This window comes from Methanobrevibacter sp. (assembly GCF_015062935.1).
Lineage (GTDB): Archaea > Methanobacteriota > Methanobacteria > Methanobacteriales > Methanobacteriaceae > Methanocatella.
The window spans coordinates 1-56,735 of the sequence record NZ_SUTM01000008.1 but is presented as its reverse complement, the minus strand read 5'-3'; the positions used below and the strand labels follow the sequence as shown (position 1 = coordinate 56,735).

Sequence of the window (56,735 nt, the reverse complement as noted above, 5' to 3'; positions counted from 1 at the left end):
CATTGAAGAAGATGACTATGATGAAACCACTCACATGGTTAAGGAATTAATTTAGATTTGGAAGTATTATTTTATTGAAAAGTAATACTTTTTTAAATTTTTTTATTATTTATTATTTTTCACTATTCTTGTTTGTTTTGCTTTATTGTCTTATTTAATTGAATTAACATGTTTTAAATTAATTAAAAAATGTTGTAATTTTGTTTTTTTCTATTTTAAGTGATTTGATTTGAAATAGTGAGTATTACAAATTCGTAAAAAATTATCATTATTATTTTATAGGGCTATTGCAGACCATATTTTTAGTTATATGTAATTTAACTGTTTAAAATAACTTATTTTTAAATTTAAAGCCGGTATATGTAGATAGTTCTTTAATAACATTTATATGATTATTACTATTAATTATAAATTAGTTACTTATACACATGAGTAATCAAGATAATTAAAATTAAAGCAATTTAACTACTCTATCTCAATTAAATTTTAATTATCTTCTTATGATTATAACATAAATATAAATCAAGTCATATGTCCATGTAAATAGCTAGCCATTAGCTATTTACCCTCCTCTTTTTTTAGCTATTTTCCCAAACTTTATGTTCTATTGTGTTAAATATTTAATTGATGAAAAGAACAGCATTAAAAATCGGATATATCGGTACTAATTTTCATGGCTTTCAAAGACAGCCCAACTTAAGAACGGTTGAAGAGGAGTTAATATATCACCTGCGCAAGCTGGATTATATTGACGATTTAAAAAAGTCCAGATTCAGAATAGCAGGAAGAACTGATGCTGGAGTTCACAGTTTGGGTAATGTAATTAGTTTTCAGTCTGAAAAAGAGGTCAGGGTAAATGAAATAAACAATTCTCTGCCTGATGATATTCAGATTCTTGCAAGCGCTCCTGTAAGATATGCATTCAAACCGAGATATGCACAGATGAGACAATACAGGTACCTGCTGTTTCAGGATCTTGATGTTGACAAACTCAATGAGGTTGCTGAAATTTTTAAAGGAACCCACAACTTCACCAATTTCACAAAACGCTTTCAGAAAACCACCACAAGGACTATTGATGATATAAAAATTAGCAAGGTCAGTTTGGATGATTATCACAAAAAGGAATTCCCTAATCTGCATGATACACTTTCCCCTATTTTTGTTGATATTTATGGGGAGTCATTTTTATGGAACATGGTAAGAAAGATGATGAGGGTTTTTGTTGATGTGGCAACAGATAAGATGGATATTGGCCAGGTTGAAAAGCTGTTAAACCCCGGTGAAGACGAACCAAGAGCATATATTAAAGTTATGGAGCCGGAATACCTGATTTTGATGGACATTCAGTATGATGGGATAAAGTTCCGCTATGATGATTATGCATGTGAAAGATTCAGGCGTGATTTGGTTGATTGTCTAACTGATTTTCAAAAGAAGTACGCCATTCGTGAATCAATCATTAAAAGTTTGAATGACTTACATTAATATATAAGTTTTTACCATAACTATATTTGAGGCAAATTATGACCAGAGTATATCAAGTTTTTGATAAATTATCCATTATTGCTATAATCATTGGTTTAGTTTTAGGATTTTACCTTGCCATAAATCATAACAGTTCAAATTTATGGTTTGATGCAATTCCGTTCATTATACTTATTGCAATAATTATTACTGCGCCCACAATATTTGATGCGCTTCTATTTAAAGAAAAGCATAACAATAAATTTCCAACAAGGGGGCTTATTGAAGCGTTTTTACTTAATATAGCTATCCTTGCGGTTTGTACTGCTTTTGGTATTGCTATAGGCTCATTTTATGTGGCCCATTATATGGTTAATTAACTATTTTTTTCTAAAAATTTTTAAATCATTTTATTTAATATATTTATTGAGGGATTAATATGAAAATTGCAACTATTTTAGGAACCCGACCGGAAATTATTAAGATGGCTCCGATTATTGCTGAAATCAATAAAAGAGGCATTAGTCAAATTGTTCTTCACACCGGTCAGCATTATGATAAGGAAATGTCAGATACTTTTTTTAAAGATTTGGAAATTCCAACTCCTGATTACAACATCCATGTAGGTTCAGGCAGCCATGCAAAACAGACTGGACTCATGATGAAAGGAATTGAAGAGATTCTGCTTGAAGAAAAACCGGATATTGTTCTTGTTCAAGGAGATACAAATGCGGTGCTTGCAGGAGCACTTGTATGTGCGAAACTGCATATTGCAGTTGGCCACGTTGAAGCGGGCCTTAGGTCATATGATGTGACAATGCCTGAAGAGATTAACAGGATGGCCGCAGATGTATGTTCCCTGATGTATTTTATTCCAACATATGACTCAGCAATCAACCTATTGTCTGAAGGAATATCCAGGAAAAACATGTTCGTTACCGGAAATACTGTAGTTGACGCATGTTTCAGACATCTTGAAATTGCTGAGAAAAGAGGCTTTGAAGAGGAATCCCTTCGTGATTTGGATATTGAAAATATGGACAACATCCTAACATTAACAATGCACAGGGCTGAAAATGTGGATGTCAAAGAAAGGGTAACAAGCATCATTGAAGCTTTAAAGGATTTAAGCGAAATGAACATTATTTTCCCTATTCATCCGAGAACCAAAAATACACTTAAAAATTTCGGCCTTTTCGATGAATTGAATAATCTCGATCATGTCCATATCGTAAAACCTATAGGATACCTGGATTTTTTACTTTTAACTTCAAAATCAACATTAATATTAACAGATTCAGGAGGCCTTCAGGAAGAGGCTATTACACTTAATGTACCTGCATTGACATTGAGATACAATACCGAAAGGCCTGAAACCGTAACTGCAGGCGGAAACATTTTGGTAGGTTCCGATAAAAAAGCAATTTTAGAAAATGCCAGTAAAATATTAACTGATGAAGGATTCGCCCAAAGGATGAAAGATGCACAAAACCCGTACGGTCAGGGCAATGCAGCTCAAAAGACTGTTGATGCAATAGAAAAATATTATGATGAAGGCAAACTAAATATTCAGGCTCCAGAAGATATCATGAACATTTTCACACGAAAAATGGCAGCTATTGATGAAGATATTACTGTCAGTGAATTTGAGCAAAAGGAAAACGCATTGATTCACATGGTCTTTGACGGGCAGAATATGGTATTTCCGCATGATGACTTAAACATAAATGGAATGATGATTACTTATGACAAACGACTATGATTCAATTTTGGTATTCGAATATTTCACCGCTTCAGGCGTAAGCGATAAAAGCATAATATCTGAAGCGGAAGAATTGATTTTCGCACTTTTAAATGATTTGAAAGACTTCCCGGTCAATCTGGTTATTAACAAATCTTATGAAAATGATGTAAGCAAGTTCGACAACGTCAGTCCGATTTTAATCGATGAAAACATTATAGACTGGCTTGGCAAAAACGCTTCACAGTTCAAAAAAGCCATTTTCATATCTGCTGAAGACAATAACAATCTCTACAACATTACAAAAATTTTAGAGGACAACGGCGTTAAAACTTACACATCCTCAGCAGATGCCTGTTTAAAAACATCCGATAAATTCGTGACTTATGAAGAGCTTTTCAATATAGTTCCACAGCCAAGGTCATTCAAATTCAAAATAGATCCTAAAGGATACTGGAAACGGGCCATTGAAAATCTCCATGAAAAATGGCAGGCTGAAGACCCGCTGACTCCTTTGAAACTGATTATCAAACCGTTGGTTGGAGTTGACTGTGAAAATATAGTTCTGATTGAAAATATTGAAGATTTGACTTTGGATTTGGATAAGATATTTGTTCCTGGTTCCAGGGTACTTGTGCAGGAATATATTGAAGGGGAAGACGTCAGCGTTAGTCTGATTTCAGACGGCAGTAAAGCCATTCCAATAAGCTTAAACAAGCAATATATTGAACTGAATGATGATGACGCAGTATATCTTGGTGGAAAATTACCATATGAAAGCAAATTCAAAGAGGAACTATTTGACATATCCAAAAAGGCAGTTGAAGCTATTGACGGTATTAAAGGCTTTGTGGGTGTTGATTTAATAATCAATGCCGATGAAAAAGATGTCTATTCAGTTTATCTTTTGGAAATCAATTCCAGATTCACAACTCCTTTTGTAGGATTGCGTAAGGTTTCAAATTTTAATATATGTAAAACTATAGTTGATTTAATCGATGAAAAAATTGACATTGATGATTTGGATGTTTCCCTGGATGGGGAAGTGGAATTTATAAAGTCTGGAAATGACTTGGAAATTAGGAGAATTTAATAATGAAAATTGCAGGTTTTGACATTGGTGGTGCAAACACCGATTTGGCGGTAATTGATTTTGAAAACGGTGAAATTAAAAATATAGAAGTTGATTTTGCATATCTTCCAATGTGGAGTAACAATGATGATTTGTCACGTGTTCTGGTTGAGCTTATAGAAAACATATGTCCTGTTGAAGAAATTGATGCTGTGGGCATTTCCATGACTGCTGAGCTTGTAGATGCATATGGCACTAAAAAGGATGGAGTTCTGGACGTTGTCGCAAAATGTGAAGAGATATTTTCATGTCCGACCGCCTATGTGGGCATTGACGGAATGATGTCTAATGATGAAATCCAGGAGTCCCCTCTTAAAGCGGCCGCTGCAAACTGGATTGCAACCGCTCAGATTGCAACTTTAATATCAGATAACTGTATTTTCATCGATACTGGAAGCACAACAACTGACATCATACCTATCAAAGACGGCAGGGAATGTGCTATAGGTAAATCCGACTTTGACAGGTCAGCTACTGGTGAATTGGTATATACAGGAACATTAAGAACCAATCTTGCAAGTTTCCTGGATAAGGTTGAATTAAATGGAAAAACTTATAGGGTAGCCAGTGAATTGTTTGCTCAAACAGCTGATATTTACACAGTTTTGGATTTAATCACTGAAGAGGATTACGTATGCGATACATTTGACGGTGAAGGTAAATCCAAAGTTGATTGTGCCAAAAGAATTGCAAGAGTAGTATGTGCCGATTTGGAAATGTTGAGCATGGATGAAATTGTTGAAATGTCCGAGTTCATTCATCAAAAGCAAATAGAACAAATTGCTGATGGTTTAAAACAAGTTGTCAACACCCAGAATCTTGATTTAATTGTTACAACAGGTCTTGGAAAAGATATTTTGGATAGGCCTGCCGCAGAACTTCTGGGCTTAAAAGTAAAATCAATGGGGGACATTCTAACTGATGAAGAATGTGTTGTAGCTCCTGCTGTCGGGACTGCTGTGATGATGGAAAAATATCTGAATTAATACCATACATCTTTTAGTCCAAGCAGATAAGCTCCACCATTGGCTATTAAATGTATAACTAATGTTAAAACAATAGCTATTACAACAAAGAAAACGTTAAGTTCAACAACGAATGAAACTAAAATTAATGCCACAATTAAGAAATCTAGCTGATCAAGAATTGGTGCAGGTTTTCCTCTGCCAATTCCAAGTCTTCTTTTTAAAAAACTGCCTAATGCATCACCTAAAAGAGCACCGAAACCGAGCAGGAATCCGATTAATATTCCACTGTTCACGTCAGTAATTATCGGTGTGATGAGGTAGGGTCCGATTTCCTGTAGGATTATTGGAGCTAAATATCCTTGAACAGCTCCTGTAATGATTCCGATTATTGTCCCAGCAATCAAACCTCTCCAGGTAACTCCGTCACCAATCCAACGAGCACCGTTTTTATCACATTTTCCAAAATCTAAAGGGGTTCCCCCTCCAAATGCCAGAGCGCCTCCGTTGGAGAAGTATGCAGGAAGAATAAAATATAATGTTGTCAAACATCCCAGTAAAAAAATATTTATGTCCATTGTCATTTAGTTAACTCCAAGATATTATATATAACTATATTTTTACTAGTATATATTAATTAACTTTAAATATTATATTAAATTAAATATATATAATTATGAAAGTAATACTAATAATGATTTGTTATTGGTAAAGGTGATTTGTTTGAAAATTAAAGATACAAAAAGTTTATGCCCAGAATGTGGCAAACCTCTAAAAGCAGAAGTATATGATGAAGACGGCAAAGTTCTCATCAAGAAAACCTGTGATGAACATGGGGAATTTGTAAACACTTACTGGAGTGATGATGAATTATACAATCGTGTAGATGATTATACTCCATCAATCACATCTGTTGAAAATCCATGTGTTCCTGATGAAGGAGCTTGCCCTAGCAATTGCGGTTTATGTTCAAAACACGAAACTTCTACTGTTTTAGGTTTAATAGATGTAACCAATAGATGTAATTTAAGATGTCCGGTTTGTTTTGCTAATGCAGCTGCTGCAGGCTATAAATACGAGCCTTCTCAGGATGAAATCAGACAGATGCTTAGGAATTTAAGGAACTTAAAACCTCATCCATGCCCAGCAATTCAATATGCCGGCGGTGAGCCAACAGTAAGAAAAGACATTGTTGAACTTGTTAAAATGGCAAAAGAAGAAGGTTTCACTCACGTTCAAATAGCTACCAATGGTATAAGATTAGCTAAAAGAGAAAACTTGGCTAAAGAATTGAAAGAAGCAGGATTAAATACTGTTTATCTGGCTTTTGACGGTGTAACTCCAGAACCATACATTAACAATAGGGGTAGGGATTTACTTCCTGACAAACTCCAAGCTATTGAAAACTGTAGAAAAGTGGGATTAGGTGTCGTGCTTGTTCCTACATTAGTTAAAGGAGTCAACGACCACCAAGTTGGAGAAATCATCAAATTCGCATTTGATCACAATGAAAACATTTACGGTGTTAATTTCCAACCTGTTTCATTCGCCGGAAGAACTCCTGCAGACCATGTGGAAGAGCAAAGAATTACCATTCCGGACTTTGTTAATATAATTGCGGAAGAAACTGATAATCAGGTTCCAACCAGCGCATTTTACCCACCGTCCTCTGTTGAACCAATTGCAGAATTCATTTCTTTACTTGACGGTGAAGATTCAGCTAAAGTTACTTTAAACTGCCACCAGCACTGTGGAATAGCTACTTATGTATTCAGAGACAAAACAGAAGGACCTGGTAAAGACAAATTAATTCCAATTACCGACTTTATTGATGTTGATGATTTATTTGATAAATTAAAAGAATATAACGAAAAACTCAAAGAGGGTAAATTCGGATCTCATAAAAGGGTTCTTGCAGGCCTTACCAAAAACCTTACCAAGATGGTTCACACCAGCAGGACTCCTAAAAATTTAGACATTGTTAAAATTTTACTCAATGTATTCGCTAAAAGGGATTATTCAGCTCTCGGAGACTTTTCTAAAGATGCTATGCTTATTTCCTGTATGCACTTCATGGACCCATTCAACTTTGACGAAGACAGGGTTAAAAAATGTGTTATTCATTATGCAACTCCTGATGGAAGAATCATTCCATTTTGTACAATGAATTCAATGTACCGTGAAAGTATCGAACAGAAATTTGCACAACCTTTAAAATAAATTATTATCAAATCAAATCACCTAGTTTTGTGTTTGGGACTAGCTCCCAACACTTCGTTTTTTTATTAATCAATTTTACAGTGATATTTATGGAACTTATTAAAGGAAAAACATGGACTTTTGGGAAAAATATCGATACCGATGTAATTATTCCCGGAAGATATTTAAGAACATTCAATCCACAGGATTTGGCAGACCATGTTCTTGAAGGTGAACGTCCGGATTTTACAAAAAACGTCAAACAGGGAGACATTATTGTTGCAGATGAAAATTTCGGATGCGGTTCATCAAGAGAACAGGCTCCTGTAGCTATCAAAACAGCAGGAGTTGAGGCAATTGTTGCCAAATCATTTGCAAGGATTTTTTATAGAAATGCAATTAACATAGGATTGCCGGTCATTGTTTCTGATATTGATGCTGAAGATGGGGATATCATATCCATTGATTTATCCAAAGGAACTTTAGTAAATGAAACTAATGGACAATCAACTACTTTCGAACCGTTTAAAGATTTTATGTTGAATATTTTAGAAGATGGCGGATTAGTCAATCATCATTTAAAAGAAAAAGAATAATTATTATTGTTTAAGAGGGATTAAAATGGACTGTCCAATTTGCGGTAGTGATGAAATAGAAATTTTAAACTCGAAACAGAAATCATCAAAGAAAAAGCTAATGGAAGAATATTTATTGAAATGTGAAGATTGCGGTCATGTTTTTAAGGACATCATTTCCTTAAAAAAACCAAGGCCTTACAGATTAATTATTTCCGAGCAGGATAAATCTCATAAAACTACAATTGACCTCTCACCAAGTGATGAGCTGAAAACAGGTGATGTTTTACTTTCAGAATTGGGTCAGGTTGAAGTAACCAGTATTGAAATTAAAGACAAGAGAGTAAACAAGGCAAAACTTGAAGATGTTGATACCATTTGGGCTTCTTCAATTGAAATTCCGGCACGTATCGGATTTTCTGTAGATTTGCATGGTGAAGTTGACTCCTATAAAGTGGATTTGGAAAGGGATTTTGAAATAGCTCCTGGAGATATTGTAAAAATTGATAAACATATAGTTAAAGTTCATGTCATTAAAACTCAGGACAGGAAACTCACTTCTGGATTTGCCAGAGCTAATGTAATCAAGAGGGTGTATTCCAAACCTGTCAAATTTAATAATTACGACTATGATTTAACTAAAGATATTTTCAAAAAACATAAAAGGAAAAAACATGAAGGTATTTATTGAAACTTACGGATGCACTTTCAATCAGGCGGATTCCCAGATTATTGCAGGTGTGTTGGAGGAAAACCAAATCGATATTGTCGACAGTATCGATGAAGCGGATGTAATCATTGTAAACACTTGTTACGTTAAGTTGCCTACTGAAAATAAGGTTGTCTATAAAATCCAGCAGCTGCAAAAACAATTTCCAGATAAGAAAATCATTGTCGGGGGATGTATGGTTGAAATCGATCCTGAGAAGCTGGAAAAAATCGGGCCTAACTGTTCATGGATTGGCCCTCATCAATTGAATAAGGCTGCAGATGTGGTAAATGCCACTTACTGTGGCGAAATTATTAGGGAAAGCGGATTTTCAAAGGAAAGCAAAGTCGGTGTTCCTAAATCTGTTGATGACGGTTTGATTCATATAATTCAAATTTGTGAAGGTTGTCTGGGCGCATGCACTTTTTGCTGTACTCGTTTTGCAAGAGGTCCATTAAACAGTTATCCTATTTCTGATATTGTCCAGGAAGCGAAGGCAGCTATTGAAAAGGGGGCATGTGAAATTCAACTTACCGCACAGGACACTGCCGCTTTTGGTAGAGATAGTGGTGAAAAACTATCTGATTTAATTAAAGAAGTGGCTAATTTGGAAGGAGATTTCAAAGTTCGTGTTGGAATGATGCACCCTAAAAATATTTTAAATGATGTTGATGAAATTATCGATGCAATTAAACATCCGAATGTATATGATTTTATACATTTACCGATACAATCAGGCAGTGATAAAGTTCTCTCAGATATGAGAAGGGGTCATACTATAGCTCAGTATTTGGACATCATCTCCAAATTCAAAAAGGAGATTCCCGATATCACATTGGCTGTTGACATCATTGTAGGTTATCCGACAGAAACCGATGAAGATTTTGACTTGACTGTAGAATTGCTTGAAAATATAAAACCTAGCCTGATACATTTGTCAAAGTATCAGCACAGGAAAGGTGCAATCTCATCATCTCTTGAAGAGATTCCTCGCCCGGTCATGAAGAAAAGATCAAAATTTTTATCTGAAATTAAATCTGAAATAACTGCTGAAGAAAATTTACAGTTAGTTGGAACAGTTCAAAATGTGCTGGTTGTTGAAAAAGGTTCTAAAGGCGGTTTTATTGCAAAAACTGATAACTATATTCCAGTGATTGTTCATGATGTGGAATTAGGTTCTTTTGTTAAGGTTAAAATCACCGATGCAACTGCAACATACCTTAAAAGTGAATTGTTGATGGAATAATTTTTAATTTTATATTATATCTTTTTTTTATATTTTCACCTATTTTTTTGCTTTAATTTTTTTTAATATGTATATTATTATTTGAATTTGAAAAGCATATAAAAATAGTTGATGTACTATAATATGGACGATTATTAATCATTTTTACCGATACCTTTATATACTATTTTATACTATCTTTTAATTGGAGGTGTAATAATGAGTGAATTACCAATCGCACCAGTCGGTCGTATCTTAAAAAATGCTGGCGCACAAAGAATTAGTGACGATGCAAAAATTGCATTAGCTGAAGCATTAGAAGAAAAAGGTGACGAAATCGCACAAAAAGCTGTAAATTTCGCACGCCACGCTGGTAGAAAAACTGTAAAAGCTGAAGATATCAAATTAGCAATCAAATAGATTTACTAATTGTTTATTTTCAAAAAAGCTTTTAAGAATAAAATCTATTGGCCATTTCTTTGGTCAATTTTTTTTATTTTTATTTCCACTACTTGTTCTATATAATTTAGTAAAGTTTATATATTACTTGTTTTAAATATTATAATGTTGTATAGGACCGGTGGTCTAGGGGTATGATTCCTCTTTGACGTGGAGGAGATCACGAGTTCGAATCTCGTTCGGTCCATATGCCATGTTAGTTCAGATGGGAGAACGCTAGACTGAAGATCTAGATGTCGCTGGTTCAAGTCCGGCACATGGCATTCTTTCTTACTATTTTTAATTATTTTTTTTCATTACTCTTGCTAATTTTAGCGTAATTTTTTTTTAAAAAAAGAGTATTTAGATTAAATGGAGGGTCCATTCAATCTTTTTTTGTCAATGTGATTGGTTTTGGTGTTACTTGGGTGTTTTCTCTTAAGTCTTTATATCTTTTAACTATTTCATAACCCATGTCACTTCCGATTTTATCTGCTCCTGCAGTTAAAATCTGGTTAGCGAATTTGTATTCGTTAATGCCGCCGTAAATTTCAATTTTGATTTTTGGAGCATGTTTTAAAAAGATATTTATATCATTTACATTTTCATAGATGTGGTTTGGTGATACGAATCCTGTTGCAGTCTTTACAACCTGAGCACCACATTTTTCCGCTAATTTTGCGGCATTTGCTTTTTCATAATCTTCCAGTGCTTTGGTTTCAATAATCACTTTTAATATTTTATCTCCAACAACTTCTTTTATGGCTTTAATTTCATTTTCAAGTAATTCGTATTTTTCATCTTTTAAATAGCTTAAATTTAAAACTACTTCAAGTTCATCGACTCCTTTGTCAATTAAGGTTTTGGCATTTGCAATTTTACTTTCACTGTCTTCAAAACCTAATGGGAATCCGATTACGCTGCCTACTTTAATATTTGTATCTTTTAAAATTTCTTTTGCTAATGGCACGTATGTTGGAGAGATAACTACGGAATTGAAATTTAATTCCTTTGCTTTTTCAAGAAATTCAGTCATTTCCTTTTCAGTTATCATGTTGTTTAAATTAGTATAGTTAATGTAACTAGCTAATTCCTTTGAATTTTTTATATTATATATTACCATATTACCACTCTCTTAATTAGTTAGTATTTATACGAATAAGTATTTAAATATTATCATGCTATTTTTTTAATCATGTACGGTCCAACTTTTTCATATCCGAATTTACGATAATAGTTTCTTGAACCGATTCCACTTATTATAGCCATTTCCTCGTATCCTTTATCTATGGATAAATTTTCAGCTTCTTTAAGGAGTTTTTCGCCAAATCCTGTGTGCTGGCCAATAGTCGGGTTTTTATCTCCTATTTTTATCATGTTTCCATAAACATGCAATTCCCTAACAAGAGATGTCTTGTCTGTAATTTCCTGGCGGAAATGATCTTTTGAAGGAAAACGCAATCTTAAAAATCCAGCAATACTTTCCTCATTGACGTCTTCAAATGAAATGAAATTTTCTTCACCGTTGCATGCATTGTATTTCTCGTTGAAAAGCTCAAAATCGTTTAATTCATATTCCCTTGAAGTTTTCTTATGACCTATTTCACGGCATCTGATACATTTGCAGTTGACATGCTTTTCTTCCAGTTTATTGTAGACGAGTTCCCCCAAATTGGATTTTTTAACGCCCGCTTCAATCAGTGTTGAAGGGATATCTCTTTGAATTCTCATGGTTCTAACCCATTTCGGAAGAATTTCCTTAACTTTAGCTATTAATTCCACAGCTTCCTCATCACTGTACGGTTCGTATTCTCCGTTAATCCACATGTCATATAATTCGCTGCCTTTTGTTACAAGGCATGGGTAAATTTTAAGCATGTCAGGTTTGAAGTTATCATCGCTAAACAGCTTTTTAAACATTTTCAAGTCCTGTTTTTCATCGGCGAATAATCCCGGCATCATATGCATGGCCACCTTTATGGCGGAATCTCTTAAGAGCTGATTGGATTCAATAACGTCAGCTATTGTATGTCCCCTTTTAATTTTCCTGTACAGTTCATCGGACAATGTTTGAACTCCCAGTTCAACTCGTGTTACTCCAAAGTCCAGCATTCTATTGATGTGGTCTTTTTTACAGTAATCCGGTCTTGTTTCAAATGTCATTCCAACACATCTTACCTTGGAATTTTCATTTGCCTTTTGAACATCGCTTATCAGGACATAATCATTTGGAGGATATGCTTTCAGCACTCCATTTTCAAAGCCTCTTATTTCATCATGATCAAGATTATACTCAAAATTAGTTGGTTTATTTTCAATTATTAATCCGAAATCAGTCATTGCCTTCAGGCATTGTGAAACGAACCATTCCTGATAACATAAATCTCTTGAAGGGAATGTTCCGCCCATTATTATTAGCTCCACCTTATCGATAGGATGTCCGATTTGCTTTAACTGTTTCAGTCTGTTGAAGCATTGGACATATGGATGAAATTCATACATTCTGCCTCTAAGTGCCGCAGGCTCCTCTCCGGTATAGCTTGGAGGAGCGATATCGCTTTCAGGACAGTATAGGCATCTTCCATGAGGGCATTTATGCGGATGGCACATCACGGCAACAATTGCAACTCCGGACATTGTCCTTGTAGGTTTTTTCTTTAAAATTCCTGAAACAAGTTCTTTTTCTTCGGGTTTTGCATATCTTAGAATATCTGCATTGCTCATGAACTTTGAAAGTTTTAAATCACGACAAAGCTGTCTTTTTTCAACTTCAAGTTCCCGTCGAGTAGATATTTTTCCATCTAAAATGTCATTTATAATTATCCGACATGCATTTTCCATTTTTTCACTACCTGATTTAATAGTTAATTTTATATATAGGTTTTATTTAAATACTTAATGATTTATATTTATAAATATAGATAACTTTTTTAGAAGGTGAAAAAATGAAAGTAAAAGAATTATTAGGTTGTACTGTATTAGATAAAAACGCATATGAAGTAGGAAAAGTTGATGACGTTGATTTCGACCCAGAATCTGGTGCAATCACCGGTCTTACTTTAACTTTACAAAAAAATCTCTTCTCTAAAGATGAAATTGGCATTTTATTCGAAGACGTTGCTACTATCGGTGCATACGTTATCTTAAACAAAGAAATCCCTAAAGAAGTAGAAGAAGAAACAGTTGAAGCTACTATTGAAGTTGAAGACGACGAAGAATAATTAAAAGGTAATATTCATGGCTTTTGATGCAAGAGAAAAAGAGATTACTCTTGATTCACATGTAAGATATGTCGATACAGGCACAATCGGTAAGGTTTTAGATATTAAAACCAATAATGGTGTTGATTGGGTCAAAATCGATAAGACAAATCTGTGGTATCGCTCAAATCTAGTCGAATTGCTTGATGAAAAGGATTTAAAGAAAAGAACTTATGATGATGGCGATGATGAATTGGATATTGAGGCATTAAAAGAAAAAGCAGCAAGGTTAGAAAACATGGAAATGGATTCTAGTGTTGCTGAAGGAGGAGGTTAATTTCACCTCCGTTTTTTTATTTTTAGTTTTGTATAATTTGAAACACTAGTTTTCTACAAATAATCTTATTTTTTCAGCAAGTTTAGGCCCTATTCCTTCGATTTGCTGCAGCTCTTTTTCAGAAACTCCACTTAAATCATTGCCGAAAATTTTGACAATGTTTCTGGCTCTTTTTCTACCTAACCTTTTAACACCTACAACCAATGGGATAATGTCATTTTTAACACCATAATACAGTCTTGCAGACAATATGTCAAAGTCCCTGAGGTTGGAATAGTTTCCCAACACTTCGGAAGTATTTTTGGCAAATCTCACGAGTCTGGATGCTTCATAAGCTGAACGCCTTGTTGAAGCGGAATAGACATTATACTTGTTTTCAATTTCATATTCGTTTCTCTCATTGACCCATTCAATAAGTGAAACGGTTGTAGCTTCAGGATTACCAATATCCACTGCAAATAATCCGACTTCTGACAACTTGTCCCTGACAGGATCTTTTGATTTCCTTCCTTTAAATGATATTAAAGGCAAATCAGGAGTTTCAGACAGTGCATATATAAATTCTTCAGTATTCATTTCGTTCATTGTTGAAATGTACTCTTTGATTTTCACTGCTGTTTCAACGGAGTAATTGGATTTAGCTATTAGATTACCGAAATCAGTAGTCTTAAGACCTTCAGGTGTTGCTCTGATTATTCCATTGTGGAGTAGGAATTCCAGTGCACTTTCAAGTTCAAATCTTAAGCTGTCCTCTGCAAACAATGCCATTGACGGGTTGTTGCTCATTTGGTATCCGTAGAGTGTTTTTCCAAAAAAGTCAGTTAAATCTTCTAAATCTTTTGAAAGTGTGGATGCAATCTGCGCTATGATCTGTCTATAAATTGCGTCTTTATTGTCGATTAATTTGGAATTGGTAAGCTCGATTTCACCCTCAACATAATATTCCTGCAGGTTTTGAGCTTCATCCATGGTTTTGGCAACGAGATATGAATATCCTACATCATCATATTGTGGTCTTCCGGCTCTTCCTGACATCTGTTCATAATCAAAAACAGGAATCGGTTGAGGACCATTGCTTGTCCAGCGTGTATGGTCTCTGATTACAACAGTTTTTGACGGTAAATTTACACCGTACATTAAGCTTGGTGTTGCGGTAATCATCAGGATATTTCCTTTTCTGAATTCATCTTCAATGATTTCTTTCTGTTCATTGAATAATCCTGCATGGTGGAATGCAACCCCTTTTTCAGCCGCTTCGGCCAGTTTAACACAGGTTGTTGTTGGAAGTGACCCCTTCTTTTTAGGAACTTCTAGAAGCTTCTCAGCAACTTCCTTGAATCTTTTTCTTTGTTCCACATTGATTTTTTTATTGATTTTGCCTGAAACGTAAGTCGCCAGACTTTCGGTAAATCTTCTTGTGGATACAAATGCCAATGCTTGTGATTTGTCTTTTATTGCCTTTTCGATTACTTTTACAATAACATCATTTTTATTTTTGGTATTGAACATTTCAGCGTCTAGCACTTCCTTATTCAATGGCACAGGTCTGTAGTCATGTTCTACGCAGGTTCCTTCAAGCCATCCTTCAATTTCCTCTATATTTCTTAAGGTTGCAGAAAGGGCAATTATTCTCATTGACGGGTTTATGATTTTTGCACGTGTTATTGCCGCTTCAAGTGTTGGTCCACGTGTAAACTCGCCGATCATATGAAACTCATCTATGATTAAGGTATCTACATCGCGCAAATTGTCCCATGAAAAACGTGTTAGTGCATCAAATGATTCAAAAACCATCACTGATAAATCTGCACTGGAAGGATGTTTGCCCACTTTGATTCCGTGTTCTTCAAATGCTTTAAATTCTTTTACTTTCTCGTTCTGTATTGAAAGAAGAGGCGCTGCATAAACTGCTTTTCCTCCATTTAGAATTGTTTTTAAAGCAGGTAAAACTCCCAATACTGTTTTTCCACTGGCAGTAGGTATACAAATAATATAATTTGATGAATCATCCAGATATCCGGATTCAATTACTGCTTTTTGCGCAGGATTGAAATCTTTAATGTAGGGATATGCGCTGTTAATTATTGTTTTAATTTCTGTTGGTAAAGACTCCATTTTAATCATTTAAATTTTATTTTTTTATATATAATAAATATTTGCAGAGAGCATTTGGTTAGTAATATTGTGGGTAAACATTATATATTAGTTAAAATAAAATCACTTACAAAAATAAGGAGATTTTATAATGGCAATTAAAGTAGAAGTATTTTCAACTAACTCATGTCCTCATTGTCCTGCAGCAATTGATGCTGCTCAAGTAGCAAAAGATAAATTAGGCGATTCTATTGATGTTGAAGTATTAAAAATTGATGAAAGCAACGAAAATAGGGAAAAAGCAATCAATTATCAAATCATGGCTGTACCTACAATTGTAATTGACGGTGAAGTTACTTTTGTCGGAGCACCAAGTGATGATGAGCTCATTTCTGCATTAGAATCTAAATTATAGGTTCTCTCTTTTTTTATTCTTTTTTAGTTAAAATGACTAATGATAATTATACTGGGGTAACAACAGGAACCATTGCTACGGCTTGTTCTCTTGCGGCACTTGATGTCCTTTTGGATTCTGAAGACATTGTATGTGTTAAGGTCGAAACTCCTAAAAAAACTTTGGATATTATTATTGATGACTGCAAGAAATTATCTAATTTTAAAGCACAGGCCAGCGCTCATAAAAATCCTTATAATGATCCTGACGTTACTGTTAACCTTGAGATAATTGCAACTGTTGAACTGATTGAGAAATCTGTTGAAGAGTCCAATATAATTATCACAGGCGGTGAAGGTGTTGGAAAAATCACAAAGCCAGGTCTTCAGATTCCTGTTGGAGATTATGCTATCAATCCTGTGCCAAGACGTATGATTGTTAAAAATTTACAGGATAAAGTTCCTGAAGGCAAGGTGGCTAAAGTCACAATTTCTATTCCCGAAGGCAAAGAAATTGCCAGAAAGACAATGAACCCTAAATTAGGCATTGTCGGAGGAATATCCGTTCTTGGAACAACAGGAATTGCAAGGTCCATGTCCAGTGATGCATATAAAAATTCAATGGTTACACAAATCGATGTTGCTCTTGCATCCGGAATTGATGACCTGATTTTTGTTCCGGGCAATATAGGCGAAAAATTAGCCTTAAAAAAGCTCAACGTTTCAAAAGAGAATATAATTCAAACCGGAAATTTTGTAGGGTTCATGTTTGAAGAAGCTGAAAAAAGAGGAATATGCAATTTCACTTACTTTGGACATATGGGTAAACTAATCAAGGTCGCCGGAGGAATATTCGATACAAAACACGCTGTTGCTGACGGAAGGCGTGAAATAATGGTTACTCATGCCGCCCTTTGCGGAGCGGATAAACAAACACTGCAAAGGTTATATGATTCAAAAACAACAGATGACATGATGGATATTCTGAATGAAACCAATATCTCTTTTGAGGTTTCAAACAGTATTGCCTCTGCAATTCATGAAAGATGCCTGCAGCGTTTTGATTTAGATTTAAATGTCATTTTAGTGGACATGGAAGGAAATTATTTAAACAATAACTTTAAAAGATAATATTATAATTAGTGGAGTTAATTTTTTATGAAAATAGCTATGGTTGGTCAGTTTCCGCCTCATGTTGGTGGGGTTGGTGTTCATATACATACATTATCTAAAGAACTTGTCAAGCAGGGTCATGAAGTTTATGTAATTACTTATCCTCATAAGGATATTCAGGACATCGATGGTATTCATGTAATTGGAACTAAAGGTCTTAATATTCCGGGCGTCAGAGGTTTGATGTTTAAAAAGAACGCTAAAAAAGCATTGGAAAATCTTCTGGATAAAGAGGAGATTGATATTATCCATGGCCATTATCTGTTTCCTGCAGGAGCCGCAGCTGTTGAAGTTGGAAATGCCCGTGGCATAAAGACATACGTTACTGCACACGGCTCTGACATGTTTGAAGTTTATAAAAAACAGCCGTTAATGCGTTCCACAATTAAAAATGTTCTAAAAAGGGCAGATTGTGTTCTTGCTGTAAGTAATGCCTTAAGGCATGAAATAATAGCTACCGGGGTAAATGGAATATCTCAAAAAACTAGACTGTCCTGGAATTCTGTTGATGTAAATAAATTTTCATTGGATGAAAACACTTCTTTTAAGAAAGAATTAAACCTGACTGACAAACCAATCGTTTTATTTGTAGGAAACATCATTAAAAGGAAAAATGTGGAATCATTGATTGAAGCTAAAAAGATTGCAAACAGCGATTACTATCTGGTTATAGTGGGAAATGGACCATTATACAAAAAGCTTAAAAAGAAGGTTGATGAAGAAAATATCCGGGATGTAATCTTTACAGGCTCAAGGGATGATGTGGAAAATATCATTCCTAGTTGTGATGTTCTTGTTTTACCGTCCTTTTCAGAAAGTTTCGGTCTGGTATTGATTGAAGCATTGGCATGTGGAAAACCTGTAATTGGAAGTAATGTCGGAGGAATCACCGAAATAATAACTGAAGATGTGGGTTTGCTTGTAGATCCGAACAAGATATCATCCATTGCAGGTGCAATTGATAAGGTTATCAATGATGAGGAATTCAGACTGACTCTGGCATCAAATGCAAGGGACCGTTCAATGAAATTCTCAGAAGTGGACATTCCATACGATGAGGTTAAATAATGAAAAAAACAGTTAGATCTCCAGGTTCAGCAACAATCATAAACGCTATTGCAACAGGATTCGGTTCAGCTTTTGGAATAGGGTTGGATATAATATGTGATGCAAAATCCACCTCCGAGTCAATTACATGTTCCAATGATGTTGGTGCTGATGACAAATTAATGAAACTGTGTGTGGAAAAGGTTTTTAACCATTATGACATTAATGATAGTGATTTTGGAATTGATTTAAAAACAAAATCAAGTTTACCAATGGCTTCTGGTCTGTCCAGTAGCAGCGCATCATCAAATGCAATCGTCAAAGCAGTATCGTCCATTGTAAGCGAAGAGTTTAACCTAAAATCTTTAAATGATATGGAAATAATCAATATGGCTATTGACGCATCTCTGGATGCTGGTGTAACAATAACAGGATCTTTTGACGATGCAACAGCTTCATACTTTGGAGGCGTTGTCGTAACTGATAATAGAAAAAGGGAATTCATCTTAAAGGAAAAAATGGAGGAACATCCTATTCTGGTATATATGCCTAATTTTTATTCAAAATCAGGGGATTCCAATCCTGACAGAATGAAACTGCTCTCTTCTCTGGTTGAAACAGCATTTGAATTTGCAAAACAGAAAAATTACTTTAAAGCTTTAAATCTGAACGGCTTAATTTATTCAGCAACATTGGGATTCGATTCCAAAATAGCTGTTGATGCACTGGAAGCGGGTGCATTGGCTTCAGGTTTATCCGGAACAGGTTCATCTTTTGTAGCTATTGTCAGTGATGATTCAATTGATGAGGTTAAGGAAACCTGGAGTAAATATGAAGGCAGGGTTTTAGAGACCTGTGTTGATAACAGGGGTTGTCAGTTATTATAGTGGATTATTCCACAATTTTTAACCTGTGTTATTTTTTAGAAAAAAATCTGTAAATAAACATATACTTTATATACTAGGATTATAATAAATTATATTATTATCATTATTATCAATTTGGTGATTTTTTGAAAAGTGAAAACGAAATAAAATCTTTCAATAACAAGCAAGAAGCTGAGGACCTTCTCAAAAAATCAAGAAATCGTATTGATGAAATTGATAATGAATTATTTAGTTTAATTTCTCAAAGAACATCTCTTGCAAAAGATATTGCTCTTTCCAAAAAATATCTGGGAATGCCTATATATGATAAAAGTAGGGAAGATGCAATACATGAAAAAATTGATGGACTTTGCGAAGAATTCGATTTAGATACTGAAATAATCGATCAAATAATAGACATGCTAACTATTTTAAATAAAAATGAGCAGAATAAAATTTTAAAGGAGGAATGTTAATGGGCAATATTAGAACTTCATTTGTTAAACGTTTAGCAAAAGAACTTATTGAAACTCACAAAGGAGTTTTCACCACTGATTTTGAAGAAAATAAAAAATTAGTACAAGAATACTCTACTGTAAGTACTAAACATTTAAGAAATAAAATTGCAGGATATGTTACAAGGCTTGTAAGGTTAGAACAAACCCAAGACTAAGCTTTTTTTCATATTTTTTTTACCACTTATTTTTTTATAATTTTATATTTGTATTTAAATTTCCTATTTTTGTATATTTTCATTCAACTTTATTTATTATTAATTTATATTTTATTCAAAAAATTTTTAGTTAAAGTTTATTAATGTGTTTAGATAAAAATATAAATCAATATATTGAAAAAATGAAAATTTTAATATTAGGTGAAATTAATGGATTTGATAGTAGCAAAATTTGGTGGAACCTCGGTAGGTAATGGTTCCAGAATTAAAAAAGCGGCGCAGTCCGTAGTGAATGAATATATGAAAGGTAATTCAGTTGTAGTTGTAGTTTCTGCAGTAAACAAGACTACTGATGACTTGATTGGTTTATCCAATGAAGCAATTGGTGAAGGTTTAACTGATAAGCAAAAGGCAGAAATTATGGCAATGGGTGAATTAACCAGTGCTAGGGTATTTTCAGCAACTATTGAATCTTTAGGTGTAAAGTCAGAATTCATTGATCCATATAATGAATTATGGCCAATTATGACCGATTCAAATTCTCTTGAAGCTAAAATAGATTTCAGCACTACAAACAAAAAGATTGTAGGTATTGAAAATCTTATTAATCAAGGTATTATTCCTGTAATCTGCGGATTTTTAGGAAAAGGACCTAGCGGAGAAATCACCACTCTTGGAAGAGGTGGAAGTGATATTTCAGCATTTTTAATTGGGCATTGTTTAAATGCTAATGAAGTTGTTATTGTTACTGATGTAGATGGAGTAATGTCTACTGACCCAAACAAAATTGAAGAAGCCGAATTATTAGAAGAAATAAGTGTTGAAGAAATGAGAGATTTGGCTACTCACGGTGCACAGGTATTGCACCCACATGCATTAAAATATAAAGATCCATTAATAAGTGCTAAAATAATTAACTTTGATAACGGCGATTTGAATGCAAAAGGTACACGCATTACCGGACCTTTTGAAGGAGATATATTAAAATCAGTTACAATGTATCCTGAACCGATTTCACTTATAGTTCTTGTAGGTGAAGCGATGCTTAGAAAAGTGGGACTTTTAGCAGATATCACTACTTGTCTTGCACAAAAGAGCATTAACATTTTCGGAATTTCAGCTGGTCAGAATTCAATCACTATATTCATAAGCAAAAAAGATTCAGAACTTGCGTACCATGTTTTACATAATCTGGTTGTTGACGGTGATGTTTTAAGTTCCCTTTCTTTAGGAAGAGACACTGCTATGATTACTTTAGTCAGTCCGGACATTATTGAAACTCCAGGTATTATTTCAGGAATTACAGAACCGCTCAGGAAAAATAATATTAATATTGTTGAAATTACATCATCTCAAACAGCAGTCGTATTGTTTGTTGATTGGAAAGATGGTGAAAAAGCTCATAAATTAGTTAACGAGGTTTTAGAATGAGATTTGAAGGAACATATGTTGCAATGGTAACTCCTTTCGATGATGATAAACAGATTGATGAAGAAGGTTTTAGGTCAAATATTAATTATTTAATCGACCAAGGTGTTGACGGTTTGGTTGGTGCTGGAACCACTGGTGAATCAGCAACCCTCAACCATGAAGAACATCAAAGGATAATTGATATTTTAGTTGATGAAGTTGATGGAAGAGTTACAGCAATTGCTGGAACTGGAAGTAATGCAACTTCAGAGGCATTGTCCCTTACAAAATTCGCTGCTGATGCGGGTGCAGACGGTGCTTTACTGATTACTCCATATTACAACAAACCTCAACAGCATGCACTTGTAGACCATTACGGAACTATTGCAGCTAAATGTGATATTCCTTTAATTGCATATAATGTACCGTCACGTACAGGCAGTGACATTGCAGTTGAAACTGCAGTGGAATTGGCAAAAATCGACGGTATTGAAGCGATAAAAGAAGCTAGTGGTAGTGTTGATAAAGTTTCAGATTTATACAGAGCACTTACTCATGAAGGCCTTGAAGATGATTTCAATATACTTTCCGGTGAAGATTCACTTACTTTACCTCTTATGTCAGTAGGTGTTACTGGTGTTATCAGCGCATCAGCAAATATTGATGCAAAAAGAATGTCATTAATGGTTAACAGTGTCTTAAATGATGATTTTACAAGAGCTATGGAACTTCACTATGAAATGGTGGAATTGATAAGAGCTCTTTTCATTGAAAGCAATCCTGTTCCTGTTAAAACTGCAATGAATTTAATGGGACTTCCTGCAGGACCATTCAGACAACCGTTATGCGAAATGAAAGAAGACAATTTGGAAATTCTTAAAAAAGCATTAAAAGATTCTAATTTAATTTAAGTAGGTATTATTATGATTAAAGTAGCAGTTACTGGAGCTGCAGGAAGAATGGGCTCTGGTATTGTAAGAAAAATAACTGAACAAGAAGATATGGAAGTAGTTGCAGCTATTGAAATACCAAACACTCCTCTTGAAGGTAAAGATGTAGGTATACAGGCTGGAATTGGCGAACTTGGTGTTAAAATTGTAGGCTCCGAAAACTTGGAAGAAGCATTAAAATCCTCCGGTGCTGACGTATTAGTTGATTTTACTATTGCTCCGGCTGCAGTTAATGCAATTGAAGTAGCTACTTCCTGTGGTGTAGGTGTTGTTGTCGGAACAACAGGTTTCACTGATGAACAGATGAAAGCAAACAAGGACAACATTAAAAAGAATAATGTTCCTGCAGTAATGTCTACAAATATGGCTATTGGAGTTAATGTATTTTTCAATACTTTAAAGAAATTGGCTCCTCTTTTATATGATTTTGATATAGAAATTATTGAAGCACACCACAATCAAAAACAGGACGCTCCATCCGGAACTGCTATGACTGCATTTGAAGTTATAGCTAAAGAATTGGATCGTGACCCTGAAGAAGTGGGTGTTTTCGGAAGAAAAGGTATGGTCGGCAAAAGAACTCCTGAAGAAATTGGTGTTCATGCAATCCGTGGTGGTGACATTGTAGGAGACCACACAGTAATGTTTGTCGGTGACGGTGAAAGAATAGAAGTTAAACATCAGGCTCATACAAGAGAAGTATTCATAGCTGGTGTAATCAGAGCTATCAGATACATTCCTGAAGCTGAAAAAGGAATTATCAGCAGTATGAATGATGTTTTAGGTTTAGATTAGGTGTTATTATGGTTAATGTTGGAGTATTGGGCGCAACCGGTATGGTTGGTCAAAGATTTATTCAATTATTGGAAAATCATCCAGATTTTGAAGTTACTGCATTAGCAGCATCTTCTCGTTCCGCAGGTAAAAGATATGAGGATGCTACTACCTGGTATTTGGATAATGAAATGCCAGATTCAGTTAAAGACATTAAAGTTGTCGAAACAGATCCTGCAAAAATGGATAATGATGTGGATATTGTATTTTCATCTCTTCCAACTGAATTTGCAGCTAAAGTCGAAAAGGATTTCGCAAAAGATTATGTTGTTGCAAGTAATGCAAGTGCACACAGGATGAAAAAAAATATTCCATTAGTAATTCCAGAAGTCAACCCTGAGTGCTTAGACATGATTGATGCTCAACAGAAGGAAAATGACTGGGACGGATTCATTGTAACAAATCCAAACTGTTCTACTATTGCATTAGCTTTATCTCTAAAACCTATTGTTGATAATTTTGATGTTAATGCAGTTAGAGTTTCAACCATGCAGGCAGTATCCGGTGCAGGTTATAATGGGGTTCCATCAATGGCTATTGTCGATAATCTCGTTCCTTTCATAGGTGGCGAAGAAGAAAAAATGGAAAGCGAATCCCTCTATCTGTTAGGTTCTTACGACGGTACTGACGTAGTCAATGCAGATTTCAAATTAAGTGCATCATGTCATAGGGTACCTGTTATCGATGGTCATACTGAAGCAGTATTCATTGAGTTGGCTGATGACTTTGACATTGAGGATGTAAAAAGTAAAATGGCAAACTTCAAAGCATTGCCACAAAAACTCAATTTGTTTTCAGCTCCTGAAAATCCAGTAATTGTCAAAGAGGAAGACAACAGGCCTCAGCCAAGAATGGACAGAAATGCCGGTAACGGTATGGCTGTTACTGTTGGTAGATTAAGAAAAGATGTAGTATTTGATAATAGTTTTAAATATGTTCTTGTTGGACATAATACTATTCGTGGTGCAGCTGGAGCATCTATATTAAATGCTGAATTGATTAATGATAAAATACTCTAATTTTATCAATTTATTTTTTCTATTTTTTTTAATTTTTTTTGTTTTTTCCATCTGTTTTCTTATTGTTTTTATTTTCATTTTTAGATTAATGTAAGGGTTTAATTTAAATAGTATAAAATAAATATTTTATAGCAAGGAATTATATTGTACAATATATCGAAGTTTTTAATTTCATAAATAATTATGAATTATATGTCGATATTGGGATAAAATTTAAACTAAGGGATAGAATGGAAATAGGAATTGATGCTGAAAAAGATACTCTACAATCTTTAATTCGGTCCTGCCTATTAGAGCTCAATAAGTTAAAATTAGATTTAACAGAACTTGAAGTGGAGAAAGCCAATGATAAAACTCCACAAAGGATAAAAGAACTCGAAAAAGATATTGTAGAAAAAGAAAAAGAAGTTTCTGTAATTAAATTCAAAGCAGAAGATGAAATAAATCTTTTGAAAAAACAACTTGAAGAGAAGGACAGTCTGATTAAGAATCAGGAAGATAGGATTTACGAGCTGGATTATGTAAACAATTCTCTTGATGAAATTAAGGAATATTTTGCTGAACAGTTAAGAGATTACAAGAAAAAAGAACTGGCTGATGTCAATGAAAGATTGAACGAATCCTTCAAAAGCGTAGCTGAAAAAGAAGCTCAAATTAATTCTCTTTCAAGAACCATTGATGAATATAAGATTAAAGTCATCAAACTGGAAAATAATGTTGAGTCTAAAACTCAGATTATGGAGCTTGAAAAAGAACTTGAACTCAAAAACAGCGAACTTGTTTTTAAAGATAGTGAAATCTCCAAAAGAGATGATCAGCTTGATATATTAAAAGAACAGACTATTCCTAAACAAGAGTATTTGGATTTACAAGACCAATTCAATTCCAAGATGAACGAATTGAATGATGAAATTACTAATTTAAAAGAAGAAACTATCCCTAAAAAAGATTATGTTGATCTTCAATCCCAGTTTGAATCCGAGATTTCTAAATTAGATAATCAACTCAATGTCCTTAAGCAAAATACAATTCCTAAAGATGAGTATCTCAATCTTCAAAATAATCTTGAAAATGAATTGGCATCAAAAGATAATCAAATTGAATATTTAAAAGAGCAAACTGTTCCTCGTGAAGAATTTGTTTCTGTTCAAACTAAATTGGAAAACGAATTGGCTTCAAGAAATAGTCAAATTGAGCATTTAAAACAACAAACTGTTCCACGTGAAGAATTTGTTTCCGTTCAAAATAAATTTGAAACCGAACTTGCAGCTAAAAACAATGAGTTAAGATACTTAAAAGAGCAAACTGTTCCTCGTGAAGAATTCATTTCTGTACAATCTCAATTGCAAAATGAATTAAACTCAAAAGAAAGTGAGCTTAAATATCTGAAACAGCAAACAATTCCTCGTGAAGATTACATTAACCTTCAAAATGAGTTAAATAGGAAAAATGATAAAATCAAAAGGTTAGAAGAAATCAATACTTTCTTCAATGAACTTCAAGAAGAACAAGAAGCTTATGATACAATTGAAAGGACTCCTCCTTTCAGATTAGAGAAAAAACAACAACGTAGATAATTAGAATTCCTTTAATTGGGGTTGGATTTCTAAGTTTGCTATGAGATTTTTTCTCACTTTTTTCTTATTTTTTTAAAGATTTCATTTTTTCATTGTGTTATCTATATTTGCAATTTCCTTTGATGTTGGTTTACATTAACATTCTATTTTTTTAAAGAGACCTTACATTATTTTGATGTGATGTAATGTTAATGTCAATATTATTTGGTCTTTCTTCAAGTATTCGCTTACTTCAATTGCATGGCATTTTCTGCTACATCTTTTTCTTACTTTTATTTACTTTATACCATAAAGTATTTATATAACCTTAAACTCATGTATTATGTAGAAAGGTTTAGTCAACACTATAACTAATTTATTTTTCATGTTGATAATATAAACTGATCTAATTATTTAAAAATTAAAAAGGTGATTATTAATGGCACAAGGACAACCAATTTTTATTTTACCTGAAGGTACTAACAGGTCTGTCGGTAGAGATGCACAAAGAAATAACATTTTAGCTGGAAAAGTATTAGCTGAAACTGTAAGAACTACTTTAGGTCCAAAAGGAATGGACAAAATGTTAGTTGACGGACTTGGTGATATTGTAGTAACCAATGACGGTGTTACAATCTTAAAAGAAATGGATATTGAACATCCTGCAGCAAAAATGCTCGTAGAAGTAGCAAAAACCCAAGAAGACGAAGTTGGAGACGGAACTACTACTGCAGTAATAATTGCTGGTGAATTATTAAAAAAATCAGAAAACTTACTTGACTCTGACATCCACCCAACAATCATAGCTATGGGATACAGAAAAGCAGCTGAAAAAGCACAAGAAATCTTAGACGAAATCGCAATCGATGACGTAGATTCCGAAACCTTATTAAAAGTAGCTATGACTGCAATGACTGGTAAAGGAACTGAAGCAGCACGTGAACCATTAGCAAAATTAATCGTAGACGCTGTTGAAGCAGTTGAAGAAGACGGTGAAGTTGACATCGACAATATTAAAATCGAGAAAAAAGATGGAGCTGTTGTTGAAGAATCCAACTTAGTTGAAGGTGTAATCATAGACAAAGAAAGAGTACACCCAGGCATGCCATCTGAAATCAAAGACGCAAAAATCGCATTAGTCAACGCTCCTTTAGAAGTTAAAGAAACCGAAATGGATGCAGAAATTACCATTACTGACCCTGCTCAAATGCAAGCTTTCATCGAACAAGAAGAAAAAATGGTTAAAGACATGGTAGATAAAGTAGTTGAAGCTGGTGCAAACGTATTATTCGCACAAAAAGGTATCGACGACTTAGCACAACACTACTTATCCAAAGCAGGTGTTTTAGCAGTAAGAAGAGTTAAAAAATCTGACATCGAAAAATTATCCAGAGCAACCGGTGCTAACGTCATCACAAACTTAGATGACTTAACCGAAGACGATTTAGGTATTGCTGGAACCGTAGAAGAAAGAAAAATCTCCGGCGAAGACATGATCTTTGTAGAAGAATGCAGCGGCGCAAAATCCGTAACCTTATTCGTAAGAGGATCCACCAAACACATCGTTGACGAAATCGTAAGAGCAATCGAAGACGCAATCGGTGTAGTAGCAGCTACCGTAGAAGACGACAAAGTTGTAGCTGGTGGAGGAGCTCCAGAAATCGCAATGGCTAAAAAACTCAAAGATTACGCAGAATCCATCTCTGGAAGAGAACAATTAGCTGTAAACGCATTTGCAGAAGCTTTAGAAATTGTACCAAAAACCTTAGCTGAAAACGCAGGTTTAGACAGCATTGACTCCTTAGTAGACTTAAGAGCTGCACAAGAAGACTCCTTCTACATGGGATTAGATGTATTCACTGGTGAAGTAGCAGACATGAAAGAAGCAGGTGTAATTGAACCTAAACGTGTCAAAAAACAAGCTATCCAATCTGCATCTGAAGCAGCTGAAATGATTTTAAGAATCGATGACGTAATCGCATCAACCAAAGGCCCTGAAGACATGGGTATGGACCCATCCATGGCTGGCGGAATGCCACCAATGATGTAAATTTAAAGAAATTTTCATAATTTCTTTTCTTTTTTTTTTATTTTTATGAAACATAGACTTATTTTTCAAACATCAGTCAATGATGAAGTTTTTTTATCTAAAAGATACTATTTTTGTTAATTTCAATACCCAGCGTAATGGTATTTCAACTTCCAAGCTAAATGGAGGTTTTTCAAATAATTTTAAAAGTGTTTTCAATCATCATTTATCTCAGGAAAACATAGATTATCTTGAAAATCATGATTTGGAGCAGTATCTAATTCAGCAATGCTGGGGTCTCAATATAGATTCGAATTATGCAACAGGTTTGGTAACCCTTGCTGAAATGCAGAATGTCGGTATTGTTTATAAAACATTTAAGAATCTTGAAGTAGTGGCCATTTCAACAGCAGGTGTCAGAACCAATGCATCCCGTGCAGGAGATCCTTCATCCTATTACGAGGAAAATGGAAAATTCGGAACAATCAATACAATTATTTTAACAAATGTCTTTTTATCACATGAAACTTTATTGGAAGCGTTTATGACTGCTACTGAAGCAAAAACTGTCGCATTAACAGATTTGAAAGTTCCGTCACAATACTCTAATTCATACGCTACCGGAACAGGTACAGACGGTTTGGCAATATTTTCAAATGTTGAATCGGACATCGTGTTAACCAATGCCGGCAAACATTCAAAATTTGGGGAGTTAATAGGGCAGTGTGTAATAGATTCAATTAAAAAAGCAGTTAAAAAACAGGTCTGGATTTCTCCAAAATCACAGTCAAACGTTCTGGTCAGATTAAACAGATATAAATTGGACATTAATGATTTTTACAAAAAGTTGGACTGTGATAAAAAAGAATTTATCATCAATCTTCAAAAAGAAATGAAAAAGCAGGATAATGTGGCAGTAACAACTTCGGTTTTAAATTTAATAGATGAAGTTGAACTGGATTTAATCGAAAAAGATGAGGCATATTATTTGGCCAAAAAAATAGTAAAAGAATGTAATAGTTATCCAATTAAAAAACTATTGGATTATTGGATAGACTATTTCATTGGGTTGAATTGAATTCGATGAGATCTCCATTGTCCTTTACGATTTTTGCAATTGATTCTTCTGCAGCTTCAAGCTTTTCGTTGCAGGATTTAACGAGATTCATTGCTTTGTTAAACTCAGTAATTGCTTCGTCCAATGGGACGTCTCCGTTTTCTAATTTATTCACGATTTCTTCTAATTTTTCTAAACTTTCTTCAAAACTTAATTCTTCCATTTATATCACCTTTGTATTCACTATTCCGTCATCAAATTCAATGTCAATTTCATCTCCGACTTCAACATCTTTTGCAGAAGATATGATTTTTTTACCGGATTTTGCTATTGAATAACCTCTTTTCAATGTTAAAAGAGGATTTAAAACTTCCAATTTGTTAATATTTTTCAAGCATGCATCCCTTTTCTTTTTTGTAATCTCTTCAGGATTTCTCAGGATATGGCTGTTTTCTATTTTAAACAGCTTATTTCTATTTTGAGAAATGATGTTTTTTGATGCAAATCCTAATTTGTTAACTAAATTGTCCAGTGTCATTCCTTTTATTTCGTAGATGCTTTCCGGATTTTTAAAAATGTTCTTCTGGGAAATATGTTCCAATTTAGTTTTATTTATTGAAATTTTATCATTAATGCTTTTATTTATCTTTTCTTGCAAGTGATTAACGTTCTCTTTTACTTTGGCTAGTTCAGGGACAGCCAATTCTGCAGCAGCCGTTGGTGTTGGAGCACGCAGGTCAGCTACAAAGTCAGATATTGTAAAGTCGATTTCATGCCCTACCGCACTGATAACCGGTATTTCACATGCATATATCTCACGTGCAACGGGCTCTTCATTGAACGGCCATAAATCCTCAATGCTTCCTCCTCCACGTCCGACTATCAGTGTGTCCAGTTCATAGCGTTGTGTATTTCTGATTTGTCTGATGATTTGTGGGGCCGCCTGGTCTCCTTGAACCAGTGTTGGAAATACTAAAATTTCACAAATGGGATATCTTCTCTTGATTGTGGTGATGATATCTCTTATTGCAGCTCCTGTTTCAGCAGTTACGACACCGATTCTTTTAGGATATTTCGGTATGCTTTTCTTATGGGCATCATCAAATAAGCCTTCCTTTGCAAGGTTTTTCTTCAGCTGTTCAAATGCTATATGCAAATTTCCAATTCCGTCTTCTGTGATTCTAGTTGCATACAACTGATATTTTCCTGTTTTTTCGTAAACTTCGATTTTACCTTTAATGATTACTTTCATCCCATCTTTGGGTTCAAATTTCAGGAATCTGTCTTTATTTCCTTTAAACATCACTCCGTCTATCTGGGATTTTTCATCCTTTAATGTAAAATAGCTATGTCCGCTGAATGAATCCTTGTAATTGGAGAGTTCTCCTCTAATATAAATATTTTTTAAATTGCGGTCCATTTTTAGCTTTCTGTTAATGTAGGCGTTTATTTGAGATACTGTATAATATTCCTCTTCCATACATTCACCTTAATTTCAGTGTTGTTAGTATGTTGTATGTAATTAATACAATTTGCTATTGTGTAATCAATTTTTAGCGAAATTAAAGTAATCTATTTAAAATTGATTGTACAATATTAATCATAGGTGACACCATGAGAATAAAAGATGAATTATTTGGTAAAGAAGTTTTAGATGCTGATATTCAGATTGCCGGAAAAGTCATTGACGTGGTATTTGATAAGGATACATTTGAACTCACTGATTTGGTAGTTAAAAAAACAGGATTTTCAGAACAGATTAAATCCAGTGAAGATGTAGTTCCGATGGAACTTGTAAAAGTAATTGGAGATAAAATTTTACTTAAAGGCGTAGATGATATCTAATGACTTCCAAAGAATATTTAATTGATTTATTAAAGGAAAATGAAGTTTTCCTTGAAGGGGACTTTACATTATCCTCAGGCAAAAAAAGTAACTATTATATTAACATGAAAAAGGCAATTACAGAACCTGAAATATTGTCAACAATCTCCAAACTAATCACTGAAAAGATTAAGGATGATGATATCGATAAAGTTGCAGGTCCTGCTTTGGGTGCCGTTCCGATAGCAACTGCCGTTTCACTCGAATCAAAATTACCTCTTTTAATGATTAGAAAAGAAAAGAAAGGGTATGGAACTTCCAAACTCATTGAAGGCGAATTGAATGAGGGTGACAATGTTGTTGTCGTTGAGGATGTTTCAACTACTGGTGGATCATTATTAAAGGCAATCAAAGCTATTCAGGATAATGGTGGTAATGTAAAAAGGGCTTTTGTTGTTGTAGATAGGCAGGAAGGTGCTATCGAAGAATTTGAAAAAGCAGGTATAAAATTAGAACCATTAATAATTGTTAATGAATTTTTTGATTAAAAAAAGAAAAAAATAAAAAAATAATTTTATTTTTTAACGTGGTGGACTATATGTGGTAGTTCATCAATGATTATTCCTAATGCGGTTTTCACTGCATTGGGTGAACCAGGCATGGAAAATATTAAAGTTTTTTTATAAATTCCTGCAGTTGCTCTAGAAAGAAGTGCAGCTGCGCCTATTTCATTATAGGATATTGATCTAAATATTTCACCAAATCCATCTAATTTTTTGTCGAAAAGTGATTCCACAGTTTCAACAGTTATATCTCTTGAATCAAGACCAGTTCCACCATTTGTTATAATAACATCGATTTCATCAGCGATCATAGCTTCAATAGATTTGATTAGTTCGTCTTTTTCATCAGGAATTAGGTTTCTAGATTTTAATGTGTATCTAGATTCAATTTCTTCAGCCAGATATTGGCCGGACAAATCTAACTTTTCTGATTTTCTGCTGTCGCTGAGAGTTATTATACCACAAATAATGTCATGGGATGCTTCTTTTTTATGTTGTTTAGAAGTTTCACTCATAATCATTACCCGTCAACTAATTTTGAATAATTTTCTTTAATTAGTTTATATTCATCCAAGTTTTTAATTAATTTTTCGCTTGGGAAGTAATATGTATAACTATTTAATTTTTCTTTTTCAACATAGTTGTGATTACAAAAAATCTTTAGGTGGTATCTGATAGTTTTGTAATCATATCCTAATGCTCTTGCAAGTTGATTGGCATTTTGTGGTTTCTTCAGAATTTCATCCAATATTATCATGGAAGTATTTCCACCAGGCCTTCCAATTAAAATATTGAATAGATCTTTATGAAACGTAGTGCTGCTCCATTGTGTCATAATTTTTTCTATATTTATTCCATAATGATGAAGCCCATTTTTTAGCATTTTCGTCTTCTGCAATTAAAATCTGAGAATCATCATAGTGCCCGTCTTTAAAGAACAATGTCAGTGACATGAATTCTTTAGAGTAGGTTAGGAATATTTTTATCCTCCTTTTAATTACTGTTATTTTAACATTCATGTTATCTATTAGTTTTTCTTTAAATAGTTCATTACAGCTAATAGAATTAAAAATTTCTTCACTAATTATTAATTCTAGTTTCTCTAATTTACCATTGTTTAAAAGATCGATAATATGCTTAAAATGATTTTCAGAATATATTGGCAGTATTATGCGAAGTTCTGAAGATTTTGAAATTGACTTGATGTACTGGTTAAATGCTAGTGATAAATCGCTAGTTGTTGAATTGATGTAGTTTGCATCTTTTAAAAGGTAAACATTTTTCAAAACATCTTCCGGGAGATCTGATAAATCATGGTCGTCCCAGAAGTGTTCACTTTTGCCCAAAGCGTACCAGTTTTCGATTAGTTTTATCATGTTTGTTGTCAAAAGGTACCCATTTGAAGTTAGCTCATAGCATTTATGGGCCTTTTTGACAAGATTTATTGTTTCTAATTCTTTGAGCCCGTGAAGAATTGTTGCGGAGGGCTTTGTCAGGTCCCTCCTCAAGTCATCTAAATTTTTTGGAATGTTGTATAATGATAGGAGTAGTTTTGTACGCATTCCTGATGTTAAAATATATTTGATGTCCCTGTACTCCCTGTTTAATTCTTGTTTTGTTTCTAGTCGGGTCATTTTATCACCCTGTGTTTCATGTGGTTGAATAGTTCGTCAGCCCATTGATAAGATTTGGAATCTTGTGAAATCAGTATTCTGTTCTGGTCGAAGCTGTCATCATTTTTGAATAATCCTAAGCTCATTTTTTCATCGCATATGGTAAGATACAAATGCAAATCATTGGATGCAGAATATAATTTTAATTTGTCATTTTTAATTGCATCGTTTTTCAAATCCTTGTCGATTGGTTCCATCAACGCTTTCATTATGTTTTTTGGAACAATCAATTCGATTGATCCTCCATTTTTCAGAATTTCCTCAATCAGTTCAGGATATTCCGGATGAAGGTAAGGAAATATTGCTTTAACATTTGTAGATTCAATCAATTGTTTTTTTATGGTATTGTGTGTTTTGTATATGTCTAAAGGTGTGGTTTCAATTAATTGGGAATCTTTTAAATCGGTTATATTTTTCACAGCGTCAATGCTGAGCTGATTTAGGTCATGCTTATACCAAAATGAGTTAAAATCATTGATGATGTCAACACTATGTTTAAATTCCATCAGTGTATTGAAATAGATTTTTCCCATAGGGTTGATGTGATATTTATTCTTGATTTTTTTAATGTAGTTATTCTCTTCTAATTTGTTCACATTACTTGATATGGAACTGTAGGTTATTTCTGTTCTTTTTACAAGTCCACGAACATTGTCTGGGTAAGTATCTAGTTCACTAAGAATTTTTAAGCGGATTTCTGATTTTGCAAGAAATCTTATGTCGCTATTGATTTCATTTTGTGAGTACATTTTTTTGTTCCTCCATTTTTTTGCTTTCCTGAAAATTCTTGAAATGTGTCGAGAATTTATCGGTAATAAGTCATTTTGTTATCCAAATTTAAATAGATTATTCCAAACTTGTCCAAAACTTATTCCAAGCTTATTCCAATCTTATTCCAAACTTATCCCAAACCTTTCCCAAACTTATTCCAAACTTATCCCAAACTTTTGAATATTTTTTTGCATTGCCAAGATTTATTAGTTTTTAAAGTTATAATATCAAGCATGAAAACATGTTATGTGCTTGATGCATCTGCATTCATAAACGGGTTTCAGCTGACTTCTGATAATAATTTCACTGTTCCTGAAATCACTGCTGAAATTAAGGATTTTGAATCCCGTTTGAAGTTTGATGCTGCCCTGAATGATGGTTTATTGACCATAGAAGATATTCCAGAACAGTATACAATGTGTGTTAACGATATTATCTATGAAAGTGGTGATATTTTAAGGTTATCCCTTCCTGATAAAAAATTAATTGCACTTGCATATATGTTGTCAAGTAATGGTGAAAATGTTAAAGTCATTACTGATGATTATACTATACAAAATACTCTAAAAATCATGAACATTCCTTTTTCAGGTGTCATCACAGAAGGAATTAAAGGAATTTATAATTGGAAGAAAGTATGTGAAGGATGTAAAAAAGAATTTGATGAAGATTATCCTTTTGATGATTGTGAAATTTGTGGCTCTAAAATTTATAAAAAAAGAATTAAGGTGAACAGATGAGAATTGGAATAGTAGTTCACGGTCCAAATATAATAGATTCGGGTTATGCATTAAAATTAATTAAGTTGCTAGAACATTATGGGGATGTTTCAGTCAGGCTTGGTGGAACAATGGGTCGAACTGCAGTTATTGACGCCAGTTTGGAGAATTTAATAGACATTTCCCGTAAATTGGTTCCAAGTGATTCATTAAAGATTTTCTATGATGACAATGTTGATGTAATATTCTTGTTGAACTATGGAAAATCTGATGTGACAGGACAGGTATTTGGTTATAAGGTCTATAATCATTTCGTTGAAAAAATTGATGATAATAATATTCCTGTTATTCAGATTGAAAGGCCTGGCGAAAAGGACGGAAGTATAATACCATGGAATAATGATCTTGATATAGTCAATGAATTGTCTCATGAATTGGATTTGAATGTTGTCATGCCTGAAGAGGTTTATAACAATCATATTAAACAGGATGATGCAGGTCTAAATCAAAGAATTGTTCATGGTGTAAGTCCTGGTGAGAACATCATGGTCAACAGCGTTGTCATTGGAAAAACCAATTCAGATAAATTAACACTTATAGCACGTGACAATCATATTGTCGACATCATTGGAGGAGAGCTTAAACAGCACGGTCTGGAAAAATTGGGTGAAGTCGATTTAGACAGGGCAATTATTAAAACCGGGCTTTTACGTCATGCTAAGGTTAAGCCTCGTGTGATTTCAAATGACAAATCACAAGAATTTAAAGTTACCTTTTTAGACCATGCAGGTGAAGATGTTTATAAATTCAGAGATTCCAGTCTGGTAATTACAATTGGTGATGATACAACTTTGATATCTTCTGATATTTTGTATCGTTTTGATATACCTGTAATTGGCATAACTGATGGTGATTTGGACAAGGTTGTAGAAGATGGATTTAAGGTTAAAAATTCTGTAATCTTTGAAGTTGAAAGTGGTTTTGATGATGTCTGCGGTAAAGATATTAAAAGGATAATGTTTGGTGACAAACAGGAAACCTTTGATTATTCAGATATTGATGAAGTTAGGGACAATATCATTGAAATAATAAATAATATAAATTGCAAATACAAAATTAATTATATTAATTAAACTAGGAAGTGTAATCTTGGATTTTAAAAATCTTGTCAAATCAATTCAGGAGTTTAAGGGCGTATCACGTAAAAGCTCAATTGATAATGTAATTTCTCTTTTAAAGGAGTCATATAATGTTTCAGGAAATGTTGTCATTGACATTGGTGATGATGCCTCAGCTATAGATATTGGAAATAATCAGGTAATGCTGATAGCGGCTGACGGTATCTGGGGCGATATCATGAATGTAAATCCTTACTGGGCAGGTTACTGTTCTGTTTTAGTAAATGTAAATGATATTGCTGCAATGGGTGGAAAACCGTTGGCAATGGTAAACATAATGTCTATAAGTAATGATGAGATTTATGAAGATTTACTGAATGGAATTAAGGACGGATGTCTGAAATTCGGTGTTCCGATGGTTGGCGGGCATTTGCATCCCGACGGTGAAGTTGATTCATTGGGCGTAGCTATTGTGGGCATTGCTCAAAAAGATAAAATCATCACAAGTTTTGGAGCTGAGGCAGGTGACAAGGTAATCGTTGCAATTGACCTTGACGGAAAACCTCATGAAATGTTTAGCCTAAACTGGGATACAACATATGATAAAGATGCACAACTGGTTCAAGACCAAATCACAGCTGTCCAATATTTGGCAGAGCATGATTACATTAAATCCGGAAAAGACATTTCCAATCCTGGAATTTTAGGAACTTTAGAGATGCTTTTAGAAACATCAGATAAAGGAGCGGTAGTCGATTTGGAAAAAATTCCAAGAAATGAGAATGTTGAATGGGTTGATTGGCTAAGATCATATCCAGGTTCAGGATTCGTATTCACAGCCAGTGAGGATAAATGCGATTATATTAAAGAATATTTATCCAAATATTCAATCGAATCAGCCGTTGTTGGCGAAGTAAATGATTCCAATTGTCTTTTATTAAATTATAAGGACGAACAGGCAGAAGTCTTTAATCAGGATAAAAATCCTGTGTTTATATTTAAATAACGTGATTTTATGGATGTAGGCAAAATAGTATCAAATTCATTGAAATATCCTTTTAGAAATATCAAGAAATTACCTATTCTTTTCATGCTGTTTGTTCTGGTTGCCCTCATCCCAATTGGTATGGTATTGGATAACAGGTATATCTTAATCTGCGGATTTATTGCATTTTTTATATTTATTCTCTTTGTGCCGGGATATCTGTTTTCCATGGTTCGTATAGGTATACACGAATCGGCAGTGTTTCCTTCATTAACTTTTGGAAATACAATTTATGATTCTATCAGGTTATGGGTCTTGAGAATGGCCTATATGATTGTTCCGGCTCTGGTATTTTTCATTAGCCTATCCACTGTGGGCATGTCAAGTCTGAATATGCTATATGAATTTAAAATCCCTAGCTTTATACTGGCATTTGGAATGGTTCTCCTTCTGGTGCTTGTTGTCTATATTATATTTGAAGTACTTTTGTTTTTCGCTAAAGCGAGATTGGCTTATTTGGATAGTTTAACTGAAGCTTTAAAAATCAATAGGGTTTTAAGCGATATAAGAAATATCGGTATTTTCAATATTATCAAATGGTTAATAATTATGGCTATTTTGATGATTGTCGTTTCAGTTGTATCTTCATGGATAATAGCAATCCCGTATGTTGGACTGTTGATATACATTGGTGTTGTCCTTCCGATATTGGAAAGTATCGGTAACTATTCTTTGGGATTATTATATTCAAACATTGCCAGAAACAGCAATGACTTGAGCAGAATTGAAAAAGAGCTCAATGAATTAAATAAATTAAATTAAAAAAAGAAAAAATTAAGGATTACACCTTTTGCAAGGCACATATCCTTGGTTAATTGCGTCATCTCTGCTTGATAAATACACTTTATTTCCTTCAGACATTTTATCTACGCTGCTGCAGCTTGCAACATGGAATTTTCCAGTATTTGCATTGGCAACATAGCTTCCAGATCCGGTTGAGCTTGAAGAGGAACTGTCACCTGAAGAACTGCTTGATAAAGATGTAGTGTGTGTGCTTGCCACATGGGTATCGCCATTTGCCCAGTCATAGGGGTAAAATTCACTAGGTGGCATGTACATTATCTCAGCAAGGCCTTCTTTTAAAAGCATTTCATTGACATTTTTACCATCAACAATAACGACGCCTAATGTTCTTCCGTATTTGTCTGAATGTTTTGAATCGTCAATGTCAATTCCCACTTCTTTTCCAAGACACAATTTCTGAACAAAATTTTTAGATGCAATATATCCTTCTACACCTCTTTCGGGTGTGTTTACACCAACAAAACGTATTTTTTCACCATTGTCTAAGTAAATGGTGTCTCCGTCAACCACTGTGGTGCATATTCCTGTTTCTTCAACGTGGCATTCGGTATCACTGTACTGGCTTAAGATATCTGATGCAGACATATCTGAGTATTTTGAACTTGGAATGTTGTGTGAAAATCCAGTTCCGGTGTATGCATTAACAATTGAAACTGCACTGGCTGCAAGAATCAAAATCAATATTAATGAAAAGATATGTTTTTTGTTTAGTGCCATAATTTTCCTCCTATATATTGTTGTTATAAGTTTGTGTAAATATAGTTTTTGCAATTCAATAATTTTAATATATAAAAAGATTATAAATATATAATATTAAAAATTCTTATTAGGAGATTGTATGTTAATTAAAATTAATGGAGAAGAAATAGATGTGGCTGATGCTTCAACAATTCAAGATGTAATTGACGAAACTAATGCCCCATATACTCCTGGTAGTATTGTTTGTCTGATTAAAGGAAAAAAGGAACTTGAAAAAAATATAAACAAGTATAAAATTAAAACTAATGCAGGTTCTATAATCATTCAATTAAGTGAATCTGAAGAAGCAAAACCTTTAGTTGATGTATGGAAAAATCAATATGAAGATTTTGTCGACTTGGATATCAGGTGGTCTACTTCAACCGAAGTGGCTATCGGACCTATTGTAACTGATTTGGAACCAACTTCTGAGGAATATAAATATTTTGAAGGAGATGTTGTTTTAAGTTTATCTAGTTTTAGTAATGAGTCTACTCATTTGATTATACTTAAAGAAAATACCACTAATGTTTACAGTGTACCTCCATTCAATAAAGGTATTTTTGCTCGTGTTATTGGTGGTAAAAAAACTTTGGAAAACCTTACTGATGACGATAAAGTAACAGGAATCGAACCGATTATCGAAAGAAGTACAACTACAGATATGGCCGCCGTATCAGATTTAAGTACTGTACTTGAAGAAGGTAACGAATTATTTACCTACATCTCATTTGATATTGATGATGATTCTCCTGTTTGTGTCGAACATTTGTTTTCATTAATTAAAGACGGTAGAATTAAAGTTTCTTATGACAGTGAATCTTTCATCGGTTTTTATGATCTTGAAGGTATTGAAAAACCTAAGGAAGATACTACTCAAAGACACAGAGGAACAATTACAGTCAGGAACACTGGTGTTGGTGTTGGAAAACTATTCATATATCGTGAAAATAGGGTTTTAACTCCATCTCACACTACTGTTGGAAAAATAATCAAGGGTATGGAAATCATTGACATTGCGAAAGAAAATGATTTCATAACTGTTAAATCAGAAAGACAAAGATTAATGTTATTAAATAAAACTCAAAGTGAAGCTACAGAGATTTTATCTCAAGCAGGAGTTGAACATTTAATTGATGGAATTGTTGATGATGATGCAATTGTTGTCGAGCAATCTCCAAAACATACAATTGATATCTTAAAAGAAGGTCAGGTAATTACAAAATCCATCAGTAAAGATGATTTATGTAAGATTAAGTTTGTAGATAATGCTCCAAGGTCTGTTAAGTATTTCAAACGTTTATCAGGTCTTTTAGAAAATCCTATAGGACAAATAAAAGTCCACTTTGCAGTACCTGGAATGCATATTGTTATTTTTGAAGGAGATAAGAAAGCTGCTAAAGGTTTAGTTCCTGAAAATAACCCTGTAGAAAATGTTATAAGAGGTCAAATCGGTATTACCAATATGGCTTCAAAGAGTGCAGGATTAATAGGTATAAGATTTGAAGACAATTCAGAATTCGGTCCTACTGCAGAAAGCTTTGAAGCGACAAACATTATTGGAGATATTGTTTCAGATTATGATGCTCTTGAAAAATTAAAAGAAGGAGTTGTAGTGTATGTCACAGAATCTAACAATGAGTCCTGAGTTGGGTAAAGAAGACTGGGACCCTGATGTAATTACTCGTATGATTTTTATCGGGCCTGGAGCTCATGTAAGCGAACAAGAGATTGTGAGTGAATTTCATATGCTTGGTTTACCTCTTACAATAAAAAACACTTGTTACGGGTCTATGATCAGTGGAAAAAGTGAAGATGTTTATAAAGCTATTGAAGAAATAAGAAAATTAGACCCAAACCACATTTTCACAAAAGAAAGAGGTTTTGCTCCAGGGGATCCTAGAAGATGCAGAGGTCATAGATTTGGACCAAGGGAAGGATTCCATCAAATGGAAAAGGAATACAGGATACTTGGTTTTGTTGCTGAAGCTTTAGAAAATCCTAAAGATGTGGAAATTGAAGAGAAAAAACCAATTGACGTTGACGAATTTAAAAAAATTATGGATGAATGTTTAGAAAATAAATAGTATGGGTGAAAATATGGTTAAAATTGCAGTTTATCCTCCAAATTCATTAATTTTGGCAGATTTACTTGAAAGAAGAGGTCACACTCCTTTAGTTTTACAAAAACAAATTAGACAAAAAATTAAAGATCCGGAGATTGATTCTCCACCAATGAACATTACTGAAGAAGACCCAATTAAAGGTCTTAAATATGCAGCTATTGAGGTTCCATCCGGTGTTCGTGGAAGAATGGCTATTATCGGACCTCTTATAGATGAAGCGGAAGCAGCAATAGTTGTTGATGGTGCTCCTTATGGATTCGGTTGTATTGGTTGTGCAAGGACCAATGAATTATCAATCTTCTTACTAAGAAATAAGGGCATTCCAGTATTGGAACTTACATATCCTACTAATCAAGATGAAACATATGTGATGGTGAATGAAATCAATGAATTTGTAGATTCACTAGAAGAAACTATAGGGGAGGAATAATAATGGTTAAAATTGCTTTAGTTTCATGCGGAACAGAATATAGTGGAATTCAAAAGGAAATTGAAAAAGCAGCAAACAAGTTCGGTGCTGAAATTATTCTTCCTGAAATCGACTTAGATTACATTGACGAATCCTATGAAAAATTCGGATTTTCAGCTCAAAGTTCAAGTTTAAAATTAATGATTGCAAGAGCTATGGCTATTGTTGAAGGCAGATGCAAACCTGATGCAGTATTTATTGCAACTTGTTTCAGATGTGCTGAAGCGGCACTGGTCAGAAATGAAGTCAGACGTTTCATTCAAAATAATACCCGTATTCCAGTAGTTACATATTCATTTACTGAAAGGACAAAAGCTGATGAATTGTTCATCCGTATGGAAGCGTTGGCTACTACCGTTACTCGTAGAAGTATTCTTGCTCGTGAAAAACAAGAAGGACTTACTCTTGGTTTAGATTCAGGTTCAACAACTACCAAAGCTGTGCTTATGGAAAACAATCAGGTTATAGGAACCGGTTGGACATCCACTAAAGACATCATTGAGTCTGCAAAAACCGCAGCTGCAGAAGCATTCGGTCAAACCGATTACGGCTGGGATGACTTGGATGGAATTGGAACCACCGGTTACGGTAGATTCACCATGGGTCAGGAATTCGGAGCAGAACTCATTCAAGAAGAATTGTCCGTTAATGCAAAAGGTGCAGTATATCTTGCAGACTGTCAAAAAGGAGAAGCTACCGTATTAGATATCGGTGGTATGGATAACAAGGTAATTACTGTAAACAACGGTATTCCTGATAACTTTACTATGGGTGGTATCTGTGCAGGTGCATCTGGAAGATTCCTGGATATGACTTCCCGTAGATTGGATGTGGACATCACTGAATTAGGTCCTTTAGCGGTCCAGGGTGATTGGAGAAAAGCAATGTTGAACTCTTACTGTATTGTATTCGGTATTCAGGACCTCGTTACCACTCTTGCGGCTGGAGGTTCTAAAGCTGATGTTGCAGCAGCTGCATGTCACTCAGTATCTGAACAGGTTTATGAACAGCAACTTCAGGAAATTGATATTCGTGAACCTTTAATTCAGGTAGGTGGAACAAGTTTGATTTCAGGTCTTGTTGAAGCTGTAAGTGAAACTTTAGGTGGAATCGAAGTTATTGTTCCTGAATATTCACAACATATCGGTGCTGTTGGAGCAGCTCTTTTAGTATCTGGAATGGGACACAGACAAGATAACAAATAAATTTAAGGATTTGATTTAGATGTTAGTAGAATGCTACGATGAAAGAGGTGCAGAAGTTTATGAAATCATCATTAAACAGATATTTCAGGATTTGGTTCTTGGAGCTGCTGTAGATGATTTAAGAGCTTATGTCAATCCTGATGATCCTGTATTTATCTTAGCTATTAAAATGAAAAAAACTTCAAGGGTAGTTACTTTTGAAGATGTTGCCAATCTTAGCTATGTTAAAGAGAATGATGTTACTCGTATAATTGTTGATAATGAAAATTATCTTCCGAATATCTTAAAACAGCTTTGGAAAAGATTTTCAAGGGAAGAGATTTATCAGCCTAATAGGTATCAACTTGAAATTGATGGTGACCATGTTGATTTAAAAACTTTAGTAATTGATGACCCTCACTCCAATCTGCAAAGAAGAATATATGATGCAATATTCAGGATATTGCCTGAAGGATTTAAAATTATTAAGGACATGTCCACTGAAAATATTGTTACTGTAGTGGCAACTGATGAATTAATTGCTGATGCATGGATTGAAAAAGCTAAGGAATATATATCTGAGTTGGAAAATTAAATAGAAAAATTTAAATATTTGTTCGTATCAATACAAAATAACAGGAGTTATATATTGGAGAAGTGATAGTATGGCTGAACATAAAGGCTCAAGATTTGCACATATAACAAAAGCACATCCATGTTTTAATGAAAAAATGCATGATAAAGTCGGTAGAGCACACGTGCCTGTTGCACCTAAATGTAACATCTTTTGTAACTTTTGTACAAGGGACATTAACAATGAAGAGGACAGGCCAGGTGTGGCAAGTTGTGTAATGGATGCCGATGCTGCAATTAAACATGTTAATGATGTAACTGCAGAAGGTCCTATTTCTGTTGTTGGAGTTGCAGGACCTGGTGACTCCCTTGCTAATGAAGAAACATTCAAGTTCTTTGAAAAATTAGCAGAGGAACAGCCTGATTTAATTAAATGTATGAGTACAAATGGACTTTTACTTCCAAAATATGCAGATAGACTTGCAGAACTCGGAGTAAATTCTGTTACTGTAACAATAAATGCAATTGACCCAGATATTGCAGTAGATATTTATTCATTCATTAAATATGAAGGAAAAATCTACAAAGGATATGATGCAGTAAAAATATTAATTAAAAACCAGTTAGACGGTGTTGAAAAAGCAGCTGCAAACGGTATAGTAGTTAAAGTTAACTCAGTATTAATTCCGGGACTTAATGATGAACACATTGTTGAAATCGCTAAAGAGGTTAAAAAAAGAGGCGCTTCTTTAATGAACATTTTGCCGTTAATTCCTTTAGCTAAAATGAAACATTATTCCCGTCCGGACTGTTCAATGATGGAAAGTGTCAGAGAACAAGTGGAAGAAATCATACCTGTATTTAGAGCATGCACTCAATGCAGAGCAGATGCTTACGGAATACCTGGTAAAAAAAGCGAAGATCATCATTTAGGAATGACTCCACAAAGTCATTACTAAATTCTATTTTTTTTTTTAAACATTTATTTTTCATTAATTTAATTCGCAGACTTGAAGCGGACGTTCTTGTTACACCACAATTGCAAAGTTCCAATGAAATAATTGATGATGGGTGTTATTTAATCCTGGAAGTGCAGGGGGTAAAAATGCTTCAATAGCAATATTAATTATTGATGAAAAAGATAAATTAATAACTGATATTGATATTAATTTTATAAATTTATGAAAAAAGGAAACGATAATATGGTTAAAACTTATGTTTTTGGACATAAAAGTCCTGATAGTGATACTATAACATCAAGTATTGTTATGGCTAATTTAGAAAAAGAATTAGGAAATTCTGAAGCTCAAGCTTACAGATTAGGAAATATTAATAAAGAAACTGAATTCATTTTAAATTATTTAGATATTGAAGCACCTGAACTTTTAGAAAGTATTGAAGATGGTGCAAACGTTATTTTGGTAGATCACAATTCTCCTGCAGAATCCATAGACAATTTAGAAAATGTAAATATTTTAAAAATTGTTGACCATCATAAATTAGCTTTGGAAACTTCTTATCCTTTATTTTTAAGGTTTGAACCGGTAGGTTGTACCGAAACTATTTTATGCAAATTATATGAAGAAAATGGTGTTGAAATTACAAAAGAAATAGCTACCTTAATGCTGTCAGCTATTATATCTGACACTTTACTTTTAAAATCTCCAACAACAACTGATGATGATATTAAAGCTGTTGAAAAACTTGCTAAAATCGCTGAAGTTGATGCTGAAGAATACGGTTTAGAAATGCTTAAAGCCGGAACTGATTTAAGCAGTTTCACTATTGAAGAAATTTTAGCATTAGATGCAAAACAAATTGACTTTAAAGATGTAAAATCAATTGTCAACCAGGTAAATACCGCAGATATTTCTGATGTAATGGCAATGAAAGATGATTTGGAAGCAGGAATCGAAAAAATTATCGAAGACGAAGAATTAGATTTGTTCATGTTATTGATAACTGACATTGTAAACAGTAATTCCCAAGTTATTGTTTTAGGTAAAGATTCTGGTCTTGTTGAAAAAGCATACGGCGTAAAATTAGAAGATAACACTGCATTGCTTGAAGGTGTTGTCTCCCGTAAAAAACAAGTAGTGCCAATCATGACAGAAAATGCATGAATTTGGCAATACTAAAAATGTATAAATTTATAAATGAGTAATAGATAAGTTAATAATAGATGTATTTAATAATACGTCTCTAATCAATCCGTGAGGATATTTTCAAAAAAAGCATAATTATAAAAAAATGCTCAAAGCAATAAACAAAATTAGAAACTAACATTTAATTATGCTTTTTTTATTATTCTATTTTTTTTAAAGGTGTTAATATGAAAACACTTGAATGGGAAGATAATAAACTAAAACTTATTGACCAAAGAAAACTTCCCGATGAGTTAACCTATGTTTGGTGTGATAATTATCGGGACGTTATTGTAGCAATTAAAAATATGACTGTTCGAGGCGCTCCGGCTATTGGTGTGGCTGCAGGTTTTGCAATGGCACTTGCTGATTTGGAAGGTGTTGATTTACAAATGGCGGCCAAAGAAGTTAAAGCTGCAAGACCAACAGCTGTGAACTTATTCTGGGCTGTTGATAGAGTATTGAACAGCAATGAAGATGCTCTCAGTGAAGCTTTAAAAATGTATGAAGAGGATATGGCCACCAATAGAGCTATTGGAAAGTACGGTGCCGAAATAATTGATGATGGTGACACAGTTTTAACTCATTGCAATGCTGGTGCTTTGGCCTGTGTTGATTATGGAACTGCATTGGGTGTTTTTAGAGCAGCAAGGGATGCTGGAAAGAACATTAATGTAATATGTGATGAAACCCGTCCACGTGGACAGGGTGCAAGCTTAAGTGTTTGGGAAATGCAGCAGGAAAACATTCCGGTTAAGTTAATACCTGATGTTGCATCAGGATACTTGATGTCTCAGGGAATGATTGATAAAGTTGTCATTGGTGCAGATAGGATTGCAAAAGGTGGTGTTGTTAACAAAGTTGGATCATTTATGGTCGCTCTTGCAGCAAAGCATCATGATATTCCATTTTATGTGGCTGCTCCGTATTCTACTTTTGATAATGAAATATCAATTTTTGATACTGTTATTGAAGAACGTGACGGTGATGAAGTAAGATACTATGGTGGAGCTAGAATTTGTCCTGAAGGAACAGAGGTTATAAATCCTGCATTTGATATAACTCCAAAGGAGTTAATTACCGGAATTATTACTGAAAAAGGAATAATTGACCCAATCTAAAATGTGTCATGTTAAGTATTTAAACAATAAAATTTAAAATAGTATATAACATTTCTACAACAAGCCCATCGAGGACTTGAATTATTTTAAGTTTTTTGATGAAAATTACGTGGAGTAATGACATAAATTTCAAAGTGCAATGTTTTGAGGAGATATAATGGAGATAAAAAGTAGCAAGGCAACAAATTACCCACCTTTAATCAAGGATTTAGTTAAAGAATTATTAAAAGATGATTTTGTACATTTTAAAATTTTATGTGCAAATGAAGTTCATCATTTTAATAAAGATACCGATTGCATCATTGAGTTTGAAGAAACCTATATGAAAGAAACCAGTGCAAATGGAGACATGTTATATATCGCTTATCCGGATATATTCAGAGTTAAATTATATAGGGATATTGAACAATATATCGAAGATGAAAAGAAAGCTGATGCTTTCAATGATGATGACGATTGGACTGGTAACAGAATCCAGTTCTAATTTTGAAAGAATTTTTTTCTTTCTTTCTTTTTTTTACATTAACATAATTGTTGTTAATATTTAATTTAATATTTTTTTTAGCTTTGATGAGTTAATGCGGATTTAATAAACATTAAAATTCAAGTTCCACATATTAAAAATATTGTCTAAATTGAATAGGATTTAGCCTTTGACTTTTCCGTCGATTGCAACATGCCACTCTCCGGGGGATGTTGATTTAACTTTACGGGTGTTTATAATTTCAACTTCTTTTCCGGCTTTACTAACTGCATGAGTTAATCGTTTTATTCCCTGTTCATATGAATCTGAGAACTCATAATAATTAATTATTCCACCATCTTCAATTAAATTAACAGCAACATCAAGGAAAGTGTATGCAAGACCTGGAAGGTTCATGATAATCCTGTCGAACTTGCAATTAAATGATTCGCTGACCTGTCTCACATCACCACAATATGTTTTGACAGTACCTTTTAATTTGTTAAGTTTGATATTTTCATTTAAATATTTTATTGCGGCTTCATTAATGTCAACTGCTGTTATGTCCACATCATGATTTTTAGCTATTAAAATAGGAAATGGTCCGATTCCACAGAACATGTCAAGTATTTTTTCACCATCTTTTACGCTATTGCTTACACGAATTCTTTCGGTTGCAAGTCTTGGTGAAAAGTATACTTCTTTAACGTCCAATTTCAGCCTTACTCCATGTTCCTTGTGAATGGTTATTGAATCATCTGTTCCCGCTAAAAATTCCAAATCTCTAATGCGTATTGTTCCTTTAATTGCACTATTTTTCATGTAAATGGCTTGTTTTTTAGTGAATTTAAGTGCGGCTTCACCTATTATTTGTTTTTTGGATAATAAATCATCAGGAATCTCTAAAATAACAATGTCTCCAATTGTATCAAAGGATGTTCTTAAATTTTCTATTTCCTCAGGTGTTAACTCATCTTTAAGTATTTCAGAAAAATTGTGGGGAACTTTTTTCATAGGTTCTAATTCAATATCTACAATTTCATAACCCTCGACATCTCCATTTAATGGAATATAACCGTAATCATCAGCTGCTTTAATTTTATAGTCCATATTCATTTGACCGATTTCCATTAGTTTTAAACGGGTGTCATTTAATTGTTTTAATGGAACTTTTACGCATTTCATAACATTTATTATGTTTAAATTCTTATATAATTTATATGTTTTATTTAGTGGGTTTAGGATTATTTGATGAGAAAGATATATCTCTTAAAGGTTTAGAATGTTTAAAAAATGTTGATAAAATTTATGCTGAGTTTTTTACTTCAAGATTATTCGGGTCCAGTTTTGAAGCTATTGAAGAATTGATCGGTAAGGAAATTGAAGTTTTGGTTAGAAATGAAGTTGAAGAAGAACATAAATTTATCGAAGAGGCAAAAAGCTTAGATGTTGCTTTGATTACCGGGGGCGATCCTTTGATTGCAACAACTCATAGTGATTTTTTAGTGCAGTGCTCTAAGAAGGGAATTGATTATGAGGTTATTCACGGCTCCTCAATTTTATCTTCAGCACCTGCAATTTCAGGTCTTCAGGGATATAAATTCGGTAAGGTAACAACCATTCCTTTCCCGGACTATAATTTTTATCCGAAATCCCCTTATGAAGCCATTGAAGAAAATCTTAAAATGGATTTGCATACTTTAGTTTTACTGGATATTCAAGCTCATAAGGACCGTTATATGACTGTCAATCAGGGTTTGGAATATCTTATGAACATTAAGGATAATCTTGACCATGAAGGTTTGATTGATGAAGACACATTGGCAATGGGAATTGCCCGTGTCGGTTCCAAGGATGTTTGTGTCAAGGCGGGTAAAATTAAGCAGTTGATTGATTTTGATTTCGGCGGACCTCTTCACTGTATTGTAATTCCGTCCAAGCTTCACATTGTCGAAGCAGAATATTTGGTAGAAATTGCCGGAGCGGACCCAAGCATTCTTGATGATGTTTAATTTAAAAAAAGGGGGAGTTGGGAAGTAGTGTCTTCCTACTTCCGAGATTTCGAACATTTTTGTAACATTTTGGAGATTATAAAATGATTGACTGATGTTCATAAAGATATGAAATATACTTCACATCGATTATTATTTTTATTTTAATCCTATTTAAATATTTTTATTTTATTCTGAAAAAATGTTGTTTATTTTTATAAAAGAAGTCCTATCGATTTTTTTAAAAAATATATGGTTACACATTTTTAATTTATATGTAAATTGTTGTAAAAAAGGGGGGAGTTTTGGAAGTAGTTTTAATCCACTACTTCCTAAATGAAACATATTCTAATCATTTTGGAGATTATAAAATGGTTGAATTGTGTCATGTACAAATATGAAATTCAATTCACATCGTATAATACTTATATTTTAATATTATATAAATGTTTTTATTTGATTTTTTGAAAGTTAATTTAAGCCTGAACTATCTGGTTGTTTTTTTTAAAGAAATTTTATTTAATCATAAAATAAAATAAGTATATGGGCATTTTAGCAAAATTAATAGGTTTTCTAAATTCATGTTTAAAAGATAACAAAAAATTAATTATTGCCATGGTTATAGTTATAGTGGCATTGTCAATAATGATTAATTTAAATCTAACTGATAATTCTGATGTAATGGATAAATCGGGTGAACGATTGTCATTCAATGTTTCTTCAGGTAATACTCAGTTAAGCCGTTTTGTTAATGATACAATGCTTGGTCCTAAATATAGTGGATGTGATGTAGAAACTATAAAGTGGATGGAATCATTAGGAAATAAAAGTGTTTTCTTTGGAAATGATCAAATTGTCATAATGAGTATTGAGGATGCTGAAAAAATTCCTAAAGACCCTGGAATAACTGATGTTTACATTTACAATCACTTTGAAGGGGATGTAATTGAAAATCATGATTTGGGCAATAAATATCCTGCTGTATTCTATGTAGAAAATGTTACTTTTGTCACTCAGGAGATTATCGGCACTGGTTTGGCATAATCTTTTAGCGATTTTATTAAAAAGAAAATACACATTTTGACGTAAATTCAACAGACAGGCATGTTGAAGAAATATATTTAAATAAATTACAAATCCTGTTAAAATCATTTGTTTTTTTATTTTATAATGTTAATTTTTAATTATTCATGTTAAAATGACCTGAAAGAATACTAATATATTTATTAACTACTTTAAACAACTTAAAAGTATGTCTAAAAACAAACGCGTAACAATTAGTGTCAATAATGACATTGACTTGAATTTTCGCAGATTGGCCTCAAGTAAGATGTTATTTAAAACTGGATGGTATTCCAAAGCGATTGAAGAGGCAATGTTGTTATGGATTGAGAAAGAGGATAAATAATTTTTCTCTTTTTTTCTTTTTTTATCATTAACTATTTAAATAAAACTCTACTATTTATTATTATAGAGTGGTGTTAATAATGGAAAGTGATGAAGAATTAAGAACCGTTCGAGTTTATACTAAAAAATACAATAGTAAAGACAAAGATGGTAATGTTGTTGAAAAAGAATCTCAACAAAAACAGGTAAGTCTTAAAAAAGAAGATCCTTTTGAAGATAATGAACTAGTTAAAGTATTGGCTCAAAAGGATTATCAGGATTTAATTGAAAATCAAATTTCAGATGAAAAGCTCAACGAGTTCAATCAGACCATTCAGGAAAAGGATGAGCTAATTGAAACTTTACAAGAACAGATTCAAACTCTCAAGGGTTCATTTTTTGATGATGTTGATTCACTTAAGGAACAGCTTAGTGATAAGGAAGAACTTTTAAAAGCAAAAGATGAAATTCATGAATTGAATAAAAAGATTACCAAAATCGATGATGAAAGAGTAGCTATTTTTAAGGAATTGGATTACAAGAATAAAATGATTCTGGCATACAATGTGGAGCTCAACAAATCAATTTTAAATGCAATCAACGTAGTCATCGATGAAGCAAGAGATAACATCAATCGCAGAAATGTTGCACTTGTTGAAGGTTTGGAAAAATCAATAGAAAAATCCAAACATGAAGTCAATGAAAAAAATAAGGCAATAGCATATGATATAAGGGCAACAGTTGAAGACATGAACGAACAAATCAGAAACACAAGTACACTTAAAATGATTCTCAATAAAAAGAACATTAATCTGAGGGTGCCGATTGATGATTTGCTCAAGCCATTTGATTTTGACTTTGATGTTGAACATTTGCTTTCCGGTCAGGCTTTGGAGCTCGATGCCGCTGAAATTCTAAAAGAAGTAATGCCAAAACTTCCAGAACCATTTTCCAAATATATTGACACTATTGAAGAAGAACCAGAAACAATTGTAGTTTCATCAAAAAAAGAGGATTAATTCATGAGAACTTTTAACACTGGCCAACTTACTTTCGAATATCCTGATTCATGGGAAGCTGAAAAAGCAGACATATTGTCCAATCCTGATTGTGTAGCCACTTTGTCCAAAGGTGAGGAAAATTTAATTAATGCAGTCATGTTTCCGACAGCTACAGATTTGGACGGATATAAAATTTTCATGGAAGATGCAATTTCAGATGATGGAGGGGTAATAATCTCTTCGGATTTTGTAAAAATTGCAGGAAAAGATGCAATCAAGCTTCATGCCAATATGGACACTCCTGAAATAAATTTTGATATTCATACATATGTTTTCATTGAAAATAAAGTAATTTATATATTTGAAATGAGAACTCTGGATGTTTCAGGAGAATCCGAACGCGAATTTAAGAATATGATTGATTCATTTAAAATAACTGTGTAAATTCCAGCAAGTAATCCATGCAGGTTCTGTCCAATATTTTTAATGTTGAGATGTTTTGCGGAGTAGTTCCAGAGCGTTCCTCTACAAGGTTTCTCAATGACTTATTTTTCATGTGTGCATGAATCTCCTTGATTACAAATTCCATATTTTCAATATTTTTATTTTCCAGTTCTTCCTGGGTGATGTCTTCATAAATAGGATAGCTGTTTAAATCGTAGGATTTTGTTGGAGTTTGTAAAACATTAAGGTGGCTGTAATAATTTGTGGAATCTGATAAAAATCCGTCTATTCCCATATATGTTAAAATAGGCATAAATGATAATTCCGCAAATGAATAAATGAAATAACTGCTTTTTTTGGCCTCTTTTTTAAGATTGACGATTAGCTCAACAAGATCTCTTGGATTTGTTAATAATGCATCTCCGTTTGCTATAATGAATCCGTTGTATCCGATTTCTTCCAATTTTTTTAGACATTTGATTCTTAAATCCAGGTATTTGGATCCCTGAATGACTGCGATATCGCATGTGTCCACATTTTCTTTTGCAAGCTTTAATGTTTCTTTAACGTTGAATTCTGCAATTTCCCTATCGACATTATATGCAGACCCTTCATTTGGAGCTATATTCAATTCGTCTTTATAAAATATTCTTGGGGTGAGTTTACCGTCTGTTTTTCCTATTCTTCCAGGTCCGTCATGGGATTTTATTTCAAATTTTTTTATCATTTGCGTCTTTCCTATTTGTTGTTATATTATATTTACAATGTTTAGGTTAATATAAATTTTTTATCTGCTGTAACCTTTTTGATTACACCTATGAAAAATTTAGTAACCTTTATATATCATATTTTTAAGAGTATTATTAAGGATTTAAGGGTGCTAATCCCATGAATCCGAGGTGTGTTTTCAATGTCTATAATAAATCGTTTAAAATCTCTATTCGGAGAAAATGATAAAGAAGTAAAAGACATCAGTAATGATGTATCAAACACATCTGATGATGTCAAAAGTACATCTTCACAAAATCTAAATGACGGTATCGTTACTGGAACTAAAACAACTGAATCAATTTCAGTTAAGTCCGAAGACGATAAAAAAAGTTTAACTTTTAAAAAGGATGTCGAAACTTTAGTTGAAGAAAAAGTTGCTGAAACTACTGAAGCTGAAGAAATTGTGGAAGAAGTTCCTGAGGAAGTTGAAGCTGTTGAGGAACCTGTTGAAGCTGAGGAAGCTGAAGAAGTTCCTGAGGAAGTTGAAGCTATTGAGGAACCAGAAGAAGTAGTTGAAGAAGACGTCGAAGAAGTTAAAGAAGATTCAAACAAAAATGATAAAGAGAGAGATAATATGACTTTATTGACTGATAAAGAATTATTAAATGATAGTAACCGTGATCCAGATTTCACTGCTGAATTTATTGACGCAGGTATTGAAACTGTTAAACACTGTTTCCAATGTGGTACCTGTAGTGGTAGTTGTCCATCTGGAAGAAGAACTCCATACAAAGTAAGACAAATCGTCAGAAAATGTTTATTAGGATTAAAAGAAGAAGTTATCACTGACGACGCTTTATGGATGTGTACTACTTGTTACACTTGTCAAGAAAGATGTCTTAGAAGTGTAAAAATCGTAGAAATTATCAAAAAAGCACGTAACATTGCAGCTCATGCAGGTTACATGGCAAAACCTCACAAAATGACTGGTGTATTTGTAATGAACACCGGACACGGTGTACCAATCAACGATGCTACCAAAGCATTAAGAGCAAAAATTGGTCTTTCAGAAATACCACCAACAACCCATGCTTATCCAGAAGCATTAGCTGAAGTACAAAAAATATGTAAAATCACTGGTTTCGATGAATTAATTGGTTACGACGAAGCAACCGGCGGATTAAAAGAATAAATTTATTAGGAGAGTTATAATATGGAAATTGCATACTTCTTAGGTTGTATTATGAACAACCGTTATCCTGGTGTAGAAAAAGCTACCAGAAAATTATTTGAAGCTTTAGATATTGAATTAAAAGATATGGAAGGAGCATCTTGTTGTCCTGCTCCTGGTGTATTTGGTTCTTTTGATGAAGAAACCTGGGCTACTATTGCAGCTCGTAACTTAACTCTTGCTGAAGACATGGGTGCAGACATCATGACCGAATGTAACGGATGTTTCGGTTCCTTATTCGAATGTAACCACATGTTAAAAGAAGACGAAGAGAAAAAAGCTGAAATTAACAAAAACTTAGCTGAAATCGGCAGAGAATACAAAGGTACTATTAACGTAAAACACTTCGCTCAAATTTTAAGAGACGACGTTGGTTACGAAAAATTAGCTTCATTAATCGAAAAACCTTTAAACTTAAATGTTGCAGTTCACTACGGTTGCCACTTCTTAAAACCAACTAAAACTATTGGTATTGAAGATCAAGCTGAAAACCCATCTATTTTAGATGACCTTGTAGAAATCACTGGTGCTAAATCAGTTGACTACAAAGACAAAATGATGTGCTGTGGTGCTGGTGGAGGTTTAAGATCCAGAGATTTAGATGTAACTACTAGTTTCACTAAAGAAAAACTCGACCACATGACCGAAGCTGGCGTAGATGCTATTGTTAACGTATGTCCATTCTGTCACTTACAATTTGACCAAGGTCAAACTGAAGTAAACGAAAAATACGGTACTGACTTTGCATTACCTGTATTCCACTTAGCTCAATTATACGGATTAGCTATGGGATTATCAGCTGAAGAATTAACCTTTGATGCTCAAAAAATTGATGCAACTCCTGCTATCAAAAAAGCATTAGGTGAATAAATTTAAGGATTTTTAATCCTTTATTTTTTTATTTTTTTAGAGGCATTGAAAAGACATTTCGGAGGGTTATCATTTATTATGATAACTTTTTTTTATCATTAATTTTTTTTGTTTGTATTGGTACGAATAATTCGTAAGTACTTTTATATATGATTAATAAGAAATGTAAAACTAATAAATATTCAAAGAGGTGTATTATGTTTGTCGCAACATTGGACGGTATTTTTAAATATGCAGACCTTCCAGAAGAATATGAACCATATGTACAATTTAAAGCAACTATTGATAAAAGAGAACTCAAACCAAGTGATGAATTAGCAATTTTAAATATTGCAGGAACTTCCACTCATCACGTATTATTCTTAGATTCTTACACTAGCACTAGTGAAATCGAACAAGAATTAAAAGATGCTGATGCAAAAATCAATCATACTACTTTAAAAATTATAGGTGGACATTTATGAGCTTACCATCAGAGCAAAATTGGTTAGTTCTGGACCATCTCCTTAAAGATTTACATAAAAGAGGATATGAGGTTCCAAAAGGAATTAACCCTGAGATGGGATTAATTAGATCAACTATCAGTTCTTATAAAAGAGATCCTTCCCATCCTGATTTGATTAATGGTTTAGCTAATGCAGAAATGTCTTTAAATAATATTCAGGCAACTCTTATAACTATCGCTGAAGAGGAAGGGGAAGAATATGTTGATCATTGGCTTGATTTATTAAAACAGGTCATGCAAGGTAAAGAAGTTTTTGAATTTGCAGACTCCCGTTCCAAATTTTTGGTCAATACTCCCCCTGGTTTAACTACTGGTAGAATTAATCTTTTAAAACCTTTAGCTGAAGAAAGAGTTCAAGAAATTGCAGAATGGAATGGCCTTATTATTGAATTTGATGATGATGTAACAATTGAATTACATGGAGATAAACCTGACTTACAAGTAGGTTTGAAAGAAATGGGGTCTTTCTTTTTAGAACAAAAAGGTGATTAAATGACTAAAATTTTAGCAATAAGTGATATTCACGGTGAAGAAAACGAAAATTTATACACTTATTTAAATAATAATGAGGATATTGATTTAGTTATAATTCTAGGAGATATTACTGATTTCGGACCTTTAGACTTTGTAGGCCCTTTCATTGAAAAAATTGCAGAATGCGGTGTAGATGTAATAGCTATCCCTGGTAATTGTGACCCTAAAGGTATTTGTAATGCTATTAATGAAGTTTCTTTCTGTTTACATAACAATATTATTGCATACGGTGATGCAATTCTATTCGGATACGGCGGATCAAATGAAACTCCGTTCAACACTCCTGGTGAAATACAGGACAATAAGATTTACGGGGATGTTTATGAATTATTAGCTAATTATGATTATGTCTATAATGAAAATGTTCCTAAGGTAAAAATATTAGTTACTCACGCCCCTCCATTCAATACTGAAGCAGATAAACTTGAAAGCGGAGACCACGTGGGCAGTCAGGGAATTTTAAAATCCATTCATGAATTTGAACCTCAAATTAATATTTGCGGCCATATTCACGAAGCTAAATCTCTCAGTAAAATTGGAATTACTACTGATGTAGCAAATCCAGGTATGCTTAAAGATAATGGAGCTGTCTTGATTGATGTTATAGACGGTTCTAACTATGATATAAGTTTAATTTCTTTAGATGAGTAATTTCATCTCTCTTTTTCTTTTTTGTTTATAACTTTAAACTCAAAAATTTCTACTTTATTTCAGTAAAATTTATTTAACTTTATATGCTATCGTTGATAAAATATAAAGTAATGAGAAAGTTAACTAAAATTTTATTGATTATATTAATTTTACTTGTTATTTTTGCAGTATTATCTACTTTTACAATCAAACAAAACACAGAAACTTTAGATGAATATACAACAATAATCGGAAATAACTCTAATGGTACTGTTTATAAAATAGTATGCGGAAACGAATCAGCTAACGATACTGCAATAGTAATATTAGGTGTCCATAGTCTTGAAAGCGGCATTCATAATGCTACAAATGAATCGATAATGAATTTCACCAAACAGAATATGCTTAATAAGAAATTCATTGTATATTTCGTTAAACTTAACTTTAAGGACAGTGGAATGAATACAAGCGATTACACAACCAACAGACATATGGGGGAACTGCTGACTAATGAATATGTCCTTCCGGATATAGAGCGGTATGACCCTTATGTTGTTGTTGATGTTCATGAAATGGAAAGCTACTGGGATAAGCAGAGATATGTTGGTGTCATGGATAATAAATCCTCAGTAAATATGGAATACGCTAATGCCATAAGTAAAAATCTAAGCTATCCGGTATATAAAATCAATGCAGGAACTTCCCCTGAATGGGTAACAATACCTATTTATCAAAAGGGACATAACGTTATTTTATTTGAGACTGCTCAAATTGACACTCAGTATAATAAGACGTTAACAGCCATAGATTTGGTCAGGACTATTGATAATTTGCCTGTTTATTGATTTTTCTATTCAGGTAACAAACTTTCATGAAAAAAAGATTATTTAGTAATATTTAGTATAATACTATTTTTATTTTTTTTTAAAAATGAGGATGTGACGCAAAATTTTTAGTTGAATTTTGTTTTTTTTTTTAATTTTTTTTAATTTTTTCTTATTTTAATTG

Annotated in this window: 65 protein-coding genes and 2 tRNA genes (1 of these 67 running past the window's edge); 54 read left to right on the top strand and 13 right to left on the bottom strand. The window is 33.4% G+C overall.

The genetic code is table 11. From position 1 onward, the window contains the following. From E7Z81_RS05195 to E7Z81_RS05170, 6 genes are all read left to right on the top strand, one after another. Positions 1-55: the end of a GNAT family N-acetyltransferase gene (locus tag E7Z81_RS05195; protein WP_292745022.1), read on the top strand. It extends 452 nt beyond the left edge of the window; the window shows 55 of its 507 coding nt (coding positions 453-507); the start codon falls outside the window, past its left edge; it ends in the stop codon at positions 53-55. Positions 56-627: 572 nt separating this feature from the next. Next, positions 628-1,488 (top strand): tRNA pseudouridine(38-40) synthase TruA, encoded by an 861-nt coding sequence (truA, locus tag E7Z81_RS05190; protein ID WP_292745019.1) that lies wholly within the window; start codon positions 628-630, stop codon positions 1,486-1,488. A 38-nt stretch (positions 1,489-1,526) separates the two neighbouring features. After that, positions 1,527-1,847, top strand: a complete 321-nt coding sequence (locus E7Z81_RS05185; RefSeq protein WP_292745017.1) for a hypothetical protein — start codon at positions 1,527-1,529, stop codon at positions 1,845-1,847. Positions 1,848-1,906: 59 nt separating this feature from the next. Further along, on the top strand, positions 1,907-3,229 hold the full coding sequence (gene wecB, locus E7Z81_RS05180; RefSeq protein WP_292745015.1) for a non-hydrolyzing UDP-N-acetylglucosamine 2-epimerase: 1,323 nt from the start codon (positions 1,907-1,909) through the stop codon (positions 3,227-3,229). Then, a complete protein-coding gene (locus E7Z81_RS05175; RefSeq protein WP_292745013.1) occupies positions 3,213-4,301 on the top strand; it encodes an ATP-grasp domain-containing protein in 1,089 nt (362 codons plus the stop codon). The genes wecB and E7Z81_RS05175 overlap by 17 nt, the downstream gene beginning before the upstream one ends. Positions 4,302-4,303: 2 nt before the next feature. Then, positions 4,304-5,326 (top strand): hydantoinase/oxoprolinase family protein, encoded by a 1,023-nt coding sequence (locus tag E7Z81_RS05170; protein WP_292745011.1) that lies wholly within the window; start codon positions 4,304-4,306, stop codon positions 5,324-5,326. On the opposite strand, the gene E7Z81_RS05165 is transcribed toward E7Z81_RS05170, so the two are convergent. Further along, positions 5,323-5,889 (bottom strand): CDP-2,3-bis-(O-geranylgeranyl)-sn-glycerol synthase, encoded by a 567-nt coding sequence (locus E7Z81_RS05165; protein WP_292745008.1) that lies wholly within the window; start codon positions 5,887-5,889, stop codon positions 5,323-5,325. The two genes, E7Z81_RS05170 and E7Z81_RS05165, sit on opposite strands and share 4 nt — an antisense overlap. 139 nt (positions 5,890-6,028) lie before the next feature. Here E7Z81_RS05165 and tes point away from each other — a divergent pair, with 139 nt between their 5' ends. The 7 genes from tes (at position 6,029) to E7Z81_RS05130 (ending at position 10,735) form a co-directional block, all read left to right on the top strand. Beyond that, on the top strand, positions 6,029-7,525 hold the full coding sequence (tes, locus tag E7Z81_RS05160; RefSeq protein WP_292745006.1) for a tetraether lipid synthase Tes: 1,497 nt from the start codon (positions 6,029-6,031) through the stop codon (positions 7,523-7,525). Positions 7,526-7,614: 89 nt separating this feature from the next. Next, the gene (gene hacB / locus E7Z81_RS05155) at positions 7,615-8,100 is read left to right on the top strand and encodes a homoaconitase small subunit (protein ID WP_292745004.1); all 486 of its coding nucleotides are present in this window, start codon (positions 7,615-7,617) and stop codon (positions 8,098-8,100) included. A 25-nt stretch (positions 8,101-8,125) separates the two neighbouring features. Beyond that, positions 8,126-8,770 carry an HVO_0476 family zinc finger protein gene (locus tag E7Z81_RS05150; RefSeq protein WP_292745002.1) on the top strand — a complete coding sequence of 215 codons (645 nt, stop codon included), beginning with the start codon at positions 8,126-8,128 and terminating at the stop codon, positions 8,768-8,770. Further along, on the top strand, positions 8,754-10,034 hold the full coding sequence (locus tag E7Z81_RS05145) for a tRNA (N(6)-L-threonylcarbamoyladenosine(37)-C(2))-methylthiotransferase (RefSeq protein WP_292745000.1): 1,281 nt from the start codon (positions 8,754-8,756) through the stop codon (positions 10,032-10,034). The genes E7Z81_RS05150 and E7Z81_RS05145 overlap by 17 nt, the downstream gene beginning before the upstream one ends. A gap of 198 nt (positions 10,035-10,232) precedes the next feature. Continuing rightward, a complete protein-coding gene (locus tag E7Z81_RS05140; RefSeq protein ID WP_042691314.1) occupies positions 10,233-10,433 on the top strand; it encodes a histone family protein in 201 nt (66 codons plus the stop codon). A 154-nt stretch (positions 10,434-10,587) separates the two neighbouring features. After that, positions 10,588-10,659 (top strand) — tRNA-Val (locus tag E7Z81_RS05135). 3 nt (positions 10,660-10,662) lie between these two features. Next, a tRNA-Phe gene (locus E7Z81_RS05130) sits at positions 10,663-10,735 on the top strand. A gap of 101 nt (positions 10,736-10,836) precedes the next feature. On the opposite strand, the gene deoC is transcribed toward E7Z81_RS05130, so the two are convergent. Next, positions 10,837-11,574, bottom strand: a complete 738-nt coding sequence (deoC, locus tag E7Z81_RS05125; RefSeq protein WP_292744998.1) for a deoxyribose-phosphate aldolase — start codon at positions 11,572-11,574, stop codon at positions 10,837-10,839. Between the two features lie 53 nt (positions 11,575-11,627). Continuing rightward, on the bottom strand, positions 11,628-13,292 hold the full coding sequence (locus E7Z81_RS05120; RefSeq protein WP_292744996.1) for a tRNA uridine(34) 5-carboxymethylaminomethyl modification radical SAM/GNAT enzyme Elp3: 1,665 nt from the start codon (positions 13,290-13,292) through the stop codon (positions 11,628-11,630). 104 nt (positions 13,293-13,396) lie between these two features. On the opposite strand from E7Z81_RS05120, the gene E7Z81_RS05115 reads away from it, so the two are divergent. Together E7Z81_RS05115 and E7Z81_RS05110 are read left to right on the top strand one after the other, a co-directional pair. Next, entirely contained in the window at positions 13,397-13,672 is a 276-nt protein-coding gene (locus E7Z81_RS05115) for a PRC-barrel domain-containing protein (protein WP_292744994.1), read from the top strand. A 16-nt stretch (positions 13,673-13,688) separates the two neighbouring features. Then, positions 13,689-13,988, top strand: a complete 300-nt coding sequence (locus tag E7Z81_RS05110; protein WP_292744992.1) for a DUF2098 domain-containing protein — start codon at positions 13,689-13,691, stop codon at positions 13,986-13,988. Between the two features lie 45 nt (positions 13,989-14,033). Here E7Z81_RS05110 and E7Z81_RS05105 read toward each other — a convergent pair whose 3' ends face one another. After that, entirely contained in the window at positions 14,034-16,112 is a 2,079-nt protein-coding gene (locus E7Z81_RS05105) for a DEAD/DEAH box helicase (RefSeq protein WP_292744990.1), read from the bottom strand. 121 nt (positions 16,113-16,233) lie between these two features. Between E7Z81_RS05105 and E7Z81_RS05100 the strand changes: the two genes are divergently transcribed. The 13 genes from E7Z81_RS05100 (at position 16,234) to E7Z81_RS05040 (ending at position 29,110) form a co-directional block, all read left to right on the top strand. Further along, positions 16,234-16,497 carry a thioredoxin family protein gene (locus E7Z81_RS05100; RefSeq protein ID WP_292744988.1) on the top strand — a complete coding sequence of 88 codons (264 nt, stop codon included), beginning with the start codon at positions 16,234-16,236 and terminating at the stop codon, positions 16,495-16,497. A gap of 32 nt (positions 16,498-16,529) precedes the next feature. Next, a complete protein-coding gene (gene cbiD, locus E7Z81_RS05095) occupies positions 16,530-17,606 on the top strand; it encodes a cobalt-precorrin-5B (C(1))-methyltransferase CbiD (protein WP_292744986.1) in 1,077 nt (358 codons plus the stop codon). Between the two features lie 27 nt (positions 17,607-17,633). Next, a complete protein-coding gene (locus E7Z81_RS05090; RefSeq protein ID WP_292744984.1) occupies positions 17,634-18,716 on the top strand; it encodes a glycosyltransferase family 4 protein in 1,083 nt (360 codons plus the stop codon). Then, a complete protein-coding gene (locus E7Z81_RS05085; protein WP_292744982.1) occupies positions 18,716-19,582 on the top strand; it encodes a shikimate kinase in 867 nt (288 codons plus the stop codon). Before E7Z81_RS05090 ends, E7Z81_RS05085 begins: the two co-directional genes overlap by 1 nt. A 125-nt stretch (positions 19,583-19,707) precedes the next feature. Further along, positions 19,708-20,037 (top strand): chorismate mutase, encoded by a 330-nt coding sequence (locus E7Z81_RS05080; RefSeq protein ID WP_292744980.1) that lies wholly within the window; start codon positions 19,708-19,710, stop codon positions 20,035-20,037. Further along, positions 20,037-20,234 carry a 30S ribosomal protein S17e gene (locus E7Z81_RS05075; protein WP_287411096.1) on the top strand — a complete coding sequence of 66 codons (198 nt, stop codon included), beginning with the start codon at positions 20,037-20,039 and terminating at the stop codon, positions 20,232-20,234. The genes E7Z81_RS05080 and E7Z81_RS05075 overlap by 1 nt, the downstream gene beginning before the upstream one ends. 210 nt (positions 20,235-20,444) lie before the next feature. Continuing rightward, on the top strand, positions 20,445-21,665 hold the full coding sequence (locus E7Z81_RS05070) for an aspartate kinase (protein ID WP_292744976.1): 1,221 nt from the start codon (positions 20,445-20,447) through the stop codon (positions 21,663-21,665). Beyond that, a complete protein-coding gene (gene dapA / locus E7Z81_RS05065; RefSeq protein ID WP_292744974.1) occupies positions 21,662-22,555 on the top strand; it encodes a 4-hydroxy-tetrahydrodipicolinate synthase in 894 nt (297 codons plus the stop codon). The genes E7Z81_RS05070 and dapA overlap by 4 nt, the downstream gene beginning before the upstream one ends. Before the next feature lie 12 nt (positions 22,556-22,567). Next, complete coding sequence (gene dapB / locus E7Z81_RS05060) at positions 22,568-23,389, top strand: 4-hydroxy-tetrahydrodipicolinate reductase (protein WP_292744972.1); 822 nt, start codon at positions 22,568-22,570, stop codon at positions 23,387-23,389. An 8-nt stretch (positions 23,390-23,397) separates the two neighbouring features. Next, on the top strand, positions 23,398-24,447 hold the full coding sequence (asd, locus tag E7Z81_RS05055) for an aspartate-semialdehyde dehydrogenase (protein WP_292744970.1): 1,050 nt from the start codon (positions 23,398-23,400) through the stop codon (positions 24,445-24,447). Positions 24,448-24,677: 230 nt separating this feature from the next. Beyond that, positions 24,678-26,024 (top strand): hypothetical protein, encoded by a 1,347-nt coding sequence (locus E7Z81_RS05050; RefSeq protein ID WP_292744968.1) that lies wholly within the window; start codon positions 24,678-24,680, stop codon positions 26,022-26,024. Positions 26,025-26,442: 418 nt separating this feature from the next. After that, entirely contained in the window at positions 26,443-28,053 is a 1,611-nt protein-coding gene (gene thsA / locus E7Z81_RS05045) for a thermosome subunit alpha (protein ID WP_292744966.1), read from the top strand. Between the two features lie 79 nt (positions 28,054-28,132). Further along, positions 28,133-29,110 (top strand): adenosylcobinamide amidohydrolase, encoded by a 978-nt coding sequence (locus tag E7Z81_RS05040; protein WP_292744965.1) that lies wholly within the window; start codon positions 28,133-28,135, stop codon positions 29,108-29,110. On the opposite strand, the gene E7Z81_RS05035 is transcribed toward E7Z81_RS05040, so the two are convergent. Then, positions 29,094-29,312: an exodeoxyribonuclease VII small subunit gene (locus E7Z81_RS05035; protein ID WP_292744963.1), complete on the bottom strand. Its 219-nt coding sequence runs from the start codon at positions 29,310-29,312 to the stop codon at positions 29,094-29,096. The genes E7Z81_RS05040 and E7Z81_RS05035 overlap by 17 nt on opposite strands. Continuing rightward, positions 29,313-30,569: an exodeoxyribonuclease VII large subunit gene (gene xseA, locus E7Z81_RS05030; protein WP_292744961.1), complete on the bottom strand. Its 1,257-nt coding sequence runs from the start codon at positions 30,567-30,569 to the stop codon at positions 29,313-29,315. Between the two features lie 134 nt (positions 30,570-30,703). Here xseA and E7Z81_RS05025 point away from each other — a divergent pair, with 134 nt between their 5' ends. Further along, positions 30,704-30,934, top strand: a complete 231-nt coding sequence (locus E7Z81_RS05025) for a PRC-barrel domain-containing protein (RefSeq protein WP_292744959.1) — start codon at positions 30,704-30,706, stop codon at positions 30,932-30,934. Further along, entirely contained in the window at positions 30,934-31,461 is a 528-nt protein-coding gene (gene pyrE / locus E7Z81_RS05020; protein WP_292744957.1) for an orotate phosphoribosyltransferase, read from the top strand. Before E7Z81_RS05025 ends, pyrE begins: the two co-directional genes overlap by 1 nt. 26 nt (positions 31,462-31,487) lie before the next feature. Here pyrE and E7Z81_RS05015 read toward each other — a convergent pair whose 3' ends face one another. Genes E7Z81_RS05015 through E7Z81_RS05000 form a run of 4 tightly spaced genes read right to left on the bottom strand, consistent with a single transcriptional unit; the run spans position 31,488 to position 33,898 of the window. Next, a complete protein-coding gene (locus E7Z81_RS05015) occupies positions 31,488-31,994 on the bottom strand; it encodes a molybdenum cofactor biosynthesis protein B (RefSeq protein ID WP_367263008.1) in 507 nt (168 codons plus the stop codon). 2 nt (positions 31,995-31,996) lie between these two features. Continuing rightward, positions 31,997-32,311 carry a helix-turn-helix domain-containing protein gene (locus E7Z81_RS05010; RefSeq protein ID WP_292744953.1) on the bottom strand — a complete coding sequence of 105 codons (315 nt, stop codon included), beginning with the start codon at positions 32,309-32,311 and terminating at the stop codon, positions 31,997-31,999. Then, positions 32,280-33,110: a transcriptional regulator FilR1 domain-containing protein gene (locus tag E7Z81_RS05005; protein WP_292744951.1), complete on the bottom strand. Its 831-nt coding sequence runs from the start codon at positions 33,108-33,110 to the stop codon at positions 32,280-32,282. Before E7Z81_RS05005 ends, E7Z81_RS05010 begins: the two co-directional genes overlap by 32 nt. Then, positions 33,107-33,898: a transcriptional regulator FilR1 domain-containing protein gene (locus E7Z81_RS05000; protein WP_292744949.1), complete on the bottom strand. Its 792-nt coding sequence runs from the start codon at positions 33,896-33,898 to the stop codon at positions 33,107-33,109. Before E7Z81_RS05000 ends, E7Z81_RS05005 begins: the two co-directional genes overlap by 4 nt. A 255-nt stretch (positions 33,899-34,153) precedes the next feature. Between E7Z81_RS05000 and E7Z81_RS04995 the strand changes: the two genes are divergently transcribed. From E7Z81_RS04995 to E7Z81_RS04980, 4 genes are read left to right on the top strand one after another with little or no spacing between them, the layout of a single operon-like run. Beyond that, entirely contained in the window at positions 34,154-34,660 is a 507-nt protein-coding gene (locus E7Z81_RS04995) for a ribonuclease VapC (RefSeq protein ID WP_292744947.1), read from the top strand. Next, positions 34,657-35,772 (top strand): DUF2117 domain-containing protein, encoded by a 1,116-nt coding sequence (locus E7Z81_RS04990; protein ID WP_292744945.1) that lies wholly within the window; start codon positions 34,657-34,659, stop codon positions 35,770-35,772. The genes E7Z81_RS04995 and E7Z81_RS04990 overlap by 4 nt, the downstream gene beginning before the upstream one ends. Continuing rightward, positions 35,768-36,763: a methanogenesis marker 2 protein gene (locus E7Z81_RS04985; protein ID WP_292745104.1), complete on the top strand. Its 996-nt coding sequence runs from the start codon at positions 35,768-35,770 to the stop codon at positions 36,761-36,763. The genes E7Z81_RS04990 and E7Z81_RS04985 overlap by 5 nt, the downstream gene beginning before the upstream one ends. 9 nt (positions 36,764-36,772) lie before the next feature. Continuing rightward, positions 36,773-37,564, top strand: a complete 792-nt coding sequence (locus tag E7Z81_RS04980) for a DUF4013 domain-containing protein (protein WP_292744943.1) — start codon at positions 36,773-36,775, stop codon at positions 37,562-37,564. 12 nt (positions 37,565-37,576) lie between these two features. Here E7Z81_RS04980 and E7Z81_RS04975 read toward each other — a convergent pair whose 3' ends face one another. Beyond that, positions 37,577-38,323 carry a thermonuclease family protein gene (locus tag E7Z81_RS04975; protein ID WP_292744940.1) on the bottom strand — a complete coding sequence of 249 codons (747 nt, stop codon included), beginning with the start codon at positions 38,321-38,323 and terminating at the stop codon, positions 37,577-37,579. Positions 38,324-38,444: 121 nt separating this feature from the next. On the opposite strand from E7Z81_RS04975, the gene E7Z81_RS04970 reads away from it, so the two are divergent. From E7Z81_RS04970 to E7Z81_RS04930, 9 genes are all read left to right on the top strand, one after another. Continuing rightward, positions 38,445-39,992: a methanogenesis marker 3 protein gene (locus tag E7Z81_RS04970; RefSeq protein ID WP_292744938.1), complete on the top strand. Its 1,548-nt coding sequence runs from the start codon at positions 38,445-38,447 to the stop codon at positions 39,990-39,992. Continuing rightward, the gene (locus tag E7Z81_RS04965) at positions 39,964-40,431 is read left to right on the top strand and encodes a methanogenesis marker 6 protein (protein ID WP_292744936.1); all 468 of its coding nucleotides are present in this window, start codon (positions 39,964-39,966) and stop codon (positions 40,429-40,431) included. The genes E7Z81_RS04970 and E7Z81_RS04965 overlap by 29 nt, the downstream gene beginning before the upstream one ends. Before the next feature lie 13 nt (positions 40,432-40,444). Then, on the top strand, positions 40,445-40,900 hold the full coding sequence (locus E7Z81_RS04960) for a methanogenesis marker 5 protein (RefSeq protein ID WP_292744934.1): 456 nt from the start codon (positions 40,445-40,447) through the stop codon (positions 40,898-40,900). Positions 40,901-40,902: 2 nt separating this feature from the next. Continuing rightward, positions 40,903-42,144, top strand: a complete 1,242-nt coding sequence (locus E7Z81_RS04955) for a methanogenesis marker 15 protein (protein ID WP_292744932.1) — start codon at positions 40,903-40,905, stop codon at positions 42,142-42,144. A gap of 19 nt (positions 42,145-42,163) precedes the next feature. Continuing rightward, entirely contained in the window at positions 42,164-42,718 is a 555-nt protein-coding gene (locus E7Z81_RS04950; RefSeq protein ID WP_292744930.1) for a methanogenesis marker 17 protein, read from the top strand. Positions 42,719-42,788: 70 nt separating this feature from the next. Next, entirely contained in the window at positions 42,789-43,655 is an 867-nt protein-coding gene (locus tag E7Z81_RS04945) for a radical SAM protein (protein ID WP_292744928.1), read from the top strand. A 243-nt stretch (positions 43,656-43,898) separates the two neighbouring features. After that, positions 43,899-44,819 carry a manganese-dependent inorganic pyrophosphatase gene (locus E7Z81_RS04940; RefSeq protein ID WP_292744926.1) on the top strand — a complete coding sequence of 307 codons (921 nt, stop codon included), beginning with the start codon at positions 43,899-43,901 and terminating at the stop codon, positions 44,817-44,819. A gap of 209 nt (positions 44,820-45,028) precedes the next feature. Further along, the gene (mtnA, locus tag E7Z81_RS04935) at positions 45,029-45,961 is read left to right on the top strand and encodes an S-methyl-5-thioribose-1-phosphate isomerase (RefSeq protein WP_292744925.1); all 933 of its coding nucleotides are present in this window, start codon (positions 45,029-45,031) and stop codon (positions 45,959-45,961) included. Between the two features lie 157 nt (positions 45,962-46,118). Beyond that, positions 46,119-46,445 carry a hypothetical protein gene (locus E7Z81_RS04930; RefSeq protein ID WP_292744924.1) on the top strand — a complete coding sequence of 109 codons (327 nt, stop codon included), beginning with the start codon at positions 46,119-46,121 and terminating at the stop codon, positions 46,443-46,445. Positions 46,446-46,607: 162 nt separating this feature from the next. Here the strand turns inward: E7Z81_RS04930 and E7Z81_RS04925 are convergent, their stop codons facing one another. Then, positions 46,608-47,609, bottom strand: coding sequence for a class I SAM-dependent methyltransferase family protein (locus tag E7Z81_RS04925; RefSeq protein ID WP_292744923.1), 1,002 nt, complete (start codon positions 47,607-47,609; stop codon positions 46,608-46,610). Positions 47,610-47,644: 35 nt separating this feature from the next. Between E7Z81_RS04925 and dph5 the strand changes: the two genes are divergently transcribed. The 5 genes from dph5 (at position 47,645) to E7Z81_RS04900 (ending at position 51,246) form a co-directional block, all read left to right on the top strand. Further along, the gene (dph5, locus tag E7Z81_RS04920) at positions 47,645-48,436 is read left to right on the top strand and encodes a diphthine synthase (RefSeq protein ID WP_292744922.1); all 792 of its coding nucleotides are present in this window, start codon (positions 47,645-47,647) and stop codon (positions 48,434-48,436) included. Between the two features lie 594 nt (positions 48,437-49,030). Continuing rightward, a complete protein-coding gene (locus E7Z81_RS04915) occupies positions 49,031-49,459 on the top strand; it encodes a hypothetical protein (RefSeq protein ID WP_292744921.1) in 429 nt (142 codons plus the stop codon). Positions 49,460-49,667: 208 nt separating this feature from the next. Beyond that, positions 49,668-49,823 (top strand): hypothetical protein, encoded by a 156-nt coding sequence (locus E7Z81_RS04910; RefSeq protein ID WP_292744920.1) that lies wholly within the window; start codon positions 49,668-49,670, stop codon positions 49,821-49,823. Between the two features lie 79 nt (positions 49,824-49,902). Further along, positions 49,903-50,820 (top strand): hypothetical protein, encoded by a 918-nt coding sequence (locus E7Z81_RS04905; protein WP_292744919.1) that lies wholly within the window; start codon positions 49,903-49,905, stop codon positions 50,818-50,820. A 3-nt stretch (positions 50,821-50,823) separates the two neighbouring features. Beyond that, complete coding sequence (locus E7Z81_RS04900; protein WP_292744918.1) at positions 50,824-51,246, top strand: hypothetical protein; 423 nt, start codon at positions 50,824-50,826, stop codon at positions 51,244-51,246. Here E7Z81_RS04900 and E7Z81_RS04895 read toward each other — a convergent pair. Then, a complete protein-coding gene (locus tag E7Z81_RS04895; protein WP_292744917.1) occupies positions 51,230-51,973 on the bottom strand; it encodes an archaeosine tRNA-ribosyltransferase in 744 nt (247 codons plus the stop codon). The genes E7Z81_RS04900 and E7Z81_RS04895 overlap by 17 nt on opposite strands. A 183-nt stretch (positions 51,974-52,156) precedes the next feature. Here E7Z81_RS04895 and hdrC point away from each other — a divergent pair, with 183 nt between their 5' ends. The 6 genes from hdrC to E7Z81_RS04865 all read left to right on the top strand — a co-directional run bounded on the left by hdrC (position 52,157) and on the right by E7Z81_RS04865 (position 56,572). Beyond that, entirely contained in the window at positions 52,157-53,149 is a 993-nt protein-coding gene (gene hdrC / locus E7Z81_RS04890; RefSeq protein ID WP_292744916.1) for a CoB--CoM heterodisulfide reductase subunit C, read from the top strand. Positions 53,150-53,170: 21 nt separating this feature from the next. Further along, positions 53,171-54,058, top strand: coding sequence for a CoB--CoM heterodisulfide reductase subunit B (hdrB, locus tag E7Z81_RS04885; RefSeq protein ID WP_292744915.1), 888 nt, complete (start codon positions 53,171-53,173; stop codon positions 54,056-54,058). 197 nt (positions 54,059-54,255) lie between these two features. Next, positions 54,256-54,522 carry a DUF749 domain-containing protein gene (locus tag E7Z81_RS04880; RefSeq protein WP_292744913.1) on the top strand — a complete coding sequence of 89 codons (267 nt, stop codon included), beginning with the start codon at positions 54,256-54,258 and terminating at the stop codon, positions 54,520-54,522. Continuing rightward, positions 54,519-55,055 (top strand): DUF2096 domain-containing protein, encoded by a 537-nt coding sequence (locus tag E7Z81_RS04875; RefSeq protein WP_292744911.1) that lies wholly within the window; start codon positions 54,519-54,521, stop codon positions 55,053-55,055. Before E7Z81_RS04880 ends, E7Z81_RS04875 begins: the two co-directional genes overlap by 4 nt. Continuing rightward, a complete protein-coding gene (locus tag E7Z81_RS04870) occupies positions 55,056-55,748 on the top strand; it encodes a metallophosphoesterase (protein WP_292744909.1) in 693 nt (230 codons plus the stop codon). It begins immediately after the preceding gene. 134 nt (positions 55,749-55,882) lie between these two features. After that, on the top strand, positions 55,883-56,572 hold the full coding sequence (locus E7Z81_RS04865) for a hypothetical protein (protein ID WP_292744907.1): 690 nt from the start codon (positions 55,883-55,885) through the stop codon (positions 56,570-56,572). The last annotated feature ends 163 nt before the right edge of the window (positions 56,573-56,735 follow it).

Excerpts from the sequence above, each read along its gene's own strand:
- E7Z81_RS05070 (WP_292744976.1), top strand. The coding sequence starts at position 20,445 with ATGGATTTGATAGTAGCAAAATTTGGTGGAACCTCGGTAGGTAATGGT.
- E7Z81_RS05040 (WP_292744965.1), top strand. The coding sequence starts at position 28,133 with ATGATGAAGTTTTTTTATCTAAAAGATACTATTTTTGTTAATTTCAAT.
- xseA (WP_292744961.1), bottom strand. The coding sequence starts at position 30,569 with ATGGAAGAGGAATATTATACAGTATCTCAAATAAACGCCTACATTAAC.
- E7Z81_RS05140 (WP_042691314.1), top strand. The coding sequence starts at position 10,233 with ATGAGTGAATTACCAATCGCACCAGTCGGTCGTATCTTAAAAAATGCT.
- hacB (WP_292745004.1), top strand. The coding sequence starts at position 7,615 with ATGGAACTTATTAAAGGAAAAACATGGACTTTTGGGAAAAATATCGAT.
- E7Z81_RS04925 (WP_292744923.1), bottom strand. The coding sequence starts at position 47,609 with ATGAAATGCGTAAAAGTTCCATTAAAACAATTAAATGACACCCGTTTA.
- E7Z81_RS04955 (WP_292744932.1), top strand. The coding sequence starts at position 40,903 with ATGGTTAAAATTGCTTTAGTTTCATGCGGAACAGAATATAGTGGAATT.
- E7Z81_RS04990 (WP_292744945.1), top strand. The coding sequence starts at position 34,657 with ATGAGAATTGGAATAGTAGTTCACGGTCCAAATATAATAGATTCGGGT.
- E7Z81_RS04975 (WP_292744940.1), bottom strand. The coding sequence starts at position 38,323 with ATGGCACTAAACAAAAAACATATCTTTTCATTAATATTGATTTTGATT.
- dph5 (WP_292744922.1), top strand. The coding sequence starts at position 47,645 with ATGTTTTATTTAGTGGGTTTAGGATTATTTGATGAGAAAGATATATCT.
- E7Z81_RS04965 (WP_292744936.1), top strand. The coding sequence starts at position 39,964 with ATGTCACAGAATCTAACAATGAGTCCTGAGTTGGGTAAAGAAGACTGG.
- E7Z81_RS05010 (WP_292744953.1), bottom strand. The coding sequence starts at position 32,311 with ATGACACAATGGAGCAGCACTACGTTTCATAAAGATCTATTCAATATT.
- E7Z81_RS05170 (WP_292745011.1), top strand. The coding sequence starts at position 4,304 with ATGAAAATTGCAGGTTTTGACATTGGTGGTGCAAACACCGATTTGGCG.
- E7Z81_RS05145 (WP_292745000.1), top strand. The coding sequence starts at position 8,754 with ATGAAGGTATTTATTGAAACTTACGGATGCACTTTCAATCAGGCGGAT.
- E7Z81_RS05185 (WP_292745017.1), top strand. The coding sequence starts at position 1,527 with ATGACCAGAGTATATCAAGTTTTTGATAAATTATCCATTATTGCTATA.
- E7Z81_RS04940 (WP_292744926.1), top strand. The coding sequence starts at position 43,899 with ATGGTTAAAACTTATGTTTTTGGACATAAAAGTCCTGATAGTGATACT.
- E7Z81_RS05090 (WP_292744984.1), top strand. The coding sequence starts at position 17,634 with ATGAAAATAGCTATGGTTGGTCAGTTTCCGCCTCATGTTGGTGGGGTT.
- E7Z81_RS04980 (WP_292744943.1), top strand. The coding sequence starts at position 36,773 with ATGGATGTAGGCAAAATAGTATCAAATTCATTGAAATATCCTTTTAGA.
- dapA (WP_292744974.1), top strand. The coding sequence starts at position 21,662 with ATGAGATTTGAAGGAACATATGTTGCAATGGTAACTCCTTTCGATGAT.
- E7Z81_RS04945 (WP_292744928.1), top strand. The coding sequence starts at position 42,789 with ATGGCTGAACATAAAGGCTCAAGATTTGCACATATAACAAAAGCACAT.
- E7Z81_RS04900 (WP_292744918.1), top strand. The coding sequence starts at position 50,824 with ATGAGAACTTTTAACACTGGCCAACTTACTTTCGAATATCCTGATTCA.
- cbiD (WP_292744986.1), top strand. The coding sequence starts at position 16,530 with ATGACTAATGATAATTATACTGGGGTAACAACAGGAACCATTGCTACG.
- pyrE (WP_292744957.1), top strand. The coding sequence starts at position 30,934 with ATGACTTCCAAAGAATATTTAATTGATTTATTAAAGGAAAATGAAGTT.
- E7Z81_RS05115 (WP_292744994.1), top strand. The coding sequence starts at position 13,397 with ATGAAAGTAAAAGAATTATTAGGTTGTACTGTATTAGATAAAAACGCA.
- E7Z81_RS04870 (WP_292744909.1), top strand. The coding sequence starts at position 55,056 with ATGACTAAAATTTTAGCAATAAGTGATATTCACGGTGAAGAAAACGAA.
- E7Z81_RS05025 (WP_292744959.1), top strand. The coding sequence starts at position 30,704 with ATGAGAATAAAAGATGAATTATTTGGTAAAGAAGTTTTAGATGCTGAT.
- wecB (WP_292745015.1), top strand. The coding sequence starts at position 1,907 with ATGAAAATTGCAACTATTTTAGGAACCCGACCGGAAATTATTAAGATG.
- E7Z81_RS05000 (WP_292744949.1), bottom strand. The coding sequence starts at position 33,898 with ATGTACTCACAAAATGAAATCAATAGCGACATAAGATTTCTTGCAAAA.
- E7Z81_RS05105 (WP_292744990.1), bottom strand. The coding sequence starts at position 16,112 with ATGATTAAAATGGAGTCTTTACCAACAGAAATTAAAACAATAATTAAC.
- dapB (WP_292744972.1), top strand. The coding sequence starts at position 22,568 with ATGATTAAAGTAGCAGTTACTGGAGCTGCAGGAAGAATGGGCTCTGGT.
- E7Z81_RS05120 (WP_292744996.1), bottom strand. The coding sequence starts at position 13,292 with ATGGAAAATGCATGTCGGATAATTATAAATGACATTTTAGATGGAAAA.
- E7Z81_RS05175 (WP_292745013.1), top strand. The coding sequence starts at position 3,213 with ATGACAAACGACTATGATTCAATTTTGGTATTCGAATATTTCACCGCT.
- asd (WP_292744970.1), top strand. The coding sequence starts at position 23,398 with ATGGTTAATGTTGGAGTATTGGGCGCAACCGGTATGGTTGGTCAAAGA.
- truA (WP_292745019.1), top strand. The coding sequence starts at position 628 with ATGAAAAGAACAGCATTAAAAATCGGATATATCGGTACTAATTTTCAT.
- hdrC (WP_292744916.1), top strand. The coding sequence starts at position 52,157 with ATGTCTATAATAAATCGTTTAAAATCTCTATTCGGAGAAAATGATAAA.
- E7Z81_RS04970 (WP_292744938.1), top strand. The coding sequence starts at position 38,445 with ATGTTAATTAAAATTAATGGAGAAGAAATAGATGTGGCTGATGCTTCA.
- E7Z81_RS05100 (WP_292744988.1), top strand. The coding sequence starts at position 16,234 with ATGGCAATTAAAGTAGAAGTATTTTCAACTAACTCATGTCCTCATTGT.
- E7Z81_RS04880 (WP_292744913.1), top strand. The coding sequence starts at position 54,256 with ATGTTTGTCGCAACATTGGACGGTATTTTTAAATATGCAGACCTTCCA.
- E7Z81_RS04950 (WP_292744930.1), top strand. The coding sequence starts at position 42,164 with ATGTTAGTAGAATGCTACGATGAAAGAGGTGCAGAAGTTTATGAAATC.
- E7Z81_RS05050 (WP_292744968.1), top strand. The coding sequence starts at position 24,678 with ATGGAAATAGGAATTGATGCTGAAAAAGATACTCTACAATCTTTAATT.
- E7Z81_RS04960 (WP_292744934.1), top strand. The coding sequence starts at position 40,445 with ATGGTTAAAATTGCAGTTTATCCTCCAAATTCATTAATTTTGGCAGAT.
- E7Z81_RS05085 (WP_292744982.1), top strand. The coding sequence starts at position 18,716 with ATGAAAAAAACAGTTAGATCTCCAGGTTCAGCAACAATCATAAACGCT.
- E7Z81_RS04930 (WP_292744924.1), top strand. The coding sequence starts at position 46,119 with ATGGAGATAAAAAGTAGCAAGGCAACAAATTACCCACCTTTAATCAAG.
- hdrB (WP_292744915.1), top strand. The coding sequence starts at position 53,171 with ATGGAAATTGCATACTTCTTAGGTTGTATTATGAACAACCGTTATCCT.
- E7Z81_RS04910 (WP_292744920.1), top strand. The coding sequence starts at position 49,668 with ATGTCTAAAAACAAACGCGTAACAATTAGTGTCAATAATGACATTGAC.
- mtnA (WP_292744925.1), top strand. The coding sequence starts at position 45,029 with ATGAAAACACTTGAATGGGAAGATAATAAACTAAAACTTATTGACCAA.
- E7Z81_RS04895 (WP_292744917.1), bottom strand. The coding sequence starts at position 51,973 with ATGATAAAAAAATTTGAAATAAAATCCCATGACGGACCTGGAAGAATA.
- E7Z81_RS05110 (WP_292744992.1), top strand. The coding sequence starts at position 13,689 with ATGGCTTTTGATGCAAGAGAAAAAGAGATTACTCTTGATTCACATGTA.
- E7Z81_RS04915 (WP_292744921.1), top strand. The coding sequence starts at position 49,031 with ATGGTTATAGTTATAGTGGCATTGTCAATAATGATTAATTTAAATCTA.
- deoC (WP_292744998.1), bottom strand. The coding sequence starts at position 11,574 with ATGGTAATATATAATATAAAAAATTCAAAGGAATTAGCTAGTTACATT.
- E7Z81_RS04995 (WP_292744947.1), top strand. The coding sequence starts at position 34,154 with ATGAAAACATGTTATGTGCTTGATGCATCTGCATTCATAAACGGGTTT.
- E7Z81_RS05165 (WP_292745008.1), bottom strand. The coding sequence starts at position 5,889 with ATGACAATGGACATAAATATTTTTTTACTGGGATGTTTGACAACATTA.
- E7Z81_RS05005 (WP_292744951.1), bottom strand. The coding sequence starts at position 33,110 with ATGACCCGACTAGAAACAAAACAAGAATTAAACAGGGAGTACAGGGAC.
- E7Z81_RS04905 (WP_292744919.1), top strand. The coding sequence starts at position 49,903 with ATGGAAAGTGATGAAGAATTAAGAACCGTTCGAGTTTATACTAAAAAA.
- thsA (WP_292744966.1), top strand. The coding sequence starts at position 26,443 with ATGGCACAAGGACAACCAATTTTTATTTTACCTGAAGGTACTAACAGG.
- E7Z81_RS04875 (WP_292744911.1), top strand. The coding sequence starts at position 54,519 with ATGAGCTTACCATCAGAGCAAAATTGGTTAGTTCTGGACCATCTCCTT.
- E7Z81_RS05075 (WP_287411096.1), top strand. The coding sequence starts at position 20,037 with ATGGGCAATATTAGAACTTCATTTGTTAAACGTTTAGCAAAAGAACTT.
- E7Z81_RS05035 (WP_292744963.1), bottom strand. The coding sequence starts at position 29,312 with ATGGAAGAATTAAGTTTTGAAGAAAGTTTAGAAAAATTAGAAGAAATC.
- E7Z81_RS05150 (WP_292745002.1), top strand. The coding sequence starts at position 8,126 with ATGGACTGTCCAATTTGCGGTAGTGATGAAATAGAAATTTTAAACTCG.